Below are 56409 nucleotides of genomic sequence, written 5' to 3'. Positions count from 1 at the left end.
GCACCGTCAGGTGCCGTAGCGCTGCGGCGAGGATGGCCCGCACCAGTTGCCGATCTGGCTCGCTCAGCGCCAGAAAATGTGGATTGCCGCCTTTGCGGTCCAGCAATCCGTCGAGCGAAGCGCGCCCGTCGATCACCGCGCCGAGCAGCCGCGTTGCCGCAATGCGCGCCTCCAGCCCCGGCTTGGTCACCGCCTCGCGCCGGCCTTGTGCGGCAGAAGCTGGTTTGCGGCGCGAGCCGGGTGAACCTTTGCTGCGCGAATGCGAACCCGACCTATCGGCGCTCACGACCAGGGACCGCGCCGCCGGTCAGCCCCGCCACGACCCCAGGGTCCGGATGAACCTTGGCCCGAAGAACGCGGCCCGGCCCGGTCTGCAACCGGGGAAGGCGGCGCCGCCTGCGCTACCGCGCGACCAGAGAATTCGGCCGCCATCGCCTGCAGGGCGGCGATGCGGTTTTCCGTGGCCGGATGGGTCGAAAACAGATTGTCCATATTCTGGCCGTTCAGCGGGTTGATGATAAACATATGTGCCGTCGCCGGATTGCGCTCGGCCTCCTCATTGACCACCCTTTTGGCGCCCATGGCGATTTTCTGCAAGGCGGAAGCCAGCCACATCGGCTGACCGCAGATTTCCGCCCCGCGCCGGTCGGCCGAATATTCCCGCGTCCGGCTGATCGCCATCTGCACCATCATCGCCGCCAGCGGCGCAACGATCATCGCCGCCAGCACACCGATAATGCCGAGCCCGTTATTGTTGCGGTTGCCGCCAAAGAAGAAGGCGAAATTGCCGAGCATGGAGATCGCCCCGGCCAGCGTGGCGGTGATCGTCATCGTCAGCGTGTCGCGATGCTCCACATGCGCCAGTTCATGCGCCATCACGGCTGCCACTTCCTCGTTGCTCAGCGAATTGAGCAGACCGGTGGTCGCCGCCACCGCCGCGTTCTCCGGGTTGCGCCCGGTGGCAAAGGCGTTCGGCTGCGCATTGTCGATGACATAGACCTTGGGCATTGGCAGGCCGGCATTTTGCGCCAGCCCGGCCACCAGCTGGTAGAACTCCGGGGCCGTACGCTCATCGACTTCGACGGCGCGGTGCATCTTCAACACCATCTTGTCGGCGTTCCAGTAGGAGAAAAGGTTCATCCCGGCAGCAATGACAAAGGCGACCGCCATACCGCCCGTGCCGCCGATCAGATAGCCGACACCCATGAACAGCGCGGTCATCACCGCCAGCAACATCGCCGTGCGCACCATGTTCATCGTCACTTCACTCCTGTCTCGCCAAAACACGCCCCACTAGTTTTGAGGGCCTGCACGCTTTAAAAGATGGGAAACACCACAAGGTTCTTCAATAATGCCCGACACCTCACCGAAAAGCGAGACGGCCGCACCACCGCAGGACGCCGTCCGCGCCAAACCACTTTCGCCGGCCGCCCGGCGCGCCTTGGCCGAGGCGGAAGCCCGCCGCGCCGCTGAGAAGCAGCAGGCCGAAGCGTCGCAACCGGAAGAAATTGGCGGCCGCGGCGGCGCAGACCCGGCCCGCTACGGCGACTGGGAGATCAATGGCCGCGCAATCGATTTTTAAGGACGACCCGGCCCGGTCTCGCGCGAAGATTTTAGAGGCCTTGTTATCGGCCCTCTGATGCATTCCAGGCCGTTGATTGGACTCCGGCTAAGTTGATGGGCTGAATCCGGCTAAATAAAATGAATAGTACCGGCTCTTCGACCGCCGTACTCTTCCCCCTCTGCGCATGAAAAAGGCCGCTTCCTCCGAAGAGAAAGCGGCCCTCGCAATTCCGGAACCGGCCGGTCGTCAAACCCGAACGCCGCGCGGGCGCTCGCCGGTTGTCACGTATCGCGCACCGTCAGAGGCTGCTCCGACGGAGTTCGACCCGCTTCGACTGGACCGGAACCTGGAAATCACTCGACATCGGATCACCTCCTTTCACTGCGTTGATGAGACCCGCAGTCTGCCTGCGTCGCGGCGGCGGCGCAAGCCCTTAAAGACGTGTGCTCCAAACCGCTCTGACGGGCGGCTGACCCCGTCGCCGGCACCGATTACTTCTTGTTCTGCCGGTTCTCGATCAGCTCCTCGACAACCCCCGGGTCGGCCAGCGTCGAGGTGTCGCCCAGCGCGGCGTAATCATCCTCGGCGATCTTGCGCAGAATCCGCCGCATGATCTTGCCGGAACGGGTCTTCGGCAGGCCCGGCGAGAACTGAATCTTGTCCGGCGCGGCGATCGGTCCGATCTCCTGGCGCACATGCTTGACCAGTTCTTTTTTCAGATCCTCGCTGCCCTCGACGCCGGCCATCAGCGTCACGTAGCAGTAGATCCCCTGGCCCTTGACGTCATGCGGATAGCCGACAACCGCGGCCTCTGACACCTTGTCATGCGAGACCAGCGCGCTTTCCACTTCCGCCGTTCCCATCCGGTGCCCCGAAACATTCAGCACATCGTCGACGCGGCCGGTGATCCAGTAATAGCCGTCGGCATCGCGGCGGCAGCCATCGCCAGTGAAATATTTGCCTTTATAGGCGGAAAAATAGGTGTCAATGAAGCGTTGATGGTCGCCATAGACGGTGCGCATCTGCCCGGGCCAGGAATCGGCAATGCACAAATTCCCCGCTGCCTCGCCCTCGAGCACCTGGCCTTCCGCATCAACCAGTTCCGGCTTGACCCCGAAGAACGGCAAGGTCGCCGAACCGGGCTTGAGGTCCATGGCGCCCGGCAGCGGCGAGATCATGATGCCGCCGGTTTCGGTCTGCCACCAGGTATCGACGATCGGACATTTCTTGTCGCCGACCACGTTGTAGTACCATTCCCAGGCTTCCGGATTGATCGGTTCGCCGACCGAGCCGAGCAGGCGCAGCGACTTGCGCGACGTGCCTGTGACGTGGTCATCGCCAGCCCCCATCAGGGCCCGGATCGCCGTCGGCGCCGTGTAGAAGATATTCACCTGATGCTTGTCGACGACCTCCCACATGCGGGCCGGGGAAGGATAGTTCGGCACCCCTTCGAACATCAGCGTCGTCGCGCCATTGGCCAGTGGCCCGTACACGATATAGGAGTGCCCGGTGACCCAGCCGACGTCCGCGGTGCACCAGTAGATATCGCCCGGGTGATAATCGAACACATATTCATGCGTCATCGACGCATAGACGAGATACCCCCCCGTGGTGTGCAACACGCCCTTCGGCTTGCCCGTCGAACCGGAGGTGTAAAGCAGGAACAGCGGATCCTCGGCTTTCATCTTCGCCGGGGCGCATTCGCCCTTCGCCTTGGCAATCTCGCTGTGGTACCAGAGGTCGCGTCCCTCCTGCCAGGCGATCTTGCCAGCGGTGCGCCGCACCACCAGCACCTTGCGCACCTTGACGCCATTGCGCCCGGCAATCTCGCAGGCCGTGTCGGTGTTCTCCTTCAGCGGGATCTTGCGGCCGCCGCGCAACCCTTCGTCGGCCGTAATGACAAAATCCGACTCGCAATCGACAATCCGGCCAGCCAGCGCGTCCGGTGAAAAACCGCCAAAAACGATCGAGTGAACCGCGCCGATGCGCGCACAGGCCAGCATCGCATAGGCCGCTTCCGGCACCATCGGCATGTAGATCGTCACCCGGTCGCCCTTCTTGACGCCATGCGACTTCAAGACATTGGCCAGCCGGCACACCTGCTCATACAACTCGTTGTAGGTGATCTTCTTGTCGTCATAGGGATTGTCGCCCTCCCAGATGATCGCCACCTGGTCACCGCGCTTTTTCAGATGCCGGTCGATGCAGTTATAGGCGACATTGGTCTGCCCGTCCTCGAACCACTTGATCGACACCTTGCCGTCAAAAGAGGTGTTCTTGACCTTGCTGTAGGGTTTGAACCAGTCGATCCGCTTGCCGTGCTTATTCCAGAACTTCTCCGGATTTTTCACGCTCTGGCGATACCAGTCGAGATAGGTTTCCTGATCGATCAGAGCACGTTTCCTGGCTTGCTTGAGCACCTTGTGCGTCGTTGCGGACATTCTTTTCTCCTCACCCGTGCCGCACTTGCAAGCGCGGCATGCAATCCGTCATCGGATCTTCTTATCAGCCTCCTGCCGATGATGGAATTAGACCATCGCAAGGAACGCCAAGGGGCCTTTCTTATGGCCGGCAACACCTCGATACCGGCCGCCTGCCATCCTCGTTTTCATCGCTACTATTAGGATTTGAAAGGTCAATTGCAATTGCTGCCCGGAAGGTTTATAGGGACGCCATCCCCGGAATTAGTATTATGTTTTCCACGGCTCGCGCCCCCGGAGCGGGCGGACAGGAGAGTTCCATTTATGGCCCAGCAGCTACTCATGCCCAAGGCGACCGCCGTCTGGCTGGTCGACAACACCGCCCTCAGCTTCGATCAGATTGCTCAGTTCTGCAAATTGCATCCGCTTGAAGTCAAGGCGATTGCCGACGGCGAATCGGCGCAGGGCATCAAGGGCCTCGACCCGGTTTCCACCGGCCAGCTGTCGCGTGAAGAGATCGCGCGCGGCGAGGCGGACACCGAGTACAAGCTGAAACTCTCCGAACCGAAGGTGCGGGTACCGGAAGCCAAGCGCAAGGGACCGCGCTATACGCCGGTGTCCAAGCGTCAGGATCGCCCCAACGCCATTCTCTGGCTGGTCCGCAACCACTCGGAACTCAAGGATGCGCAGATTTCGCGCCTTGTCGGAACGACCAAGAACACTATTGAACAGATCCGCAACCGCAGCCACTGGAATTCCGCCAATCTGACGCCGATGGACCCGGTCACTCTCGGCCTTTGCACCCAGATCGATCTCGATCTCGAAGTCGAGCGCGCCGCCAAGAGCAGGGGCGCAACGCCCGAAGCTGAAAGCGACAGCGTCCTCGTTCCGGCCCGCGAGACCGAGAATGTGCCGGAAGGCGCAAGCGAAGAGAGTGCCGAGCAGGAAATCGACGCCGATGCGGTGTTTGCCAAGCTGTCGTCGATGAAAAGCCGTCCCGACGACGAGGATGACAGCGAGAACTGATCAACCGCACGCATGTTTTTGGAAGCCGGGCGCTGCCCGGCTTTTACATGCGCTCACGCGCCAGTCGGCATGGTATGATTGAGCGGCAGGCGGCCACCATCCGCATAGATGATCTGCCCGGTCAGATAGCTCGAATCCTCGGAAGCGAGAAAGGCCGCCACCGCGGCAATCTCCGCCGGGTCGCCGACCCGCCCGAGCGGCGTGCGCGACAGAACCATCCGTCGCATATCCTCATCATTTTCGATCGGCGCCAGCATCTCGGTCTGGATCGACCCCGGGCCGATGCCATTCACCCTGATCCCGTGTGGCGCCAGCGCCACGGCCATTACCCGCGTGAGCTGTTTGACGCCGCCTTTCGACACGCAATAGGGCAGCTGATCGGCGATCGCCAGACTGTCGTTGATTGACGACATGTTGACGATGCGGCCCGCCTTGCCCCCCTGTTTGACCGTATCGACCATATGCCGCGCCACCGCCTGTCCGCACAGGAATGCGCTTTTCAGATTGATGCGCAGCACCCGGTCGAAATCGTCTTCGGCAAGATCGAGAAACGGCGCGGAATGGCCGATGCCGGCATTGTTGATCAGGATGCCGATCGGCCCGAAATTATTGGTCACGCCGGTAACCAGATTGTGCACATCGAGCCGCTCCGACACATCGGCTTCGACAAATGTCGCCGTGCCGATTGCCGACAGGTCCTCGGCCGCTTCCTTGCCAGCCTCGGTCTCGATATCGGCGATCACCACCCGGGCGCCCTCGGTGGCCAGACGCCGGGCAATCGCCAGACCGATCCCCTTGGCGCCGCCGGTGACGATCGCCGTTTCTCCGTCAAGCCGCATGGCATGCCTTCCATATCTCGTTGAAGCCGATCCTATGGTCTCAACACATGCACCGGCAGCGGCTGCCGTCAAGCGTCCGTCGCCGCCTGTGTCGGTCCATACCCGTGTCGGCCGAGGGCAGCGCCAATTTCATCGAGAATGGCTGGGTCGTCGATTGTCGCCGGCATTTTCCAGTCGGCACCTTCGGCAATCTTTTGCATCGTCGCCCGCAATATCTTGCCGGACCGCGTCTTCGGCAGCCGCTGCACGACCACCGCCGTCTTGAAGGCCGCAACCGGCCCGATCCTCTCTCGAACCCGGGCAATCACTTCGGCTTCGATGGTTGCCGTATCGCGGCCGACACCGGAATTGAGCACGAGAAAGCCGACCGGCACCTGCCCCTTCATCGCATCCGCAACGCCGATGACCGCGCATTCCGCGACGTCCGGATGCCCGGAGATGGCTTCCTCCATCCCACCGGTCGACAGCCGGTGACCGGCAACATTGATGATGTCATCGGTGCGCGCCATGATGAACAGGTAGCCATCCGTGTCGATATAGCCAGCATCTGACGTCTTGTAATAGCCGGCGAATTCATCGAGATAGCTCTCGCGAAACCGGGATTGCGCGTTCCACAGTTCCGGCAGACAGCCGGGCGGCAGCGGCAATTTGATGGCGATGTTGCCGAGCGTTCCCGCAGCCACCTTATGGCCGGCATCATCGAGCACCTGCACATCATAGCCCGGCATGGCGACCGCCGCCGACCCGTGTTTCACCGGCAGCTGCTGCAGACCAACAGGGTTGCCGGCGATGGTCCAGCCGGTTTCCGTCTGCCACCAATGGTCGATCACCGGAATCTGCAATTTCTGCTCGGCCCATTGCACGGTATCCGGATCGGCGCGCTCGCCGGCCAGAAACAGGGTGCGCAGCGAGGAAAGATCGTGCCGTGCTATCAGGGCGCCCTCCGGATCGTCCTTGCGGATCGCACGGAAGGCCGTCGGCGCCGTAAACAGCGCCGCCACCTTGTGCTCGTTGATCACCCGCCAGAACGTGCCTGCGTCCGGCGTGCCGACCGGCTTGCCCTCGAACACGATGCTGGTATTGCCATGCAGCAACGGTGCGTAGACGATGTAGGAATGGCCGACCACCCAGCCGATATCGGATGCCGCCCAGTAGACCTCTCCCGGCTTGACGCCATAGACCGCGTGCATCGACCAGTGGAGCGCCACCATGTGCCCCCCATTGTCGCGCACCACACCCTTCGGTTTGCCGGTCGTTCCAGACGTATACAGGATATACAAGGGGTCGGTCGCCGCCACCGCAACACACTCCACCTGTTTGCCCCGATGCCGGGCCAGAACGGCTTCAAAATCCTGATCGCGCCCGTCCATCAGGCTGCAAGGACTGGCTTCGCGCTGCAGGATGATTGTCGGCATCGACGTCGCACCGGCAATGTCCAGGGCCTGATCGAGAAGCGGCTTGTAGGCGACCACTCGGCCGGGCTCGATGCCACAGGAGGCCGAGATCACCAGCCGTGCGCCGCAATCGGCGATACGGGTTGCAAGTTCGGAGGCAGCGAAACCGCCAAACACCACGGAATGCACGGCGCCCAGACGCGCGCAGGCCAGCATCGCGATGATCGCTTCCGGCACCATCGGCATGTAAATGATCACCCGATCGCCCTTGCCGATGCCCAATTCCTTCATGCCCGCCGCCAGCGCACTGACCTCGCCGAGCAATTCGTGAAAACTGATTGACCGCTGGCTGCCCGTCACTGGGCTGTCGTGGATCAAGGCCGCCTGGTCGCCGCGGCCGTCGCGAACATGGCGATCGACACAATTGAAGCAGGTGTTGGTCGTCGCATCGGGAAACCAGCGCCCATAGGCACCGGCCTGGCCATCGAATATGCGTTGCGGCGCCTCGAACCAGTCTATGGCCTCGGCAGCCTTGCGCCAGAACCCCTCCGGATCAGATTTCCAGTTCTCGTAAGCCTGCCGATACGCGCCTTGCATCTCCACCTCCCACTGGCATTTGCGCTGCATCCACGCTCGACCGGAGTCCGGGACAAGCACACAACGGCGTTCAGCCTAACGCGTCTGCGCGGCAACGCGAACCGCGACCAAGGTCCAAGCACGGGCAAACACGCTCCGCCGTTATTCCGTGTAGTCGCGCGCGCCAAAGATTGCGCTGCCGACCCGCACCTCCGTGGCGCCAAATCCGACCGCGGTCTCATAGTCGCCCGACATGCCCATCGACAGCCGCTCGACACCGGCCTGGTGCGCCAGTTTTGCCAGCAAGGCAAAATGCGGCCCGGGATTCTCGTTCAGGGGCGGAATGCACATCAGCCCGGCGATCTGCAATCCAAGTTCGTCGCGGCACCAGTTGACGAACACCACCGCATCCTCCGGCGCAATGCCGGCCTTTTGCGCCTCGTCACCGGTATTCACCTGGACGAAAAGCGCCAGGGAGCGGTCCTGGGCCTGCATCTCAACGGCAATCGCCCGGGCGATCTTGTGGCGATCAACACTTTGGATCGCGTCGAACAGGGCGACCGCCGCCGCCGCCTTGTTGGATTGCAACGGTCCGATCAGATGCAATTCAACACCTTCGAAACGCGCTTTCAGCTCCGGCCATTTCGATTGCGCTTCCTGCACCCTGTTTTCCCCGAAAACCCGCTGGCCGGCTTCAAGCAACAGCACGATGGCATCGGCCGAGTGGGTTTTCGAAACGGCGATCAGGCGCACCGCACCAGCCGTGCGGCCGGCCTGGCGTTCCGCTGCATTGATCCGTTCCTTGATGGCTTCGAGATTGGCGTTCGCTGACACTCGGGACTCCCTTTGTTCGCCTTTGCATAGCGCAGCCGCCGGCACTCGGCAAAGATCAAACGTCGGCGCACGGCGCGGTCCAGCCATGCAAGCCATGAGGCTGGCCGAGCCCAGCCCGCCTTCGTGCCCTGCCGGCAGCAGTGCGCAGCGCGGTTGACGCTACCGCTGTTTCATGGTGAAGGTCCCCTCGCAATCCGACCCTTTTGTGGAAATATCGATATGGCAATTGAACGCTACAATCCGCGGGAAGTGGAACCGCGCTGGCAAAAGGCGTGGGACGAGGCGCGCATTTTCGAGATCGACAATGACGATCCGAAGCCAAAGTATTATATGCTCGAGATGTTCCCCTATCCCTCGGGGCGCATTCACATGGGGCATGTGCGCAACTATGCCATGGGCGATGTCGTCGCCCGCTACCGCCGCGCCAAGGGCTACAATGTCTTGCATCCCATGGGCTGGGACGCGTTCGGCATGCCGGCGGAAAACGCCGCGCGCGACAACAACACGCATCCGAAGGGCTGGACCTATTCCAACATCGACACGATGCGTCGTCAGCTCAAGTCGATGGGACTATCGCTCGACTGGTCGCGCGAATTCGCCACCTGCGATGTCGAATATTACCACCAGCAACAGGCCCTCTTCCTTGATTTCCTCGAGGCCGGCCTCGTTTACCGCCGCAAATCGAAGGTCAACTGGGATCCGGTCGACATGACGGTCCTTGCCAACGAACAGGTTGAAAACGGCCGCGGCTGGCGATCGGGTGCCGTCGTTGAACAGCGAGAGCTGGTGCAATGGTTTTTCCGCATCACCGAATATGCAACCGACCTTCTCGAATCCCTCGACGAGCTCGACGGCTGGCCGGAAAAGGTCCGCCTGATGCAGCGCAACTGGATCGGCCGGTCGCGCGGCGCCCGCGTAACCTTCCCGCTGGTTGAACGCCAGGATGGCACTGCCGATTCCATCGTTTGCTTTTCCACCCGGCCGGATACGCTTTATGGCGCCTCCTTTCTCGCAATCTCCGCCGAACATCCCGTGGCGCTTGAACGGGCCGAAAGCGTGCCTGAACTGCGCGAGTTTATCGCCGAGTGTCGAAAGCTGGGAACATCGGCCGCCGAAGTCGAAAAGGCCGAGAAGCGCGGCTTCGACCTTGGTCTCACCGTCGCGCATCCGTTTATTGAAGGCAAGCAACTGCCGGTCTATGCCGCCAACTTCGTGCTCATGGACTACGGGACCGGGGCTGTCTTCGGTTGTCCTGCCCACGATCAGCGGGACCTCGAATTCGCCCGCAAATACGGTCTCGAGGTGACTCCGGTCCTGGCACCGCTCGACGCACCCGACCAGCCGGTTGCCGTCAGCGATACCGCCTTTGTCGATGACGGCGTGCTGATCAATTCCGGGCCTTTGTCCGGCTTGCGCAAGGACGCGGCGATCGAAAAGGCGATCGAGATCCTTGCCGGCAAGGGTCTGGCTGTGGCGGAAACCAACTTTCGCCTGCGCGACTGGGGCATCTCACGTCAGCGCTACTGGGGGTGTCCGATCCCCGTCATCCATTGCGATGATTGCGGCGTTGTTCCCGTGCCCAAATCCGATCTGCCAGTCCGGCTGCCCGATGACGTCCTCTTTGACAAGCCGGGCAATCCGCTCGACCGGCATCCCACCTGGCGCAACGTCCCATGTCCCGTCTGTGGCAAAGAGGCGCGCCGTGAAACCGATACCATGGACACCTTCGTCGATTCCTCCTGGTATTTCGCCCGCTTCACAGCGCCGCGTGCCGACACGCCGACCCTTCCGGCGACGGCCAATGCCTGGCTGCCGGTCGATCTGTATATCGGCGGGGTTGAGCACGCGATTCTGCATCTGCTCTACTCGCGCTTCTTCACCCGCGGCATGCAGGCAACCGGCCACCTCGACCTGAAGGAGCCGTTTCGCGGCATGTTCACGCAAGGGATGGTGGTTCACGAGACCTATCAGATTGACAGAGATGGCCGTCCCGAATGGCTGGCGCCAACCGAAATCAACATCTCCGAGAAGGAGGGTGGCCGTTCCGCCGAACGCATTGGCACCGGCGAACCAGTGCGCATCGGCGCCATCGAAAAGATGTCGAAGTCGAAGAAGAACGTTGTCGATCCGGATGACATCATCGCCACCTATGGCGCCGATACGGCGCGCTTTTTCATGCTCTCGGACTCGCCTCCCGAACGGGATGTCATCTGGACGGCTGCAGGTGTCGAGGGCGCCCACCGCTTCGTTCAGAAGATCTGGCGCCTGCTTGGCGAGAGCGCATCGCAATTGGCCGCCATCCAGGCCGGCGCGGCCGATCAAGGCGCCGCCGGCGATCTTTCGCGCCTTGCGCACAAGACCGTCAGCGCCGTGGCAACCGATATCGAAAAGCTCGCCTTCAACAAGGCGGTTGCCCGCATCTACGAACTGGTCAATGCCCTGGCGGCGCCCTTGAGCGAGGTGAGGGCCGGGCGCGCGACGCCCGAGATGCAAGCGGCTGTCAAACAGGCCTGCGAATATTTGCTGCGCATCCTTGCGCCGATGATGCCGCATTTTGCCGAGGAATGCTGGCGGCTGATCGGCAAGTCGACAATGATCGCCTTGGAACCCTGGCCAGCGCACGATGAAACGTTGATTGCTGAAGATCTCTTGCACTTGCCTGTTCAGATCAATGGCAAGAAGCGGGCTGATCTCGCGATCGAAGCCAGCGCAGGGCCGGAAGAAATCGAGGCGGCGGTGCTGGCACTCGACGCGGTATGCCTTGCGCTCGATGGAAAACAGCCTAAAAAGGTCATCATCGTCCCGAAGAGGATCGTCAATGTCGTCATCTAGGCCGCAAATCCGTACATCTCTTGCACTCGCCCTCGCCCTTGTGGTTCTGCCGCTGGCCGGGTGCCAGGTTCGCCCTCTCTATGCCGACGGTGACGGGACCAGGCACGCAATCGCCATTGCCGAGGCCGAAAACCGGGTCGAGCAACGCGTACGCAACGAGTTGATTTTCGCCTTCAACGATGGCGCCGGCGCACCGGTCGATCCGCAATACCGCCTCGAACTGGACGCGACATCCCAATTGCAGGGCGTGCTGCGTGCCGGATCCAGTGATGAGTTCACTGCCGCCCGCGTGGTGGTTACGGTTCAATACCAACTCTTCGCTCTCGCTGAGGACACAGCCCTCATCTCCGGATCGCGCAAGGCCAGTGCGGAATTCGACAACCCGGACCAGGAGTTTGGTGAGCGCCGCGCCCTGCGCGATGCTGAGGACCGGGCCTCCCGCGAGGCTGCCGCCTTCATCAAGGCCGAGATTTCAGGCAAGCTTGCAGCACTTGGCCGTTAGCGGCCGCCACCATCATGGTCGAAATCAAAGCGCATGAATTTGCATCATTTGCGCGGCGCGCCGCCAATCCCTATCCTGTCGCTTTGGTTTTTGGTCCCGATCGAGGCCTCGTCTCCGAACGTGCGGCGCAGCTCGCTGCCCGCACCGGTATAGATCTGAAGGACGATTTCGCGGTCGTCCGCCTTGAGGCCTCCGAGATCTCTGCTGATCCGGCGCGGCTGCTGGACGAGATGCAGGCAATCAGCCTGTTTGGCGGAGACCGCCTTGTCTGGCTGAAGAATGCCGGCAACGATCGCAGCATTGTCGACGCTTTCAACGCCCTGGCGCAATCGGATCTCGGCACCACGAAACTGATCGCGGAAGCCGGCGATCTCAAGAAAACCGGAGGATTGCGCAAGGCGGTGGCTGCTGCGCGCAACATGGTTGCCATTCCCTGCTACAGTGACGACGCGGCTGCGGTCCAGGCGCTGATCGACGAGGAGTTGGGCGCCGCAGGGCTATCGGTCAGCGGCGAGGCGCGCCAGCGCCTGACCACCCTTCTCGGCGGCGATCGGCTCGCCAGCCGCAAGGAGCTGCAAAAGCTTGCCTTGTATTGTCACGGGACGGAGATGGTCAGCGATGACGACGTTTTCGCCGCGATGGGTGATGTAGCCGCGCTATCCGTGGACGATGCCGTGGATGCCGTCCTCGCCGGCGAGATCGGCCGTCTCGACATGGCCCTTGATCGCATTGAAAAGTCGAAGATCGCGGTCTTCCTCGCACTGCGCGGAACCATTCAGCAACTAACCCTGATGGACCTGATGCGCGGCGAGATGGAAACCGAGGGCCGGCCGCTGTCGGCGGTGATGAGCAGCCGCGGCCGGGCCGTGCACTTCAAACGCAAGCCGATCTTTGAAAGAGCATTGCGCAACTGGACGTCACACAGCCTGCGCAGTGAACTTGTCCGCCTTAACCGGGCGGTCTACGAGACACGTAGTAAGCCGGCTATCGAATTTTCGCTGGCGCGAAATGCGCTGATGCGCACATGCCTCATTTCGCGAAAATTGAACAGCCGGCGCAATTGACCTGAGGGGACGCATGGGCCGCTGGGCCTGTCCTGCAGACGTCCAGGGCGATGAGCGCCGGCGCCTTAAAGGTCTGCGCCGAGAAGCCGACAGAGCGTCTCCAGCTGGTCTAGGCTTTTATAGTCAACCTTCAGCTGCCCCCCCTGACCCTTGTGGTTGACTTGAACCTTCAATCCGAGCAGATCAGTCAGATTGCGCTCCAGGGCGAGCGTGTCCGCATCCTTGGCCGGGGCGGCCGCGGCTTGCGGCTTTGGAGAATCGGGTGTGCTGTTGCCGACGGCGTCCTGCGCCAGTTTTTCAGCTTCACGGACGGAAAGGCCTTCGGCAACGATCTTTCGCGCCAGGCGGAAGGGATCCGGCGTCGAGACGAGCGCGCGGGCATGCCCGGCCGACAGAGAGCCGATCGACACCATTTCACGGACCTCGTGCGGCAATTTGAGAAGCCGAAGGCTGTTGGCGACATGGCTTCGGCTCTTCCCGATGACCTCACCGAGATCGTTCTGCGTATAGCTGTATTGCGCGATCAGTTGCTCGTAGCCCAGTGCCTCATCGACGGGGTTGAGATCGGAGCGCTGCACGTTCTCGACAATGGCGATCTCCAGCGCTGTCCGATCATCAACGTCCCGCACCAGCACGGGAATATCGATCAGCCCGGCCATCTGCGCGGCGCGCCAGCGCCGTTCCCCCGCGATGATCTCGAAGCGTCCATTGTCGACCGGGCGTACAAGGACGGGCTGAACGATTCCGTGCTTGCGGATCGAGGCCGCCAGTTCTTCAAGTTCGCTTTTTTCGAAGGCACGCCGGGGGTTATGCGGATTGCGCGCCACATGCTCGATCGGCACCCGCCGGTCGGCCCGCACTCCTGCCGGCGTTTCAGGCCCGTTGGCCGGCTGGTCTATTTCGCCGATCAGGGCGGCGAGGCCGCGCCCAAGACGCTTTTTTGAAGGATCGTCTGCCATTTTGAGGTCCACCGCCACTTATGTTGTATCGGATCAAGCCGCTTTGCGGCTGCGTTCCCTTTGAATCACTTCCGAAGCCAGTTGCAGGTAGGCTTGGCTCCCCGCGCATTTGAGGTCGTAGAGAATGGCCGGCTTGCCGTAGGACGGCGCCTCTGACACCCTCACATTGCGCGGGATGAGGGTCCGGTAGACCTTGTCCCCGAGATGCGAGCGGACGTCTTCCACAACCTGTTGCGCAAGATTATTACGTGCATCATACATAGTCATAACGATTCCCTGGATATCCAGGCCGGGATTGACCGTGTCGCGCACCTGGCTCACCGTCTCCAGAAGCTGACTCAGGCCTTCAAGCGCGAAAAATTCGCATTGCAGCGGCACAAGCACCGAATGGGCGGCCGCCATGGCGTTCATGGTCAGAAGATTGAGGGAGGGCGGGCAATCGACAAGGATATAGGAATAGCGGGCTGCATCCTCGCCGCTCAGGGCTTTCTTCAGGCGATAGACGCGATCCTCCCGCCCGGCGATCTCCATTTCGACGCCAAGAAGATCCATGGTCGATGGGACAATCGACAGATGCGGTACGACAGAGGCCATTGCGGTCTCGGCGATGCTGGCCCCGCCGGCCAGGAGATCATAGGCTGAGACGCTCCGATCCCGGCGATCGATGCCAAGCCCGGTGCTGGCATTGCCCTGTGGATCAAGGTCAATGATCAGCACCTCTTCGCCGATTGCGGCCAGGGAGGTGGCAAGATTGATCGCGGTGGTGGTCTTCCCGACCCCACCTTTTTGATTTGCGATTGTGATAATCCGGTTGGCAGCCATCTTGTAGCCTTGCTTGGTCACTGGCGCGGTGCAAGCTGAGTAATTTCCAGGATCGCTGCGCCGTCACGCACTGTTGAGGGATGTTCTACCAGATCGAACTCCCAAAACCTACGCGCAGCTTCAACTTCCTGCGGATATCCCAAGCCTTTATGAAACCAGCAGGACAGATCTGCGCGGCGGGCCGCAAAAGGGGCCGCTAGAGCGCACAGATTGGGCAACGGCGCGAGGGCGCGTGCCGAAATGGCGTCCGGCGCATCGAGCTGGCTCACTGCCTCTTCAATCCTCTGGGCGTGGACCGACGCCCGTGCCCCGGTTGCGGCAATAACCGCCCGCAAGAATGCCGCCTTTTTATTGTTGCTTTCAATCAGATGGACCCAACCCTGATCAAATTCGGTCAGACAGATCGCCATCGGCAAACCGGGAAATCCGGCCCCGCTGCCCATATCGATCCAATTGAGGGGCTGCGGGCAGAGCTTTGCGAGCTGCAGGGAATCCTTAAAATGCCGCTCCCAAAGCTGATCCAGTGTGTCAGCGGAGACCAGATTGATAGAGGCTTGCCACTTTTTGAGAAGCTCGGCATAGATGTCCAGACGTTCCAATGTTTCACGTGAAACAAAAGAGGAATCTGCAGAGCGTTGGCCGGCATTACGCATGATTGGCTCCGACAAGCGGCCTCTTCAGAAGGGCATGTCGCTTCAATGCGACCAGGACCAGGCTGACCGCCGCCGGCGTCATCCCTTCGATTCGTTCCATTTGTCCAACCGATTCCGGTTGCACTGCCACGAGTTTGGCAGCCAACTCTTTCGACAAGCCCGCGAGTGCAGCAAAATCGAAATCAGGCGGTATTACCCGATTCTCCTCCCGGCGGAGCCCATCCGCATCCTGACGTTGCCGTTCGAGATAGACGGCATAGGCAGCATCAATTGCCATCGCGTCCAGAACCTTCGAGTCGAACGATCCGAGCTCCGGCCAGATCTCCACAAGCTGCTCCAGGTGAATATCCGGATAGGACAGAAGGGTAAACGCCGACCGCCGGACGCCGTCCTTGTTCAGTTTGAGACCGAACGAAGCCGCTTCACTTGGCGACAGACGCAGCTCCTTTGCTCGAGTCGTGCAAACCTTGACCGCACTTGCGTAGTGTTCAAAACGCTGCAATCGTTCGGCGCGCACACACCCGAGGGCTGCCCCAAGCGGCGTTAGACGCATATCCGCATTATCCGCGCGCAGTGACAGCCGATATTCCGCGCGCGAGGTGAACATCCGATAAGGTTCGCTGACCCCATGCGTGGTCAGATCGTCGACCATCACACCGAGGTAGGAGTCCGTCCTGCTGAATATGACTTCAGAGCTGTCTTGAGCGCGACGGGCGGCGTTCAATCCGGCAATCAGGCCTTGGCCGGCGGCCTCCTCATAGCCGGTGGTCCCGTTGATCTGTCCCGCCAGGAAAAGGCCTCTCACTCGGCGGGTTTCCAAGGAGCTATTCAACTCCCGCGGATCGACATGGTCGTATTCGATGGCATAGCCATACTGCTTGACCTGCACATTCTCCAGGCCCGGAATACTGCGCAGGAAGGCAAGCTGGACATCTTCCGGAAGAGACGTCGAGATCCCGTTCGGGTAAATGGTGTCGTCGTCGAGCCCTTCCGGTTCCAGGAAGATCTGATGGCCGTCTCGTTCGCCAAAGCGGACGATCTTGTCCTCGATCGAGGGGCAATAGCGCGGCCCGACTCCCGAAATCCGGCCACCATACACCGCGGATTTCGCTAGATTTTCTTCAATGATGCGATGGGTCTCGCCGGTTGTGCGGGTGATCCCGCAACGAATTTGCGGTTGCCTGATTCGTTCCGTCATAAAGGAGAAGGGCACCGGCTCCGCGTCAGCCTCCTGCCAGCTGACCTTCGACCAATCGATGCTGGTTCCGATCAGCCTTGCCGGTGTGCCGGTCTTCAAACGACCCAGCTGAAACCCGCATCGATCAAGGGTCTGGGCAAGTCCCACCGACGGCTTTTCTCCGACCCGGCCGGCTGGAACAGTTCGGTCGCCCACATGGATCATGCCGCGCAAAAAAGTACCAGTGGTCACCACCACCGATGGCGCGGACAGCCGCCGGCCGTCGGCCAGAATGACGCCTCTAACTTCGTCATCCCCATCCAGAAGCAGATCGGAAACTTCCCCTGCCACCAAATCGAGAAGGGGCTCAGACTGAAGAGCAGTCAAAATCGCCCGGCGATAAAGCTTGCGATCCGCCTGTGTGCGCGGCCCCCTGACTGCCGGTCCCTTCCGTCGGTTCAGCAAGCGAAATTGGATGCCGGCCGCATCCGCTGCGCGACCCATGATGCCGTCGAGTGCATCAATTTCCCGCACGAGGTGTCCCTTACCAAGACCCCCAATCGCCGGATTGCAGGACATCGCGCCGATCGTCTGGATACTGTGCGTGATAAGGGCAGTACGCACGCCACAACGCGCCGCTGCCGCCGCAGCTTCGCTGCCCGCATGGCCGCCGCCAATTACGATCACATCATAGGACATAAGCTCATCCATGCACTTGCTTTCCCCTGACTACCGGACGAATGTTTCACGTGAGACGCGCGGGGCGGCGTGACATAATCCTGTGTTTCACGTGAATCACTTGCCGACGCAAAACTCAGAAAATATTGCGCCGAGCAAGGCTTCCACGCCGACTTGTCCGGTAATCTGTCCGATGGCACGCGCGGCTTCCCGCAATTCGAACCCGACAATCTCCGGACCGTTTGCCTTCGCCTCTAGGGCGGCATCGATACGCGAGACCGCCGTTTGAAGCAACTCTTTGTGGCGGACACGATTTGCGCCGGCAAACGCGCCCTTCGGCATCTGTTTTCGAACCTCGTCCAGAATACGATCGACCAGACGGTCCAATCCTTCGCCACTACGCGCCGAGATATATGCGTCGTACTGATCCCGGCCGACCTCCGCAGGCAACAGATCGCATTTGTTCCGTACGCGCAGGATCTTCGCTGGAGCCAAAGCCTCAAGGCCTTGAATAGAGCCTGACGGAGTCTCATTTTCATCAGAAACAAGCAGCACCAGGTCCGCCGCCTCCGCGGCGATGCGTGATCGCCGGACCCCTTCCGCCTCAATGGGATCAGCGGCGTCGCGTAGCCCCGCTGTGTCTGTCAGAAGGACCAGGAAACCACCCAAGGAAAGCCGGACCTCGATCAGATCCCGTGTTGTTCCGGGCTCCTGTGAAACAATGGCTACATCCCGCGCCGCCAAGGCGTTCAACAAGGTCGACTTGCCTGCATTCGGCGGCCCCATGATTGCGACCTTGAAACCGTCACGTACAATTTCGCCCCACTGCGTCCCAGTGAGAAACGTGTTCAATTCCTGCCGGAGCGAAAAGAGTTCCGGCCAGATGCGATCGGAAACAGAGCCTGGAATATCCTCTTCATCGGCGAAATCGAGCTCGGCCTCGATCGAAGCTCGTGCCCGCGTCAATTGCGCCATCCACGCCTGGCACTGTTTGCGAAATTCCCCGCCAGCCTGCTCCAGCGCCGCCTGCCGCTGCATCTCTGTTTCCGCCGCGAGCAGGTCTGCCAAACCCTCGACCTCGGTGAGATCAAGCTTGCCATTGCCGAACGCACGACGGGTAAACTCCCCGGCTGATGCCGAGCGGCTGCCCTCGATACCCGATAATACCTCGAGAAATCGGTGCACTACCGCTTGGCCACCGTGCAGATGAAACTCGCAGCAATCCTCACCGGTGAAGGAATTCGGGCCGGGAAAGAACAGCAGAAGGCCACGATCCAGCAATCCGCCATCCATGTCGCGGAAGGACCCAAGCGTGGCTCTACGCGGCTTGGGCAGCGAGCCATAGATCGTTTCGATGACGAATCGAGTCCGGGGCCCGGAAACCCGGAGTACAGCTAGGCCGGCCGGCGGACGTCCAGAGGACAACGCGAAGATCGTTTCGGACACGAATCGCTCCTCACAGGAAGGATGATCAGGTGTTCATCGAATCAAAGAAGTCGCTGTTGGTCTTCGTCTGCTTCAACTTGTCGATCAGGAACTCGATCGCGTCCGTGGTTCCCATCGGCGCCAGGATACGCCGCAGGACAAAGATCTTCTGCAGGTCCTGACGCTGGATCAGCAGATCTTCCTTGCGGGTGCCCGACTTCAGGATATCCATCGACGGGAAGATGCGCTTGTCAGCCACCTTGCGATCCAGAACGATCTCGGAATTGCCGGTACCCTTGAACTCTTCGAAGATCACTTCATCCATGCGCGAGCCCGTATCGATCAGGGCCGTGGCGATGATGGTCAGCGATCCGCCTTCCTCGATATTGCGCGCGGCACCAAAGAACCGCTTCGGGCGCTGCAGCGCATTGGCATCCACGCCGCCGGTCAGCACCTTCCCTGAAGACGGCACGACGGTGTTATAGGCGCGGCCCAGACGGGTAATGGAATCCAGCAGGATGACCACGTCACGGCCATGTTCCACCAGCCTCTTGGCTTTCTCGATCACCATCTCGGCGACCTGCACGTGCCGCACCGCCGGTTCGTCGAAGGTCGAGGAAATCACCTCCCCCTTCACCGAGCGCTGCATGTCCGTGACTTCTTCCGGCCGTTCATCGATCAGCAGGACCAGAAGATAGCATTCGGGATGATTGGCGGTGATCGAATGCGCAATATTCTGAAGCAGAACCGTCTTGCCGGTTCGCGGCGGCGCGACGATCAGGCCGCGTTGCCCCTTGCCGAGGGGTGCCACCAGGTCGATGACTCGTGGGGAGAGGTCCTTGGTGGTCGGGTTGTCCAGTTCCATCTTGAACCGCTCATTCGGATAAAGCGGCGTCAGATTGTCAAAATGCACCTTGTGCCGGATGTTCTCCGGACCCTCGAAATTGATGGTGTTAACCTTCAGCAGGGCAAAATATCGCTCGCCCTCCTTCGGTCCGCGAATCGGTCCCTCGACCGTATCCCCGGTCTTCAGCGAAAACCGCCGGATCTGCGAAGGCGAGATATAGATATCATCCGGTCCCGGCAGGTAATTGGCGGTTGGCGAGCGCATGAAGCCGAACCCATCCTGCAGAACCTCGACCACGCCTTCGCCGATGATTTCGACATCCTGCGCTGCCAGCTTCTTGAGAATCGCAAACATCAGCTCCTGCTTGCGCATCACGCTGGCATTCTCGACCTCGACCGATTCGGCGAATTCGAGCAGATCGGTCGGCGTCTTGTTCTTGAGCTCTTGAAGCTTCATTTCCTGCATGGAAAATCCGTATGTTCAGATGTGGCAGAAGGGGGGATGCACCGGGCAAATGTCGGCCGGTTGGCCGCAGCGTCACAGAACATCCGGAGGAAGGAGTGCTTCTAAATAGCGATTCACGTGAAACGCTGCAAGCCCTCAAGAGGTCTGCACCGTTCTTTCCGCCGGACCCGTCCGAGAATCACCGCACAGCTCAGAGCGATGGCTTCAGAACCACGAGCGCCACGATCAGGATCAGAAGGATGGTTGGAACCTCGTTGCGCATCCGCCACTGCCGCGCCGTCCCGGCATCTTCACCAGATGCAAATCTCTTCGCTGCCCTGGCCAGGTAGCCATGGAAACCGGTCAATCCAACCACCAAAACGATCTTGGCCCAGAGCCAGCCTCCGGCAAACCCGAAGCCCAGCCAGGCAAGCATCAACCCGGCCGCCCATGTCACCAGCATGGCGGGGCGCATGATCACGGTCAGCAGTCTGCCTTCCATGACGGCGAGCGTCCGAGCCGTCTCGGAATCCGGCGCACAATCGGCATGGTAGACGAACAGCCGCGGCAGATAGAACAAGCCGACCATCCAGGAAATCAGCGCCACGATATGGATCACCTTCAGCCAGCCGTACAGCCAGTCCGGTTGCAACCAGATCGCTGCCGCAGCAAGGAGAAGTGTACCAGCACCCCACACAGCGGCCCGTGCAGCCGCCCGACGGCCTTCCTTGGCAGATGTCGCCCGCAACGAGCTATCCCGGCTCACGCGCCACCCCACGCGCGCACCCGCTGCACCAGACGCGCCACATTGTCCGGATCCGCCTGCGGCGTGATCCCGTGTCCGAGATTGAAGATGAAGGGCCCTTCGCCCAGATCGGCAAGCACCCGGTCGATCCCCGCATCGAGCGCCGCCCCGCCAGCCACCATCAGCAACGGATCAAGATTGCCCTGCACCGCCCCGTCCGCCTGGATCGCACGCGCCAGCTTGCGCGGCACCGTCCAGTCAAGACCCACACAATCGACGCCGGTGCGCTGCCGATAATCCTCCAGCAGTGCACCCGCGCCCTTGGCAAATCCGATGATACGCGTCCCCGGCCGGGCCCTCCGCACCTTCTCCACAATCCTCGCCATCGGCCGCACACAGAAGCGGTCAAAGGAGGTCTCGTCGAGCACGCCCGCCCAGGAATCGAAGATCTGCACGGCATCCGCCCCCGCATCGATCTGGCTGATCAGATAGTCGGCCGAAAGATCCGCAATCAGGGCAAGAAGCTGATCAAACTCGGCAGCATGGCGCATCGCGAACAGTCGCGCCGGCGCCTGATCGGACGTCCCGCGCCCGGCCAGCATGTAGGTCGCCACCGTCCAGGGCGCACCACAGAACCCCAGAAGCGTGGTTTCCTCGGGCAGCTCGCGCCGCAATCGCCGCAACGTCTCGAACACGGGAGCCAGTATTTCATCCACCGAGGGACGGGGCAGCGTTCCAATGTCTTCGACAGCCAGCGGCGTCATCCGCGGTCCTTCACCCTCGACGAAATGTACGCCGCGATCGAGAATGTCAGGGATCACCAGGATGTCGGAAAACAGAATTGCCGCATCAAAGCCAAAACGCCGAATCGGCTGCATCGTCACTTCAACAGCCAATTCAGGCGTATAGCACAGATCGAGAAAGCCGTTCGCCGTGGCACGTGTCGCTCGGTATTCCGGCAGATAGCGCCCCGCCTGGCGCATCAGCCAGATGGGAGGTGGAGCCACAGCCTCACCAGCCAACACTCTCATCAGTTTCCGCTGCGCTGCCATCCACATCTTTCCTTAAACTTAATTCTATTGAAAAGGATTCTGATTCTTAGAGTCTGTTTGTTCCAGGGATTAACCGCAATCCCCAGTCGAGTCACAGGAAATCCACAGCGAGAGGATCGTTTTCCGGTGAGCGCCGCCTCGTCCGGTAGTTTTGCAATCACTTGGTATCACTGACAGAATCGCCTGCGGATCATGCATTCCGATCGCCGGACGCTTATTATCCACAGGAGCGCGCAGAACCGGCTCGGAAACAACACCGAACCGGCCCCGGTGTGGAAAACCAGCGACCTTTGCCTTGCCAAACCAGCGCCGGGACCCTTAGCTCGCGGCTCTCCCTATTTATGCACAAGCGTGGATGTATGCTGTGGATCAGGTCAAAAACTACTTTCATCTCCATCTGATCTCCGATTCCACCGGGGAAACGCTGATTGCAGCGGGCCGCGCTGCCGCGGCCCAATTCCGTGGCGCCCAGGCGCTTGAACATGTCTATCCCCTGATCCGCAACCGCCGACAGCTTATTTCGGTGCTCGACGCCATTGATGGCGCGCCCGGCATCGTATTGTACACGCTCATCGAAACCGATCTCGCCTCGATCATCGAGTTGAAGTGCCGCGACATGGGGCTGCCTTGCGTGTCGGTCCTCGAGCCGGTTCTGCAGGTGTTCCAGAACTATCTTGGCGCCCCGAATCGCCGCCGCGTCGGCGCTCAGCACGCCATGAACGAAGAGTATTTCCGCCGCATCGACGCCCTCAACTTCACCATGGATCACGACGACGGTCAGCTGCCAGCCGATTTCGATGAAGCCGACGTCATTATTGTCGGCATTTCGCGCACATCCAAAACACCGACGAGCATCTATCTTGCCAATCGCGGCATCAAGACGGCCAATATCCCAATCGTGCAGGATGTTCCGCTCCCGGCGGGACTCGACAAGGCAAGCAAGCCGCTGGTCGTCGGACTGATTGCATCGGTCGATCGCATTGCCCACGTCCGGCAAAACCGCATTCTCGGCAAAACGCCGGGCTTTCAGGGGGAACTTTACACCGACCGCGCCCTTATCGCTGAGGAGATAAAATATGCCAGAACCCTGTGCGAGAAAAACGGCTGGCCGCTGATCGACGTGACCCGCCGGTCAATTGAAGAGACGGCCGCTGCAATCCTCGCTCTGCGTTCTAAATGACGCTAGACAGGAGTGGACCATGACACGAATCATTCTTGCCTCTCAAAGCACCTTTCGCCGCGATATGCTGGCAAATGCCGGTATCGATGTGACGCCCATAGCCGCCGAGATCGACGAGCGCGCAGTTGAGCGGACTGTAGCCGGCAGTGGTGTCACGCCGGACGAACTGGCGCTTATTCTCGCCGAAGCCAAGGCCAGCAATGTTGCCGAACGCAATGCTGGCGCCTGGACGATCGGTTGCGACCAGACCCTGGCGCTTGACGATCTCGCCTTGCACAAGCCGGTGGATATGGACGGGGCCCGACGGCGTCTTCTTGAACTCTCCGGCAAAACGCACCAGCTCCACAGTGCGGTCGTACTGGCACGTGGCAGTGAAGTTGTGTGGCGCCATCTCGAAACGGCGCGGCTGACCATGCGCGAACTCGATCCGGGTTTCATTGGACGTCACCTTGCCAATGTCGGTGACAAGGTGCTGGAAAGTGTCGGCGCCTATCAGATCGAAGGGGAGGGGGTGCAACTGTTCGAAAGTATAGAAGGCGACCTTTTCACCATTATCGGTCTGCCACTTTTGCCGCTTCTCGCCGAACTGCGCCGCCTCGGGGCAATTGATGGATAGATTGCAACCCCGCGCCTTCGTTATCGGTGATCCGATCGCTCATTCACGGTCGCCCCTCATCCACCGTCACTGGCTCAAGGAATTTAAGATCGAAGGCACCTATCAGCCAATCGCCGTGTCTGCGGAAAAACTGCCGGGGTTCATAGCCGAAATCAAAAGCGGAAAGGCGGGATTTGTCGGCGGCAACATCACCATCCCGCACAAGGAAGCGGTCCTGCATCTGGCGGACCACAGCGATGACATCACACGTGCGATCGGTTCCGGCAACACGTTGTGGATGGAAGACGGTCGGCTCTGCGCCACCAATACCGACGCCTATGGGTTCTGCGCCAATCTGGACGCCGAAGCAACCGGCTGGGATCGCGGAAGAAAAGCCGTTGTCCTCGGTGCCGGCGGGGCAAGCCGGGCTGTCCTCCACGCCCTCGAGCAACGCGGCTTTGCACAGATCATCCTGGTGAATCGCACGCTGGAGCGCGCTGCATCCCTGGCGCCACAATTCAAAGGCGTCGAACCCGCGCCGATGGAGGCCCTGCAGTCTGCCCTGCGCGGTGCCGATCTGTTCGTCAATACATCGTCCCTGGGGATGGGCGGCGGCACTGTACCGGATCTCGATTTTTCGGTCATGACGCCGGAGGGGCTGGTGACCGATATTGTGTACGTGCCCCTTCGCACACCGTTTCTCGATCAGGCAGAACGGCAGGGTCGTCCCACGGTTGACGGCCTCGGCATGCTGTTGCATCAGGCGGTTCCGGGATTTGAGAAATGGTTCGGCCGCCGGCCCGAGGTGACGCCAGCGCTGCGCCAGACAATTCTCGCCGATTTGGCGCAGTGAAGGCGCGCCAGAGAATGCGACGGGCACGAACGAGGAGCAGGGGGCAATGATCATCCTGGGTATGACCGGCTCCATCGGCACCGGCAAATCGACGACGGCGAAGATGTTTGCCGCTCGCGGCATTCCGGTCAACGATGCAGACCAGGTCGTCCACGACCTCTATGAGGGCGAAGCCGCTCCGCTCGTCGAAGCGGCTTTTCCCGGATCGACCCACAATGGCGTGGTCGACCGCGCACGTCTGGGCCGCATCCTGGTCGACAATCCGGAGGGCTTTAAACGTCTGGAGGCCATTGTTCATCCCTTGGTGCGGCAGAAAGAGAAGGCGTTTCTGACACGCCACCGTGACCTCGGCACCGCCGCTGTGCTGCTGGACATTCCGCTCTTGTTCGAGACCGGTGCGTCCGACCGCGTCGACCACATCGTTGTCGTTAGCTGCGATCCCGAAACGCAGCGTCAGCGGGTTCTGCAAAGGCCGGGGATGAGTGAGGAAAAATTCGCGGCCATCCTTGCGCGTCAGGTTCCCGACGCCGAAAAGAGGAAAAGGGCCGATTTCATCATCGAAACCGACGAGGGGCTCGAGGCCGCCGAGGCCCAGGTCGATGCTGTTCTTGCGGCCCTCGACCTGATTTAGGAGCGGATATATGCGCGAGATCGTGTTCGATACGGAGACCACCGGGCTCGATAATGGCACCGACAGGATCATCGAGATCGGTGGCATTGAGCTCGACAACCAGTTTCCGACGGGCCGCAGCGTGCATTTTTACATCAACCCGGCCGGCTGCCCGATCCATCCTGATGCCTTGGCGGTGCATGGCATCACTGCAGAATTCCTTACTGACAAGCCGACTTTCGACAGGATTGCGGAAGAGGTCTGTGCATTTTTCGAGGGCGCCAAATGGGTGGCCCACAACGCCACTTTCGACATCGGTTTCATCAATGCCGAATTCCGCCGCCTCGGCTTGCCGCCGGTGGATCCCGCACATGTCGTTGACACCCTGGCGATCGCCAGACGGCGCCACCCGATGGGGCCAAACAGTCTTGACGCCCTGTGTCGTCGCTATGGCATCGACAATGCGCATCGCACCAAACATGGCGCGTTGCTTGATGCCGAGTTGCTTGCCGATGTCTATATCGAACTGCTTGGCGGCCGCCAGGCGGCCCTTGGCCTGGTGGCGGAGACTGAAAACACCGCCGCCATGACTGTCGAGACGATCGAAATCGAGGCGATCGGCGGGCGACCGGCACCCTTGCCTTCGCGCCTGTCCGCCGCGGAAGTCGCCGCTCATGAGCGCCTGATCGCACGACTTGGCGACAAGGCGCTGTGGCGCGTCGCGGCCCCTTCCGCCTGAGCGATCATCTTCGCCGGGCCGGCAACAAAAAACGCCCGCGAAACCAGTTCGCGGGCATTTTGCTTTAAAACGACAACAGCGGGCTCGGATCGATAAAAGTCCGATCCCTGATCAGATCAATTGCTTGGCTGTCCGTTGCCCGCGGCTGGCGCGGCGCCATTGCCGTTGCTGCCGCCTTCGCGCTGCTGCTTCGCCTGCTCGGCGGCCATGCGCTGCTGGAACATTTGCGCGAAATCGATCGGATCGATCATCAGCGGCGGGAAGCCGCCATTGCGGGTCGCATCGGCAACGATCTGCCGGGCGAAGGGGAACAGCAGGCGCGGGCACTCGATGAACAACAGCGGCAGCATGTGTTCCTGCGGGAAATTGGCGATACGGAACACCCCGCCATAGACCAGCTCCACATTGAAGACGATGTTGTCGCCATCCTTGGCTTCCGCATTCAGCGTCAGAATGACGTCGAACTCGTTCTCGGACAGTGGATTGGCATTGACGTTGACGTTGACCGAGATGGCCGGCGAATTGTTGCGGCTGGAAAGCGATTTCGGCGCACCCGGATTCTCGAAGGAAAGATCCTTCACATACTGCGTCTGCACATTCAGCGTCGGCTGCGCGCCAGCCTTCGCTTCCGCTCCGCTGGTGGCCGTCTCCTTGGTCGTGTCCTCTGCCATCAGGCAATCCCTTTTCTCAAACTTGGAAGCGCGATCGGCTCCAAAAAATCACGTCGCTCGGGCTAGCATTTCACCGATAAGCTTACAACCCGTCTTTCTGGCCGCCTTTCCGGGAGGTTTCCTCGTCAAACCAGGGAGAATCGGCATCCTTGCTCCCCTCGGTATAGTCTTCGCTGCCAAGATCGACCACCGGCCCATCCACGCCTCTGCCACCATACGAGCCGTCTTTTGTGCTGCCGCGCGGATGGTTCGCGCCCGGCCCGCCGGGCGCAGCGCCGCCGAACGATCCGCTACCGCGGCCCGTTGCCATGACGACCACGCGGCTCTTGAGATGACCCCAGGCCCAGTCGCGGACCGCCGGCACGAACAGAAGAAAGCCCATGGTGTCGGTCACGAAACCGGGCGTCAGCAGCAACACGCCAGCCACCAGGATCATCGCGCCATGCACCAGGTCGCGGCCAGGCACGTGACCGGCCTCGGTCTCGCTGCGCACCCGATTGAGGATGCCCAGACCCTGTTGTCGCAGCAAGAAACTCCCCACCAATGCGGTCAGCAGGATCAGGCCCAGCGTCGAAAACACGCCAATCTCGCCGCCGATGAGGATGAAGGTGGCGATTTCGGCAATGGGAATGACGATCAGCACCAGTGGCAATAGGCTCAGTCGCATCAGGCTCTCCCGGGGCCGGTCAGTGCTGCGCAAACCAGGAAAATCTGCCCTGAACACTGATTTGCGGCCGCTGCAAATTGATTGCAGGGCATGTGGCGATTATATGCATGGCATACAAGAACCAAAATGAAAGTAGCGGGAATGGGTTCGTTCGACATCGTCACCGTCATTTTTTTCATCGCAGCCGTGGTGATTTTCATCCAGTTGCGGTCCGTTCTCGGTCGAAAGGACGACAGTGATCAAAGCCGCATTGAACGCAAACGCGCCCGGCGCGTCCCGACCCAGGCTCCGCCCTTGCCCAGCGACGATCCGAAGGTCGTGACCTTGCCGTCGCTGAACAAGGACAGCGAAACAGCGGTCGATGACATGGCGGCGATCGACACCTACGCCACCCCCGGCACCGAACTCAACGACGGCCTGCGCGCTCTCAAGGCGGCAGATCCGAGCTTCGACCCGAAGGAGTTCGTCAAGGGTGCCGGCATTGCCTATGAAATGATTGTCGCCGCCTATGCGGAGGGGGATCGCAAGACCCTGCGCAGTCTGTTGTCCCGCGACGTGTATGAGGGCTTTGCTGCCGCGATCGAGGAGCGCGAGCGGCGCGGCGAGACCGCTCGTTCAAACTTTGTCGGCATCGAAAAGACGGACATCATCCAGGTGGAGATGAAGGGCAGCGAAGCCAATGTCACGGTGCGCATCATCAGCCAGTTGATCTCCGCCACCTTCGATTCCGATGGCAAGGTCATTGAGGGCGACACCGAAGAAGTATCGGAAGTCAACGATGTGTGGACTTTTGCCCGCGACACCCGTTCGCGTGATCCCAACTGGCGTCTGATCGCGACTGAAGCGGATCAGTGAGCCGCTTTCAGCTGCACCCGTGCGCGTTCGCGAGCATCTGCGGCTGGGCCGAGGACAATATGGTCGGCGCATTGCGTGCCTTTCGCCGTTCAGCTGAACATGCCCTAAATGTCCGGCCCTATCGCCAGGCCGCCGCCGCGCCGCCATCAGCCGCTTTCAAACCGGCCTTCCAGGCCGCCATGGCCCTTGATCCCGAAGCGGTCCCGGCTGACTCTGCCCGCCGTTTCTTCGAGACTTATTTCACACCCCTTCGCATTCTGCCAGACGAGGGTGAGCCGGGCAGGGTCACGGCGTTCTACGAACCCATCGTCGATGCCCGCCGCCGTCCGGACGCCACCTGGCGCTATCCCTTCCTGCGCCGGCCTGCGGGACTGGAAGCGGTCCGGCCCGGCCATCCTTCCGCCGATCTGCCGCCCGACTTTCCCGAGGATTTTGCCTATGCGCTGCGCACGCCCTCCGGTTTGACAACCTGCCCCGACAGGCAGGCAATCGATCGCGGTGCATTCGCCGGTCAAGACCTCGAGATCGCCTATGCAGCTTCGAAGGCGGACGTGTTCTTTGCGCAGATTCAAGGCGCTGCACGATTGCGCCTCGAGAACGGAGAGATCACGCGCATCACATATGCCGCCAAATCCGGTCATCCGTTCACCGCCATCGGGCGGTTGCTCGCCGAGCGCGGCGCAATCCCGGCGGCAAAGGTGTCGATGCAATCGATCCACTCATGGCTGACGGCCCATCCTGACGAGGCCGACGCCCTGATGTGGGAGAACCGCTCCTATATTTTCTTCAAGGAGATCGAGTTGGCCGACGATGGTCTCGGTCCGGTCGCCGCCGCCAAGGTTCAGCTGGAGCCCGGCCGGTCGCTGGCCATCGATCGTGTTCTGCACAGTTTCGGCACGCCGTTCTTTGTCACCGCCCCGGCTTTGCGGGATTTTGACTGCGAGCGCTCCTTCGCACGCCTTATGATAGCGCAGGATACGGGCTCGGCGATCGTCGGCCCGGCGCGCGGCGATCTGTTTACCGGCAGCGGGGACCGGGCGGCAGAGCTTGCCGGTGCCGTCAACGCTGTGGCAGATTTTATTGTGTTGTTGCCGCGCGGTGCGGCGAGTCCCGCGCCGGCGGGGCAGGAGCCCGATCATGAGCGCTAAGGGTAGGAAGGGACTGTCGCATGACGATCGTGTCGTCTGGGATAGGGTGACCCGGACGGTGGCGCCGTTGCATGATGCGCCTTCCCCGCACGCGGCGGCCTCTGAGACCATGGCCGAATTGATGGCCGGGCAAGGAAGCAAGCCCGCGACGCCGTCATCCAAGGTTGTCAGGGCGGCCCCGGTCCTCACCCCGCGGTCCGGAACGCGTAAAGCTGAAACGCAGGATCATGGCTTTTCAAGCCAGCCGGCATTGCACCCGATTGAAAAACCCACCTGGCGCAAGATCAAGACCGGGCGGCTTGCCATCGAGGCTCGCCTCGACCTTCACGGCCTGCGCCGCACCGAGGCCTACCCGTTGCTTTACAACTTTCTTCTCGAGGCGCGGGATCGCGGCCTGCGCCACGTCCTGGTGATCACCGGCAAGGGGCGCTCGGGCGGAAGTGCGGGTGTGTTGCGCCGTGTGATCCCCGAATGGTTCACCCAGCCGCAGTTCCGCCTCCTCGTTTCGGGTGTGGAAACCTCGGCACGCGGTCATGGCGGCGAGGGGGCGCTGTATGTCCGCCTGCGCCGGCGCCGCGATATCAACCGATGACGCCGTTCGGTGCGGCGGTGCGGCGGTTGCGCGCCGAAAGAGGCATAACACAGCGCCGCATGGCGCACGACCTGGGCGTCTCAGCCGCTTATCTCTCCGCGCTGGAACACGGCCAGCGCTCCGCACCCAACTGGCAGCTGGTGCAGCGCATCATCGGATATTTCAACATCATCTGGGACGAAGCCGAGGAGCTCGAGCGCCTTGCCATGCTGTCACAGCCGCGCATTGTCATTTCTGCGAGGGAGTTGACCCCGCGCGCTGCTCTCCTCGCCAACCGCCTGGCCGAAAGCTTTCCGGCCTTGTCCAACGCAGCGCTCGACGAACTCGAAAAGTGGCTGGATGCATGTGAAAGAAGCGAGCCGGAGAGCGATGCTTAATTGCCGATAATGGCGCGCAGTTCCGCTTCCTTGTCGTTGACCAGCCAGCCATAGTAATTTTCCACGGGCAGCTTCGCTTTCTGGCCGCGCTTGGCGCGTTTGGCATTCGTGGCGGCAAGTTCGCGCGCGCGCCGTGTTGCCTCCCCGACATTGTACAGGGTTGCTGTAATCCCCGGGTTTGCCGAGATGTCGAAGTCCGCAATTCGGCGATAATCCTCGATGTCGGCGCTGATGCCCGCAGCCATAAGGGCCAGGGTGGAATCCGGATCCATGATCGCTTCGTAAACGCCGGCCGCGCGCTCGGCGGAGAACGGCCTGATTCTCGAGATCTGAACGGCGCGATCGGCATTTTTCAGGGCCGTAAGCGGGCTCAACTGCCCGAGGCCGAATGTTTGCCCCGCGTAGAAGGGTTCGAAGAAAACTGCGTTGAACCGGTTGTTCGGGAAGCTTTTGCCGTCGACGGTCTTGCCGCGGAACGTGCTGTTCCAGACCTCCTCCCGGCAGCTCCACACGGCCCGCGATCCTGCTGAATCGTCACAGACCGAAAATTCAGGTCGCTGGACGAAATCAGTGACCTTTTCGCCATCATATTCAAATCGGAAGCGCTCGCCGGCATAGGCGACAGCCTTGACGTAATAGCTCTGCAGCCGGTCATAGGCATCAACATTGTAGGTGTGCTCGCCGACCAGTGCACCGACAATATGCATCGGATCGATCTTGTAGTTTTGAGCCACGGTGCGGATTTTTTCCCGCAGCCGTGCATCGCCGGCGAGAAGATCGCGAATTTTTTCGTACTTGGCCTCAAAGGTCGAACGGGTCTGCTTGGTGCGCCGCACGGAAGCACCCGGAATGGCCGGCTGTTCAGCATGGCGATTACCGGGCGGCACCAGGGTCGCCGCCGCTGCGGGTGGAAGCAGTCCCCCGCCCAGGGCGATCAGCCCGAGCGCCAACGAGAAGAGAAAACTTCTTGAACGATTGACGGCCACGCGGTCTGATCCTTTCGCTGCGACGGGTGCACCCGCCGGGTCGCTGCAGGAGATGGATGCGACACCCACCCCGCTGTGCAACTTGTGTATCGGACCTGCGCTTTCAGAGGATATAGCGCGACAGGTCGGCATCCTGTGCCAGATCGCCCACATGCTGGCGGACATAATCCGAATCGATCTTGGTTGTCGAGCCTGACCTGTCCGGTGCCTCGAAGGAAATCTCGTCAAGAACGCGCTCCATCACCGTCTGCAGCCGGCGAGCGCCAATGTTCTCGAGCGTCCCGTTGAGGTGAACGGCCACCTCGGCCAGTGCGTCTATTGCGTCTTCAGTGAACTCGAGCGTCACACCCTCGGTTCCCATCAGCGCGATGTATTGCTTGATCAGACTGGCTTCCGTCTCCGTCAGGATGCGGCGGAAATCCTCCTTCTCCAGGGCACGCAGCTCGACACGGATCGGCAACCGACCCTGCAGTTCCGGGAGGAGGTCTGAAGGTTTGCTGACATGAAAGGCGCCGGATGCGATGAACAGGACATGGTCGGTCTTCACCGGCCCGTATTTGGTCGCAACTGTCGAACCTTCGACCAGTGGCAACAGATCGCGCTGCACGCCTTCGCGCGACACGCCGGCACCGGCGCCACCGTCACGCGCTGCGATCTTGTCGATCTCGTCGATAAAGACAATGCCCTCGTTTTCTGCCAGTTTCAAAGCTTCCTGCTGCACCTGCTCCATGTCGAGAAGCTTGTCGGATTCGTCATTGACGAGCATGTCGTGTGAATCCTTGACGGTCGTCTTGACCTTTTTGGCGCGGCCGCCCATCGCCTTGCCAAGCATGTCGCCTAGGTTGAGAACGCCGATATTGGCGCCCGGCATGCCGGGAAGCTCGAAATTCGGCATGCCGCCGCCGGTGTCGCTCACCTCCACCTCGATTTCCTTGTCGTCCAACTGGCCCTCGCGCAGCTTCTTGCGAAAGGAATCCCGCGTTGCCGGTGATGCGGTCGGACCGACCAGCGCATCAAGCACCCGTTGCTCGGCATTGATATGCGCCTTGGCGTTGACCTCCTTGCGCTTGCGATCGCGCACGATACCGATCGCCGCCTCGACCAGATCGCGGATGATCTGTTCGACATCGCGGCCGACATAGCCGACCTCTGTGAACTTGGTGGCTTCGACCTTGATGAACGGAGCACCGGCCAGTTTCGCCAATCGTCGCGAAATCTCGGTTTTGCCCACCCCGGTGGGGCCGATCATCAGAATATTCTTCGGCATCACCTCCTCTTTCAGAAGGCCGTCGAGCTGCTGGCGACGCCAGCGGTTGCGCAGCGCGATCGCGACCGCGCGCTTGGCTTCCTTTTGACCGATGATGAAGCGATCGAGTTCGGTCACCGTCTCGCGGGGAGAAAATGTTGTCATGGTTGGGGTCTCGTCTTTGCGTCGCGGGCCGTCTGAGCCCTTGCTGTATTCGCCGTGACAGGCAGGCACGGTGGCTCCGCCGCCCGCCTATTCGGCGTCAAGAGTTTCGATGTGAATGTTGCCGTTGGTATACACGCAGATCTCGCCGGCGATTTCCATTGCCCGGCGTGCCACCTCCTCGGCGTTGCGATCGGTATCCATCAGGGCACGCGCCGCCGCATAGGCATAATTTCCGCCTGAACCGATGGCCATCGTCCCATGTTCCGGCTCGAGCACATCACCGTTGCCTGTCAGTGCCAGGGTCACGGTCTTGTCGGCCACGAGCATCATCGCTTCAAGGCGCCTGAGATAACGGTCGGTGCGCCAGTCCTTGGCCAGCTCGACGGCAGCGCGCGTCAACTGGCCCGGATACTGTTCGAGCTTGGTCTCGAGCCGTTCCAGCAGCGTGAAGGCATCAGCCGTGGCGCCGGCGAAACCGGCAATGACCGAGCCGTCCTTGCCGATGCGCCGCACTTTCTTGGCGTTGCCCTTCATCACGGTCTGCCCCAGGCTGACCTGGCCGTCACCCGCCATCACCACCTGTCCGCCCTTACGCACAGTGATGATCGTCGTGGCGTGCATGCTTGCCTCGCTCATCTTTAATCCTCGCTTAGCCGGTTGCAGGCCGTGGCGGCTGCCGGCGGAAAAATCTCTTCCGCCTATGTAAGTGCCGAAACAGCGATTGCAAACGGTGTGTGGACGCAGCCGACTTCTGACCAGCACAGGCACCAGTGCCATCTGGAATTTTCGCCGCAGGGCTGGTATTGAGCGCCGGCGACACCCCGCCCGGCAATCGACCTGGCAGGGTGGCCGAGCCCGGTACCCCGAGATCGCCCTGCGCGGCGGTCGTCAGAGAGACAGCCCGATGACCCAGTCCGCCGTCAACCGTTCCGCCAGCATCACGCGGAAAACCAATGAGACCGACATCCAGGTTTCTGTCACCATCGATGGGACTGGTCGCGCCAAGATCGCAACCGGCATCGGCTTTTTCGATCACATGCTCGATCAGCTGGCACGCCACTCGCTGATCGACATGGAGATTTCTGCCAGGGGCGATCTGCATATCGATGATCACCACACCGTTGAAGATGTCGGTATCGCGCTTGGCCAGGCGCTGCACAAGGCGCTTGGGGACCGCAAGGGCATTCGCCGCTATGCCTCGATTGACCTGCCGATGGACGAAACCCTGTCACGCGCGGCCCTCGACGTTTCCGGACGACCCTTCCTCGTCTGTGACATCGCCTTCACGGCCCAGCGCATCGGCACCTTCGACACCGAACTCGTACGCGAATTCTTCCAGGCCTTCGCGCAGCATGGCGCCTTGACGCTGCACATCGCCAATCTTTACGGCGCCAACAGCCATCATATTGCCGAATCCTGCTTCAAGGCGGTGGCGCGGGCGCTGCGTGCAGCCTGCGAGATCGACCCGCGCATGGCCGATGCCGTGCCTTCCACCAAGGGAATGCTGGTCTGACAGATCAGCTGCAAGGGAACCTGCTGCCGTGACGTCTTATGCAATCCTCGCATCTGCGGATCGACCGCACTCGCAGCTGCGGGGATCGGCGCATAGGCCCCTTAAGGAGCAACTGCACGGTCCGCTCCGCGTGATCGGCGATCGCTTTACCCTGGCGGGTTTCCTTTTCCGCGGCCTGTGGCTGCTCTGGCATCGCGCCTGGTTCGCCGGACTTGCGGTTCTGGCGGTCGATATCGTCATTGCGGCAGCCATGGCGCTCACCGGTCAGGTCGGCTTTTTCTACCTGCTGTCTTTCGGATTGGCGCTGATTGTCGGTTTCGAGGGCCAGCAATGGCGTGTTGCCTCGCGGCTTGCCAAGGGGGATCACCTGCTGGACCGTGTTGAGGCCGCCGATAGCGAAGAAGCACTCCTCCGGGCGGCAATGAAGCAGAGCGCTGGCCATCAGCAGGGCAGTCCGCCCCCTTTGCCTCCGCGGCGCCATCTCGCCGTGAACGCGGCCCCTGACGATCCGGGCGAATATATCGGCCTGGTGCCGTCGGGCCGTCAGCAATGACCCTTGCGGCGGCAAGCATTAAATATCAATCAGCAGTCAGATCAGCGAAGTGAAGCGGCAGGAATGAAAATCGCCATTATCGATTATGGATCCGGCAATCTGCGTTCGGCGACGCGCGCCTTCGAACGTGCGGCCGCGGAAAACGGCATCGCTGCTGAGGTGATACTGACCGACCGCGCCGAGGAGGTCGCTGCTGCAGATCGCATTGTCTTGCCCGGAGTCGGCGCCTATGCCGACTGCAGGGCCGGGTTGGATGCCGTTGATGGTATGGTCGAAGCGTTGCATACGAGCGTCCGCGACAAAGCTCGCCCTTTTCTCGGAATCTGTGTCGGCATGCAGCTGATGGCGACACGTGGCCGCGAGAAGAGTGACACGCCGGGGCTCGACTGGATTTCCGGCGATGTGATCGCCCTCACGCCCGATGATCCGCAGCTCAAGATCCCGCAGATTGGATGGAACACGCTGAATGTGAGCCGTACCCATCCGCTATTTGCCGGCATTCCGAGCGGTCCCGATGGCCTGCACGCTTATTTCGTTCACTCCTACCAGCTGTGCGCAAGCCGCGCCGAAGATGTCCTGGCAACCACCGACTATGGCGGCGCGGTGACAGCCGCGGTATGCCGCGACAACATGGCCGGGACGCAGTTCCACCCGGAAAAGAGCCAGGCCCTCGGTCTCGCCCTGATCGCCAATTTCTTGCAATGGAAACCGTGAGCCGATGACCGCGAAGATCCTCTTCCCAGCGATCGACCTGAAAGATGGCCAGTGTGTCCGCCTCAAGCTTGGCGAAATGGACAGCGCCACGGTCTACAATGACAATCCCGCCGACCAGGCGCGCGCCTTCGAGGCGATGGGATTCGAGTGGTTGCATGTGGTCGATCTGAATGGCGCTTTTGAGGGTCAGTCGGTCAATGGCGCAGCAGTCGAGGCCATCTTGGCGGCGACAGGCAATCCCGTGCAGCTTGGCGGCGGTATACGCACCCTGCGTGACATCGAGAATTGGCTCGCCAAAGGACTGGCGCGCGTCATTCTCGGAACGGTCGCCGTCCGCGATCCCGATCTGGTAATCGCCGCCTGCAAGGCTTTCCCCGGTCAGGTCGCCGTTGGCGTCGATGCCAAGGGTGGCAAGGTGGCGGTCGAGGGCTGGGCCGAGGCGAGTGAACTGGGGGTGGTCGAATTGGCGCGACGCTTCGAGGGCGCCGGCGTTGCGGCCATCATCTATACCGATATCGATCGTGACGGCGTCCTTGCCGGCATCAACTGGCCCTCGACCATCGCGCTCGCCGATGCAGTGACCATTCCTGTCATCGCCTCGGGTGGACTGGCCTCGCTGGACGACATTCGCCGCATGGTCGAGCCGGATGCCGCCAAACTCGAAGGTGCGATTTCCGGCCGCGCCCTTTATGATGGCCGTATCGATCCGCGCCAGGCGCTGGACATTCTCAAGAGCGCCGGCGAAAGGAGGCAGGCATGACTTTGAAAGCACGCGTCATTCCCTGCCTCGACGTCAAGGTTGGCCGTCCCGCCACGTGCGCCGCGCCCCCTCGCGGCGAACGGGCAAGGAGTAAAAACGGCACGGCCGGGAGTGGATGCATATGACTTTGAAAGCACGCGTCATTCCCTGCCTCGACGTCAAGGACGGTCGTGTCGTTAAGGGCGTCAATTTTCTAGATCTTGTCGATGCCGGTGATCCGGTGGAGGCTGCTCGTGCCTATGATGCCGCTGGCGCCGATGAATTGTGTTTTCTCGACATCACTGCCTCGTCTGACGAGCGCGACACGATCTTTGACGTCGTCGCCCGCACGGCTGAGCACTGTTTCATGCCCCTTACCGTGGGTGGCGGCGTTCGTACGGTTGCCGACATCCGCAAGCTGCTGCTCGCCGGTGCCGATAAGGTGGCGATCAACACCGCGGCGGTCAGGAATCCGGACTTCGTCGCCGAGGCGGCTGACAAGTTCGGCAACCAATGCATCGTTGTGGCCATTGATGCCAAGAAGGTCGCATCGGACAGCGATGACGACCGGTGGGAGATTTTCACCCATGGCGGGCGTACCCCGACCGGCATCGATGCGATCGACTTCGCCCGCCAGGTGGTGGCACGCGGCGCCGGCGAGATCCTGTTGACCTCGATGGATCGCGACGGCACCAAGATCGGCTACGACATCGCTCTGACCCGTACGCTGGCCGATACCGTCAGCGTGCCGGTGATCGCTTCCGGCGGGGTTGGCAGCCTCGATCATCTGGTCGAGGGCATTCGCGACGGCCACGCCACCGCCGTCCTTGCCGCCTCGATATTCCATTTTGGCACCCATTCGATTGCTGAGGCCAAGGCGCATATGGCCGCCGCCGGCCTGCCGATGCGTCTCGACTGAGCGCCACCCAGGAGCTTGCCCATGCCCGCCGACAAGAACCCTGCCTCCGGCTCGAACGCTGACGCAGCAAAATCCTTCAGCCTCGCCGACCTCGAACAGATCATTGCCGACAGGTCGAATGCAGCGCCCGACAGCTCCTGGACGGCAAAGCTGGTCGCCGGCGGCATGGAACGCGCTGCGAAGAAACTGGGCGAAGAGGCGGTCGAGACGGTGATTGCCGCGCTTTCCCGAGAGCGCGGTGCTGTGGTTGCTGAAACGGCCGATCTTCTCTTTCATTTGCTTGTCGTGCTAAGAATGAGCGATGTGCCGCTCTCCGAGGTCTTGCAGGAGCTGGAGAGGCGAACCGGACAGAGCGGCCTCGCCGAGAAGGCGGCACGGACGTCCGAGTGACGCACCCGCAACCGCATTTGACCAATGCGCCCGAAGTTTGTGCCGGAACCGGCGCCAGAGTTCAGCCCTATGTCCCAGTCCCGACCGGTGCCCGTAAAGCCCGCAGCAACGCTTTCGGAACCGCCTATGGAACCCCTTGACCACTTTCGCGACGATGATTTCTCGCCGTTCCGCTTCTTCACCGCCGAACAGTGGTCACGATTTCGCGCCGATACGCCGCTGACCTTGACCGAGGAAGAGGTGCGCCGCCTGCGCTCGCTTAACGATCCTGTCGACCTCGACGAGATCCGGCGCATCTATTTGTCATTGTCGCGCCTTCTGTCGGCGCATGTCGAATCCTCGCAACTGCTGTTCCACCAGCGCAAGAGCTTTCTCAACATCGACCAGGCCTGGAAAACACCCTTCATCATCGGCATCGCCGGCTCGGTGGCGGTCGGCAAGTCGACAACGGCGCGCATTCTCGCCGAACTTCTCAAACGCTGGCCATCCAGCCCGAAGGTCGATCTGGTCACCACCGACGGCTTTCTTTACCCCAACGAGGTCCTGCGCCGTGAAGACCTGATGGATCGCAAGGGCTTTCCGGAAAGCTATGACGTTGGCGCCGTGCTGCGCTTTCTCTCCGATATCAAGGCTGGCCGGCCAAATGTGCATGCGCCCAGCTACTCTCACCTGACCTATGATGTATTGCCGGGCGAGTTCACGGTCGTCGATCGGCCCGACATCCTGATCTTCGAAGGCATCAATGTGCTGCAGGTGCGCGATCTGCCCGAGGATGGCAAGATCGTCCCCTTCGTTTCCGATTTCTTTGATTTCGCCATCTATATCGATGCCGAGGAAGCCGACATCCACCATTGGTATGTCGAGCGCTTCATGCGCCTGCGCGAGACCGCCTTCCGCGATCCCGAAAGCTTCTTTCACCGCTATGCCGCAATTCAGCCTGATGCAGCCCGGGCCGTTGCCGAGAGCCTTTGGGAAAACATCAACCTGAAAAACCTGCACGACAACATATTGCCGACCCGCCCACGGGCTGATTTGATCCTCCGCAAGGGCCGTGATCACCTGATTAACCGGGTCGCCCTGCGCAAGCTATAAGCCAGGCGGCTTCCAAATCCTGGGCAAACAGATCCAATAATTTTTAACGAAATCCCCCTAAGACGACACTGGTATTTGAAACGGGGGACTCCATGTCAGACGCTGCGCAGGACGGCATTCAGAACCGCTTTTATCTGGCTCTTGTCGGCCTGTGGGCGGTCGTGCTCGCCGCGCAACGCTTTTCCAAGGTGAGTGTTGCCTATGGCGACTTCGCGGTCGCGCTGGCTCTTTCGGCGGCACTCGCGATCATCGGCTGGGTGATGCGGCGGCGCGGCTACCTGCTGTTGTCCGCGGTCGCCAGCCTGTTCGCCGGCCTATATCTGGTGCTTTTGCCGATGATCATGGCCAACTACATGGCCATGAGCTTCAACCGGCCGCTAGCGGATGACTTTCTCGCCGCGCTCGATGCAGGCCTCGGCTTCGACTGGCTGGCCTATATCCGATTTGTTGACGGACTTCCCTGGCTGGCTGACGCGTTCACCCTGGCCTACAGTTCTTTCACGATCCAGCTGCTCATCGTGCCGTTGTTGCTTCTCCTGCTGTTCCGCGATTCGCGCCGGGCGCATGCCTTCATCATCGCCTATGCCCTGTTCACGCTCATCGCAGCCGCGATCGCCATCTGGTTTCCGGCCCACGGAACCTATCTTTACTATGGGTATGACGGCAGCGAATTTGCCAATCTCAACACCGTCTTTGCCTTCGAGTTCTTCGACCATTTCGTAGCGGTGCGCGCCAGCGACAGCTTTCACATCGAACTCGGTTCCGTCTCCGGCATCCTCACCTTCCCCTCGGTGCATGCCGGCGTCGCTTATCTGGCCATCTGGGCCACATGGCCCTATCGCCTGCTGCGCTATCCGTTTTTCATCGTCAATCTTGCCATGGCGTTGGCGACGGTGTCGAACGCCAACCATTATTTCATCGACGCTCTGGCAAGCATTCCCCTTGCCCTGATCACCGTACTGGCCGTCCGCCGGATAATGGCCATGAAAAGCGACCGGCTTTCAGTCCCGCTGGCCGGGCCGCTTGTTCCGGCACGTTAAGGCAGGCAGGCGCCGAGATTAATCCGACGCGTTCACCCGGCGCAGCGTCAGATTGATGCGTCCGCCGTGCTTGAGAAGCGTCGAGGTATCCGGATAGATCCGATCGACGCCGTGATAGACCAGCCTGCTTTCGCCGCCGAGCACAACAATGTCGCCGCTATCGAGGCGGAATGATTTCGAAGGTGACGGTCCCGCCACCTGGCCAACCCGGAACAGGCAGGAATCCCCCAACGAAACAGACAGAACCGGAGCGCCAAGGTCCGATTCGTCCTTGTCCTGATGCAGACCCATGCGCGCGGTGTCGCGATAGAAATTGACAAGGCAGGCCTCGGGCGGCTGGTCATGGCCAGAGAGCTCTGCCCACAGCGCCATCAGCCGCCCCGGCATGGGCGGCCATGGGCGGCCAGTCACCGGATGATGCGGCTGGTAGCGATATCCCTTGCGATCTGCCACCCAGCCAAGCGGCCCGCAATTGGTCATCTTTACAGAGAAGGGCCGGCCTGACCGCGGCATGATCGGCTGAAACAGCGGCGCGGCCTCGACCACGGCGCGAATGTCCTCGACCAGAGCCTTCTGACTGTCGCGGTCAAGATGACCGGGAATATGCCGCACGCCCCTGGGGAGAACCATCATGACGCTACGCCTTCCCCTGCCATCGGCGATCCCTCGCGCAGTATTCCGACGTCGGTGCGGCCGAGCAGTCCCGTCGTGGTCCTGACCCTAGTCATCTTTCTTGATGCGGCCGCGGCCTTTCTTGATATCGGCACGAATCGACTTTGATTTCAATCGCCGTTCGACGGCGCCGCGGCTTGGCCGTGTCTTGCGCCGCGGCGGTGGCGGCGGCTCCGAGGCGGCATCTATCAGTTCGGTGAGCCGGTCCCTCGCATCGGCGCGATTGCGTTCCTGCGTCCGGTGGCGTCGCGCCTCGATCATCAGCACGCCCTCCTTCGAGACGCGGCTGCCGCCGAATCGGATCAACCGTGATTTGACCCGTTCCGGCAGGCTCGGGGACTGGCGAATGTCGAATTGCAGCTGCACGGCCGTCGCCACCTTGTTGACGTTCTGCCCGCCAGGCCCTGCCGAGTGGATGAAGTTCTCCTTCAGCTCCCAGCCGGCAATGACGATGTTGCGTGCCGCGTAGAGTGCGCCTTGCGACATGATACCCTCATTCTCGTCGTTCGCTGTTTTCCTAGCATATGCGCACCGGTGACCGGCAATTCGAGATGGCAGAAGTTTCTCGGGGATTTGTGAGCCGCCCCGGCCAGGCCGGAGCGCTGACGACCGCAACCGCAATTGCCAAACCGCCACGGGACGGCAGGGCCCATGGCGGTCTGGTCGTGGTGTTGGTGCTTGCTTGCTTACTCGGCTGCCGCGCGTAAGCCCGGCGCTGCATCGCGCACGGATCCGTCGACATGCGCTTCGAAGCGGGCGAAATTATCCGTGAACATGCTGACAAGCCGGCTCGCCATGGCGTCATATGCCTGCTTGTCCGCCCAGGTGGAGCGTGGGTCGAGTATGGCCGCATCAACGCCGCTGACTGCCAGCGGCACCTGAAAGCCGAAATTCGGATCGGTGCGCAGCTCGGCCGCATTCAGTGACCCGTCCAGCGCCGCGCCCAGAAGCGTGCGTGTCGCCTTGATCGGCATGCGCTCGCCGACGCCGTAGGCGCCGCCGGTCCAGCCGGTATTGACCAGCCAGCAGTCGACATTGTGCTCAGCGATCAGGTCACGCAGCAGATTGCCGTATTCCGAAGGGTGGCGCGGCATGAAAGGTGCCCCGAAGCAGGTGGAGAAGGTCGCCTCCGGCTCGATCACGCCCTTCTCCGTGCCGGCAACCTTGGCGGTGTAACCGGAGAGGAAGTGATACATGGCCTGTTCCGGCGTCAGCTTGGCGATCGGGGGCATGACCCCGAAGGCATCGGCCGTCAGCATGATGATGTTCTTTGGATGGCCGGCGCGGCCGTCATCGCTGGCATTGGCGATGAAATGCAGCGGATAGGCGCAGCGTGTGTTTTCGGTCAGCGACCCGTCATCAAAGTCCGGCACGCGATTGTCATCGAGCACCACATTCTCCAATACCGTGCCGAAGCGTTCGGTGGTGCTGTAGATCTCCGGTTCCGCCTGGCGTGACAGCCGTATGGTCTTGGCATAGCAGCCGCCTTCGAAATTGAAGATGCCATCAGGGCCCCAGCCATGTTCGTCATCGCCGATCAGGGTCCGCTTCGGATCGGCCGAGAGCGTCGTCTTGCCGGTCCCCGACAGGCCGAAGAACACGGCCGCATCGCCATCATCGCCGACATTCGCCGAGCAATGCATGGGCATGACGTTTTTCTCCGGCAGCAGGTAGTTGAGCACGGTGAACACCGATTTCTTCATTTCACCGGCATAGGAGGTGCCGCCGATCAGCACGATGCGCCGATCGAAATTCACTGCGATGACCGTTTCGGACCGGCAGCCGTGCCGTGCCGGATCGGCGGCAAAGCTTGGCAGATCGATGATCGTCAGTTCCGGCACATAGCTTTCCAGATCGGCGGCGTCCGGCCGGATCAACAGGTTGCGGATAAACAGCGAGTGCCAGGCGAATTCGGTGATAACGCGCGATTTGAGCGCATGCGCCTCGTCAGCGCCACCAACAAGGTCCTGAACGTAAAGGTCCATGCCCTTCGCATGGGCCAGCATGTCGGCGTGCAGACGCTCAAATGCTTCCGGATCCATCGGCTGGTTGTTGTCCCACCACACGCTGTCCTCGGTGGTGGCGTCGCGGACCACGAACTTGTCCTTTGGCGAACGGCCGGTGTGCTGTCCGGTCAGGGCACGCAAGGCGCCGTGCGCCGTCAGCTGCGCTTCTCCCTGCGCAATGGCATGCTCGACCAGTTCAGCCGCGCGCAGATTGTAGCGTACCGTACCGGCGTCCTGCAGGCCGGCGAGGGCGATGCCCGCGGCGCGATTGCGTATTCCGAGCTCGTCGAACATGTGCCATCCTTTGCATGCGGCCCTCCCGCTGCAGGGCAGAAGGTCGGGGCGGGAGACCTCGGACAGGTCAGAGTCCCGGGCGGGCCAAATTTAAAACCGCGGAATTCTGTACAGTTGCTCGCCCGCAAAAACAACAAGCAATCATTGGAATACCTAATGAAATCAGACTATTAATCGATTTAAAAAAGTTTAGTTAGGTTTCAATCGGTTTAAATCACTTTTCCGGTTGGACATCTGGTCTTCCGCGGAATGACACCTAGGTAAATCTGTGCCACATTTTGTTCTCAGTTTACCCTCAGGGACAGTGTCACGATCGGCCCTGCCCGCGATCAAACGCGCTTCGGTCGCTTGCTTGGAGGTTCCTTTGAGGCCGAGCGAAACGTGACCCGCCGGCGACAGCGGTCAAAAGCAGGATGAGCCGAAAAAGCAGGACGGCCCGGCATGTAAGGGCCGCAAGAATGACGGAGTACTTTTATGCAAACCATCGCGCTCGTCGATGACGACCGCAATATCCTGACGTCGGTCTCCATTGCCTTGGAAGCCGAGGGATATCGCGTCGAAACCTACACCGATGGTGCTTCCGCGCTCGATGGCCTCTCGGCGCGTCCACCGCAATTGGCGATCTTCGATATCAAGATGCCACGCATGGATGGCATGGAACTGTTGCGCCGCTTGCGCCAGAAATCGGATATCCCGGTGATCTTCCTGACTTCGAAAGATGAGGAGATCGATGAACTCTTCGGCCTGAAGATGGGAGCCGACGACTTCATCACCAAGCCGTTTTCCCAAAGGCTTCTCGTCGAACGGGTCAAGGCGGTGTTGCGCCGCGCCGCAAACAGGGAGAGCGCCGCCCAGGGGCGTGCCCCCTCGTCGCCGTCAAAGACTCTCGAGCGCGGCAGCCTTGTCATGGATCAGGAGCGCCACACCTGCACCTGGAAAGAGCAGCCGGTGACGTTGACGGTCACGGAGTTTCTCATTTTGCAGTCCCTGGCCCAGCGCCCTGGTGTCGTCAAGAGCCGTGATGCCCTGATGGATGCGGCCTATGACGAACAGGTCTATGTCGACGATCGCACCATCGACAGCCACATCAAGCGCCTGCGCAAGAAATTCAAGCTCGTCGACAATGACTTCGATATGATCGAAACGCTTTACGGCGTGGGCTATCGCTTCAGGGAGATGGGCTGACGAAAGCGCAATCCACGCTGTTGATCGACGAGAGGACACTGTCTTGCGGCCAGGCCCGGCGACTGTCGATGCGGTGCTTTCCGGCCACAAGCCGGCGCGGACCGGGTGGGTGCTCATGGGAATGCCGCGATGACCGCTGACACCGACGAGACCGGCGCCAACCGAGACGGGCGGCGCAATGGCGCCGGCGTCGCCGCCGGCCGCTCGCACGGCCTGACCCGCCCGGTAACGATGATTCGCCGAATCTTCGGTCACGTCCTCTTTTCCAGTCTGACGCGGCGTATCCTGTCGCTCAACCTGCTGGCGCTTTTCGTCCTCGTCTCCGGAATTCTCTACCTCAACCAGTTCCGCGAGGGCCTGATCGATGCGCGTGTCGAAAGTCTTCTGACCCAAGGCGAGATTATCGCCGGCGCGATGGCCGCCTCGGCCTCGGTCGATACCAACTCCATCACCATCGATCCGCAGAAACTGCTTGAATTGCAGGCCGGGCAGACGATCACGCCGACCAGCAACGATTTGGATTTCCCGATCAATCCCGAGCGCGTCGCGCCGGTTCTGCGCCGCCTGATCTCTCCGACCCGAACGCGGGCCCGCATCTATGACGAGGATGCCAGTCTGCTGCTTGATTCGCGCTTTCTCTATTCCAGCGGTCAGGTGCTGCGCTTCGAGTTGCCGCCGACGACGCCGCAGCAATCGCGCAGCCTTGGCGATCGCCTTTCGGCATGGATCAACCGTCTGTTTCAGCGCCGCGATCTGCCGCTCTACCGTGAACCGCCGGGAGCGGACGGATCGATTTATCCCGAAGTGATGAATGCGCTGACCGGAAGCCGGGGGGCAGTCGTTCGGGTCAACGAAAAGGGCGAACTGATCGTTTCCGTGGCCGTGCCGATCCAGCGCTTCCGCGCTGTGCTGGGCGTCCTTCTGCTGTCCACCCGTGCCGGCGACATCGACAAGATCGTCCATGCCGAGCGCATGGCCATCTTCCGCGTCTTCGGCATCGCGGCCACCGTCAACATCGTCCTGTCACTGCTCCTGGCAAGCACCATTGCAACGCCGTTGCGCCGTCTGGCAGCGGCTGCGGTGCGGGTTCGGCGCGGCGCCCGAGTGCGCGAGGAGATCCCCGACTTCTCCGAGCGGCAGGATGAAATCGGCAATCTCTCGGTGGCGCTGCGCGACATGACAAACGCGCTGTATGATCGCATTGATGCCATCGAGAGTTTCGCCGCCGATGTCAGTCACGAGCTGAAAAACCCGCTGACATCTTTGCGCAGCGCCGTCGAAACCCTCCCGGTCGCGCGCACCGCTGAATCGCAAAAGCGCCTGCTTGACGTCATCGAACATGATGTGCGCCGCATGGACCGTCTGATCAGCGACATTTCTGATGCGTCACGCCTTGATGCGGAACTCGCCCGTCAGGACAGTGCCGCGGTGGACATGCGCAACCTGCTGGCCGACCTCGTTTCCATTGCCCGCCAGGTCGGCGCCTCGCGTGGCCGCGAGGCCACCATCGAACTGCATATCGATGGTCGTACCGATGAGCTGTCCCCTGCCCGCCCGGAGCCCAAATCCGGTGCCAGGGGTTCCTTCCGGGTGTACGGTCATGATCTTCGGCTTGGACAGGTGATCACCAACCTGATCGAGAATGCGCGCTCCTTCGTGCCCACCGAAAATGGCCGCATTCTCGTGAGCTTGCGCCGCAGTCGCGGCAAGGTGGTCATTACAGTCGAGGACAACGGCCCGGGTATTCGAGCCGAGAACATCGAGCGGGTGTTCGAGCGCTTCTACACCGATCGCCCCGACGGTGAAGAGTTCGGCCAGAATTCCGGACTTGGGCTATCGATCAGTCGCCAGATCATCGAGGCGCATGGCGGACGCCTTTACGCCGAGAACATCCCCCGGTCGCTGCCGAAGGGGTCGCCCAAAGCCGGCGCACCCGTTGCGGCGGCAAATCGTTGGGCCGGTGCCCGCTTCGTGGTCGAACTTCCGGCGGCCGATCCGTGACAGCTCAGCATTCACCCATCATCGTGCCGCCGGGAAGCGATCTTCCGACCACCATTCATGCCACGGCTATAAGTGTGGGAGAGAGCGGGCTGTTGATTTGCGGTCCATCCGGCGCCGGCAAGACGTCGCTGGCTCTGCGCTGCCTCGCCGGCGCGCGCAGTCGCGGCTGGCATGCGGCGCTCATCGCCGATGACGGCGTGATCGTGTCGATGGTCGCCGGCCGGGTCCTCGCCAGCTGCCCGCAGCCGATCGCCGGCCGCGCCGAAATCAGGGGCACCGGCATATTCTCCATGTCCTGCCAATCTCGGGCTCGGCTGACTGCGGTGATCGCCCCGGGACAGCCGGTCGGCGAGGGGCGCTTGCCGCCAGAGGATGAGACCGTATCGCTCGGCGACCGAGTGCTGCCGCTTCTCAGGATTGATTATGCCGCCCGCATTGATCCCCTCGAGGTGCTTTCCATCGCCGGCGTTGTCCCTCGGCTCTGAAGCGGCCTCTCGCGGCTGCTCTGCGAGTGCCCTGAAAAAAGACAATCTGATGACATTTTGGCTTGATAATCGCAGCAAGCGCGCCAAGATGGCGCCCCGATACGCCCTCCGCGGTTGTTGCGACCGAAGATCGGCCTGGAGCGGCGTGAAAAAGCGGAAACGCGATTGGAGGCGAAATGATCGGTCTGGTGCTTGTCACCCACGGCAAGCTGGCTGAGGAGTTCCGGCACGCGCTGGAACATGTGGTCGGTCCGCAGACGGGGTTTGAAACCGTATGCATCGGGCCCGAAGACGACATGGATCAGCGTCGGCTCGATATTGTCGAAGCGGTCTCGCGTGCCGAGGACGGCCACGGAGTGATCATTCTCACCGACATGTTCGGTGGCACTCCATCCAATCTGTCGATCTCGGTGATGGATGACGGCCGCGTTGAAGTCATCGCAGGGGTCAATCTGCCGATGTTGATCAAGCTGGCCGGCATCCGGACCGCCAACGACATGCGGCGCGCCCTTCACGAGGCCCAGGAGGCCGGCCGCAAATACATCAACGTTGCCAGTAGCTTGCTGACGGGAAAATGACCGCGGTGAAAAAGCGCGAAATGGCAATCGTCAACAAGCGCGGCCTGCATGCCCGCGCCTCGGCCCGCTTTGTGCAGATTGCCGAGACCTTTCAGGCCGAAGTGCGCGTCTCCCGCGATGGGACCACCGTCGGCGGCACCTCCATCATGGGACTGATGCTACTCGCCGCCTCACCCGGATCGACCATTATCGTCGAAGCCTCTGGCCGACAGGCCGAGGAAGTTCTCACCGCCCTCGATGAACTCGTCGCTTCCCGTTTCGGCGAGGAGGCCTGAGCTTCCAGATGGCCCGCAATCAAGCGGCGCAGAAGGCCGCTTAGAAGGGGCATCAACACATAAAGACATCTTTATGTGGGCATTGTCACCCCTGGCGAAACCTGCTAAGGCACGGCCACAATCCCGCGCCGGATGGACCGCGCGGGCGATCCCAGTGCCGGAGAACTTCATGGCCCCTACAGAAGATCACAAGGTTGCCGATATTGGCCTTGCCGCTTATGGCCGTAAGGAAATCATCGTCGCCGAAACCGAAATGCCGGGCCTGATGGCCTGCCGGCAGGAATTTGGTGACAGTCAGCCCCTGAAAGGCGCGCGCATCACCGGCTCGCTGCATATGACGATCCAGACAGCGGTGCTGATTGAAACGCTGGTGGCGCTCGGCGCCGAGGTGCGCTGGGCGTCCTGCAACATTTTCTCCACCCAGGACCATGCTGCTGCCGCCATCGCCGCTACCGGCGTTCCCGTTTTCGCGGTCAAGGGCGAGACGCTTGAGGAGTACTGGAGCTATACGGACCAGATCTTCCAGTGGCCGGACGGTCAGCCATCCAACATGATCCTGGATGATGGCGGTGACGCCACCATGTATATCCTGCTTGGCGCCCGCGCCGAGTCCGGAGAGGATGTATTGTCCAATCCGGGCAGTGAGGAAGAGGAAATCCTCTTTGCGCAGATCAAGAAGCGCCTTGAAGCGTCACCCGGCTTCTTCATCCGTCAGCGCGATGCCTTGAAGGGCGTCACCGAGGAGACCACCACCGGCGTCAACCGCCTGTACCAGCTGCAGCGAGCCGGCCTGTTGCCTTTCCCCGCCATCAACGTCAACGATTCCGTGACCAAGTCGAAATTCGACAACAAGTATGGCTGCAAGGAATCGCTGGTCGACGGCATCCGCCGCGCCACCGACGTGATGTTGGCCGGCAAGGTGGCGGTTGTGTGCGGCTATGGCGATGTCGGCAAGGGGTCTGCCGCATCGCTGTCGGGCGCCGGTGCCCGTGTCAAGGTGACCGAGGTCGATCCGATCTGCGCATTGCAGGCGGCGATGGATGGATTTGAGGTGGTCCGTCTTGAGGATGTCGTCGACAGCGCAGACATCTTCATCACCACCACCGGCAACAAGGATGTCATCCGGCTCGACCATATGCGTGCCATGAAAGACATGGCGATCGTCGGCAATATCGGTCATTTCGACAATGAGATCGAAATCACCGGCCTGCGCAATTTCAAATGGGACAACATCAAGCCCCAGGTGGATATGATCGAGTTTCCGGGCGGCAATCGCATCATCCTGCTCTCGGAAGGCCGGCTGCTCAATCTCGGCAATGCCACCGGTCATCCTTCATTCGTGATGAGCGCCTCCTTCACCAATCAGGTGCTGGCCCAGATCGAGCTCTTCACCAAGGGCGACCAGTACGGCAACCAGGTCTATGTTCTGCCGAAGCATCTTGATGAGCATGTCGCTCGCCTGCACCTCGACAAGCTCGGCGTCCGCTTGACCGAGCTCAGCGAACAACAAGCCGCCTATATTGGCGTAACGCCACAAGGGCCGTACAAGCCGGAACACTACCGCTATTAAGCACAGCGACGCAAACCACAAGATATTGATGCCGGCCCCTTGACATGAGGGGCCGGTTTTCTTTTTGGCGCTGCCGCCCTTCACCGTGATTCGACAAACCGGTATGTTTTTCAGCATTGATTCGCAACGCGGAGCAGCGCTTCGGCCGGGTGGGCCGGACACGGCGCCCGGATCGAACATGGCGACCGTGCAGCGAGATGTCCTGTAGTGGGAGGTGTGGCCGGACCCGGTACAGGTTCGCCGCCCTGCGCGGGCGGTAGGCGGCAGCCAGGGGACAGGCGAATGGTGGTGCAGAACCAGGCGGGCGCGGCAGACAGGTCGGCGCCGAAAGAGCGAGGGGAGTCGAAAGTCTCGCAACTCCCGCATCGCAAGCTTGCCGATAGAGGAAGTGGCGCAAGTCGGCTTGGACATTATCACCGTTTGTGCCGCCGGCTTGCTGCGTCGATTTCCATTCTTGCGCTCACCCCGTTCCTCGCATCGCCGCTGCGCGCCGCCGCAGAGCCTGTCGCCGCGGAACCAGCCGTTGACGCCATCGCCGACACGCTGTCCTCCTTCGACGTGATCAATTTCGCGATGGTCATCGGCGCCGTGTCGGCCGCGATGATTTCGGCAATCTGGCTCATTCGGGAACGTGGCAAGATCGATCTCGAGAACCGGGCTCTGCGCGTCTCGCTTGCCGATGCCACCGCCCGCGCTGCCCGCTATCAGTCCCTGATCATCGATCGCAACCGCCGCATCGTCGTCTGGGAGGGTGTCGGTGTGCCGGCGGAGATCCTCGGCTCGCTGCCCTCGGAACTGGGTGCCCCGGACGGCGATCGCGAATTCATGGCTTTCGAGGGCTGGCTGCAACTGGCCTCGGCGCGCAAACTCGATGAGGCCATAGACCGTCTGCGGTCACAGGCAGAGCAGTTCGAAATGACTCTCGAGACACGCCAGGGGCGCGTTCTCGAGGCCCAGGGGAGGGTGGCCGGCGGGCGCGCCTTTGTCCGCTTCGTGGCGCTTTCCAATCTGCGCGCCGAACTGGCCGGTCTCCAGGCCGAGAACACGCGGCTGAACGCTTCTCTTGACCTGCTGCAAAACCTGCTGGATGTCATCGACATGCCCGTCTGGTTGCGTGATCCGGCCGGCGAGATCACCTGGGTGAATGCCGCTTATGCGGAAGCCGTCGAGGTCGGCGACCGGCAGCAGGCGATTGAAGGCAAGCTCGAACTTCTTGGCAGCGCGGCCCGCGAACGCATCAAGATGACGCTGACGCCGGAGCGTCCTTTCTTGGAAAGGGTCTCCACGGTCATTCGGGGGCATCGCCGGTTCATGGAGGTCGCGGATGTCAAGACGCCGGCTGGCCAGGCCGGTTTGGCATACGACGTCTCCGACATCGAGGATGTTCGCGAGGAGCTCAACCGCACGCTCAACAGCCATTCGGAAATGCTCGATCAGCTTGCGACGCCGGTGGCGATTTTCGACCGCGATCAGCGCCTGCAGTTTTTCAACCATGCCTTTCAGCAATTGTGGGATCTCGATCTGGGATTTCTCGAACGGCGCCCGGACAACGGTGAATTTCTCGAAAAACTGCGCAGCGAAGGCAAGGTGCCCGAGCCTCACTCATGGCGCGACTGGAAAGAAGAAGTGCTGACCGTCTACCGTGCGGTCGATACCGAACCGCAATTGTGGCACCTGCCGGACGGACAGACATTGAACGTCATCGCCAACGCCCATCCGCGCGGCGGCGCCACCTGGATATTCGAAAACCTTACGGAGAAGATGGATCTCGAGACCCGCTACAATACGCTGGTGCGCGTCCAGGGAGAAACCATCGACAATCTCGCCGAAGGCGTCTGCGTTTTCGGACCGGATGGCAAGATCAAGCTGTCCAACACCGCCTTCAGAGCGCTCTGGGGCCTGAGCGAAGAGGAAACCCGCCCCGGCACGCATATCCGCGAGATCGCCCGGCTTTGCCAGCCTTCCCATGACGCGCCGGAGGGATGGCCGTTGTTTCTCTCGGCCATTACCGGCTTTGACGAGGACCGTCTGACCCGCGATGGCCGTATCGAACTGACGACCGGCCTCATTCTCGATTATGCCGTGGTGCCTTTGCCCAACGCCCAGACGATGATCGCCTTCGTCAACGTCACCGACAGCGTCGGGGCAGCACGCATGCTGACCGAGAAGAACGAAGCATTGCGCAAGGCCGACGCTCTGAAGAACGACTTCGTGCAGCATGTCTCCTACGAACTGCGCTCACCGCTGACCAACATCATCGGCTTTGCCGATCTGTTGCTGACCCCGGGGACCGGCGACCTCAACGACCGGCAGCGCGAATACATCGACCACATCTCGGCTTCATCGGCAGTGCTGCTGACCATCGTCAATGATATCCTCGATCTCGCCACGGTCGATGCGGGCATCATGCAGCTTGATCTCGATACGGTGGACGTTTCTCAGCTGCTCGCAGAGGCCAGCGAACAGATTGGCAGTCGCCTGAAGGAGAACGAACTGCGCGTTGAGATCGACGCTTCCGCTGCACCCGAGGAAATCATCGCCGACCACCAGCGCCTCAAGCAGATTCTGTTCAAACTGATGATGAATGCCGCCAGCTATGCGCCGGAAGGTTCGGCCATCGAACTCACCTGCCGGCAGGAAGATGCCGATACGGTTTTTATCATCGCGGACCGTGGCCCCGGTATTCCCGCGGAATTGCAGGAAAGCGTCTTCTCGCGTTTTGCCACCGGCGTCCGGCCCGGCGGCAAGGGCGGTGCCGGCCTCGGCCTGTCGATTGTCGAAAGTTTCGTGGGCCTCCATCATGGCACGGTGCGTGTCGAGGACCGCCCGGGCGGCGGAACCATGGTGATCTGCCGCTTCCCGAGCCAGCCCTTGCGCGGCCGTACCGCTGCGGAATAGGACGGCGTGACGACCGGCGACATACACATCCACCTCGCCGATCTCGCCGCAACCGAAAGGCTTGGCGAGGACATCGCGCTGGCGATGGCCCGCGGCGATTGTCTGGCGCTCCACGGTGATCTCGGCGCCGGCAAGTCAACCCTGGCGCGCGCCATCTTGCGCGCGCTCGCCGATGACCCGCATCTGGACGTGCCAAGCCCGACCTTCACGCTTGTGCAGACCTATGATGACCTGCGCGTGCCGGTCAGCCACTTCGATCTCTATCGCCTCAACGGGTCCGACGAACTCGACGAACTTGGCTTCGAAGAATCCCTGGACAACGGCGCCGTGCTGGTTGAATGGCCGCAACGTGCGGCAGATCGCATGCCGATTGATGCGGTGACTCTGGTGCTGTCCGGGACGGGCGAAAGCCGCGACATCACGATTTCCGCCCCGGCCGATTTCGCTGCCCGCCTCGCCCGTTCGCGTGCCGCGCGCATCTTTCTCGACAACAGCGGCTATCCTGGCGCCGAACGCCGCTTTCTGCAGGGAGACGCCTCCGCGCGCAGCTATGAGCGTGTGGGATCGGACAACCCGTTGATCTTGATGAATGCGCCGCGCAGACCGGACGGCCCGCCGCTGCGTGACGGACTGCCCTATTCGAGCCTTGCCCATCTGGCCGAAGATGTCCGCCCGTTCGTCGCGATCGGCAGTTGGCTGCGAGACCACGGTTTCGCCGCACCGGAGATCCCGGCGGCCGATCTCGATGCGGGTTTTCTGCTGGTCGAAGATTTGGGCAACGCCACGCTGCTTGAGGCCGATGGCACCCCCGACCCCGAGCGCTACGCCCACGCGATCGATGTGCTCGCTGCCCTGCATGAGCTGCCGGCGCCCGGCCGCATTGCCCTTTCTCAAGGCCCGCCGCACGCCGTGCCGGCCTACGACCCCCGCGCCATGCAGATCGAGGTCGAGCTGCTTGTCGACTGGTATCTTCCCGCGCGCGGTAAGGGCGCTGACGATGATGCGCTGCGCGCCGAATACCTTTCCGCATGGCAGGGGCTGTTTGCTGAGCTCGCGGCCGCCCCGAAAGCGCTTGTGCTGCGCGATTACCATTCGCCCAATCTGATCTGGCGGCCGCAGGCGCAAGGTCTGCAGAAGATCGGCATCATCGATTTTCAGGATGCGGTCATCGGACCGGCCGCCTATGATGTGGCCTCCCTTGTCCAGGATGCCCGCGTCACCGTGCCGCCAGCTCTGTGCGAAAACCTGCTCCGGCGCTACGAGGCGGCGCGCTTGCGCAGCAACCGCAACTTCGATGCCGAGCGCTTTCGCCGTGACTATGCGATCATGGCGGCCCAGCGCGCCGCGAAGATCCTTGGAATCTTCGTTCGTCTCGACCGCCGCGACGGCAAACCCCATTATCTCCGTCATTTGCCGCGCATCGAAACCTATCTCGCCGCGCTTCTGGCGGCGCCCGTTCTCGCCCCCTTGCGTTTCTGGTGCGACCGCGCTGGAATCCTCACCGGTGAACGATGAAAGGCAGAAGCATGTCATGACCATCCGATCAGCGATGATCCTTGCTGCCGGACTGGGGACCCGTTTGCGGCCGATTACCGAAACCCTGCCCAAACCTCTGGTGCCCGTCGGTGGCCGGCCCTTGATCGCCTATTCTCTGGAGGCGGCTCGTGCCGCGGGCATCGACAATATCGTCGCCAATGTGCACTACCGGGCCGACCAGCTCGAAACCTGGTTGAAACAAAGCGGCTTTGACGTTGGCATATCCGACGAGCGTGAAGCTTTGCTCGACTCCGGCGGTGGCCTGCGCCACGCGCTGCCGCAGCTGGGCTCAGACCCGTTTCTCGTGCTTAACGCCGACACCTTCTGGCTGGAGGATCCGGCTGCGGCCCGGACGAATCTCGATCGCTTGATGACCGCCTTCGATCGAGAGCGGATGGAGATGCTGTTGATGACGGCGCGCCCGCAGCAAGCCACCGGCCATGATGGCGCCGGTGATTTCTCAGTCGACCAGGACGGTCGCCTGGCGCGCAGCCGAAGCGCAGATGCCGTCATCTATGCGGGGGCGCTGATCCTCGACCCGAGATGTCTGCAGGGTGATCGTCCGCAAAAATTCTCGTTGAACCTGTGTTTTGACGAGGCGATCGACAGGGGAACGCTGTTCGGCATGCCGATGGCCGGCCAGTGGTTGACCGTCGGAACGCCCGACGCCATCCCTGAAGCTGAGGCCGCGATGCAGAACTTTTGCCGGCAGACGGGCGCGTGACAGGCGGCGCAACAGATCGGTTAATGTCCGGCGCATCGCGTCTTTACACCATTCCCCCCGGCGTAAATTTTCTCGCCACCCTCGCCGATACGCTGGTCTGCGACCGGCTGGGCTTCGGTCTCGCCGATCCTCTCAGCGATCCACTGGCGCTGGCGAACACGACGATTTATCTGCCGACGCGGCGGGCGGTGCGCGTCTTGAGATCGGAATTCGCTGATCGGCTTGGCGGAAAGAGCGCCATCCTGCCTGTCCTCAGAGCACTCGGTGAGACCGATGAGGACAGTGGCTTTTTCGACGAAGCAACGCCTGCAGCGCTCGCCTTGCCGCCTCCTGCCGACACGATCGATTCGGTGCTGTCGCTTGCCGAACTGGTGATCGCCTGGAAGAAGCAATTGCCGAAAGCTGTCGCGGCGCATTTGCAGGGAGCGGCGATGGTCGCTCCGGCCAATCCCGCCGATGCAATCTGGCTTGCCCGCGCGCTCTATGACCTTGTGCAGTCGATCGAGGCGGAAGAAGCGGACTTTTCTGCTCTTGATTCCGTCGTCAGCGCCGATCTTCAGCAATGGTGGCAGTTAACCGCCGAGTTTCTGCGCGTCGCGCGTGATTTCTGGCCCGCACTGCTGGGAGAGCGCCAGCAGTCGAGCCCGGCGGCCCACCACAATGCCGCGATCGACGCCGAAACGGCGCGCCTCGAAGAGCATGGCGCAAGAGGACCGGTCATTGTTGCCGGATCCACAGGCACGCGGCCGTCGACGGCCCGGCTGATTCGCGCCGTCGCGCGTTATCGCCAGGGCGCGGTCATACTGCCCGGTCTCGATCAGAACATGAGCCTGGCGCACTGGCGTCTGTTGAGCGAGCAGGTGGGAAGCGCAGGTTTTTCTGCTGCGAACGCGCCGAACGCCGCGGCCCGCCTTGATGCGATTACCAGACGCAGCCACCCGCAATTTGGCCTCAAGCGGCTTCTCGACCAGCTTGGCATATCGCTCGACTCAATCCCTGATATTCCTTCCCTGGCGACCCCGCCAAACGAACTGGCGGCGCGAAACAGTCTGGTCTCTCTGGCTTTGCTCCCGGCCTCCGCCACGGCAGCATGGGCCGACCGCCAATCCAGCGATGCTGAAGATGCGAGTGCGCTTGCGGCGGTCACGTTGATTGAGGCGGCCAACGAGCGGGAGGAGGCAGAGGCTCTCGCAGCGGCGATACGCGCTGCGCTTGAGCCAACTGAAGAGAATGCCGAACCGGTTGCCGCGCTGGTGACCCCTGATCGCAACCTGGCACGCCGTGTCGTGATCGAACTGGCGCGTTACGGTATCGACGCCGACGATTCTGGCGGTCGGCTGTTGTCCGCCACGCCCCAGGGCAGCCTTGCCCGCCTCGTCGCGGCCACTGCCTTCTCGCCTGGTGATCCCGTTGCTCTCGCGGCCTTGATCAAGCATCCGCTCGCACATTTTGGCGCATCGCCATTGAGGGCGCGTCGCCTGGCCGAGAACGTCGAACTGCTGGCCTTGCGCGGCGGGGTGGGCGAAGCCAGCCTTGCCACCCTCCCGGATCGGGCCGCCGCCGCCGCCGCGCGTCGCAATGACCGCCATGCACCTCACGCTCTCGGGCGTCTCGATGACGCCGGGATCACCGAAGCGCTGGCCCATGCGACGCGCATCCGGGATGCCTTCGAGCCGATATTCGCGCTTGCCGATCCTGTTGCGGTGCCGAGCCGGCCGGTGGGTGCAACAGCGCCTGAGGGCGATCTGCCGCAACTGGCCGTCGCAGATCTGGCTCTGGCAACGGCACTGACTCTGGAGGCCGTCGTTACCGCTGATTGTCCCCGCGATGATCGCAGCGTGGCCGCGAATGGCGGGACCGAAAATCCGCTCGACCTTCTCTGGAGCGATGAAGCGGGGCGGGCCCTCGCCGGGCTGCTCTCTGGCTGTCGCGATAGCGCCAGCTCACTGACCCTTTCAGGGTATGAATGGATCGGCGCGCTGGACGCGCTTTTGGCAAGCGAGCAGATCAAGCCGGATGGGGGAGGCCACCCCCGTGCATTCGTCTGGGGCGCGCTTGAAGCACGGCTGCAACAGGTCGATACCGTGTTGCTCGCGGGTTTGAACGAGGGAACATGGCCGGCACCGGGCACCGAGGATGCCTTCCTTTCGCGCGCCATGAAGGCTGCAATCGGTCTCGAGCCGCCCGAGCGGCGCATCGGTCAGGCGACGCACGATTTTCAGATGGCCATGGCGATGCCGAAAGTTGTGCTGTCACGCGCCTTGCGCGCCGGCCGGGCGCCCACCGTCGCCTCGCGCTGGGTGCAACGCCTCGATGCGACGGCCGCGCCCCGCGCCGTTGCGGCCATGCGCGCGCGCGGCAGCGCCATTCTTGCGCGCCTGCGCCAGATGCCGCAGACACCTGACACGCGGGATGTCCTGAACGGCGCCGGTCGCCCGCAGCCGCGACCGCCTTCCGACCGGCAGCCGGAAAGCTATACCTTCAGCGAGGTCGGCACCCTGCGCCGTGATCCCTATTCCATCTATGCGCGCCGCATTTTGCGCCTCGAGACCATCGAGCCTTTTATCGCCGATCCGGGGCCGCGCGAGCGCGGCACGGTGTTCCATGCGATCATGGAGGAATTTCTCGGCCCCGATCTGGCAGCGGAAATCAGCACGGAACGGCTCTTGCATATTGCCGACCGCCATC

The 56409-nt window shown here is 61.7% G+C and carries 54 protein-coding genes (2 of these 54 running past the window's edge); 32 read left to right on the top strand and 22 right to left on the bottom strand.

Annotation, left to right across the window (positions count from 1 at the left end; translation table 11 throughout):
* A protein-coding gene (locus tag KY465_RS17890; RefSeq protein ID WP_428983054.1) for an RsmB/NOP family class I SAM-dependent RNA methyltransferase crosses the window boundary here: on the bottom strand, positions 1 to 292 show its 5' end (the start). The gene continues 1127 nt to the left of window position 1, outside the view; the window shows 292 of its 1419 coding nt (coding positions 1–292); the start codon lies at positions 290 to 292; its stop codon lies beyond the left edge, outside the window.
* On the bottom strand, positions 283 to 1257 hold the full coding sequence (htpX, locus tag KY465_RS17885) for a zinc metalloprotease HtpX (protein WP_219203479.1): 975 nt from the start codon (positions 1255 to 1257) through the stop codon (positions 283 to 285). Before htpX ends, KY465_RS17890 begins: the two co-directional genes overlap by 10 nt.
* 94 nt (positions 1258 to 1351) lie before the next feature.
* Between htpX and KY465_RS17880 the strand changes: the two genes are divergently transcribed.
* Positions 1352 to 1582 (top strand): DUF1674 domain-containing protein, encoded by a 231-nt coding sequence (locus KY465_RS17880; protein WP_219203478.1) that lies wholly within the window; start codon positions 1352 to 1354, stop codon positions 1580 to 1582.
* A gap of 473 nt (positions 1583 to 2055) precedes the next feature.
* On the opposite strand, the gene acs is transcribed toward KY465_RS17880, so the two are convergent.
* Positions 2056 to 4005: an acetate--CoA ligase gene (acs, locus tag KY465_RS17875; protein ID WP_219203477.1), complete on the bottom strand. Its 1950-nt coding sequence runs from the start codon at positions 4003 to 4005 to the stop codon at positions 2056 to 2058.
* 303 nt (positions 4006 to 4308) lie between these two features.
* On the opposite strand from acs, the gene KY465_RS17870 reads away from it, so the two are divergent.
* Positions 4309 to 5010 (top strand): DUF1013 domain-containing protein, encoded by a 702-nt coding sequence (locus tag KY465_RS17870; protein WP_219203476.1) that lies wholly within the window; start codon positions 4309 to 4311, stop codon positions 5008 to 5010.
* A gap of 53 nt (positions 5011 to 5063) precedes the next feature.
* Here KY465_RS17870 and KY465_RS17865 read toward each other — a convergent pair whose 3' ends face one another.
* The 3 genes from KY465_RS17865 to KY465_RS17855 form a co-directional block, all read right to left on the bottom strand.
* A complete protein-coding gene (locus tag KY465_RS17865) occupies positions 5064 to 5849 on the bottom strand; it encodes an SDR family NAD(P)-dependent oxidoreductase (RefSeq protein WP_219203475.1) in 786 nt (261 codons plus the stop codon).
* 68 nt (positions 5850 to 5917) lie between these two features.
* On the bottom strand, positions 5918 to 7840 hold the full coding sequence (locus tag KY465_RS17860; protein ID WP_219203474.1) for a propionyl-CoA synthetase: 1923 nt from the start codon (positions 7838 to 7840) through the stop codon (positions 5918 to 5920).
* A 141-nt stretch (positions 7841 to 7981) separates the two neighbouring features.
* Positions 7982 to 8653 carry a YggS family pyridoxal phosphate-dependent enzyme gene (locus KY465_RS17855; protein ID WP_346432665.1) on the bottom strand — a complete coding sequence of 224 codons (672 nt, stop codon included), beginning with the start codon at positions 8651 to 8653 and terminating at the stop codon, positions 7982 to 7984.
* A gap of 219 nt (positions 8654 to 8872) precedes the next feature.
* Between KY465_RS17855 and leuS the strand changes: the two genes are divergently transcribed.
* The 3 genes from leuS to holA are packed head-to-tail and all read left to right on the top strand — an operon-like array spanning position 8873 to position 13051.
* Complete coding sequence (leuS, locus tag KY465_RS17850) at positions 8873 to 11485, top strand: leucine--tRNA ligase (protein WP_219203473.1); 2613 nt, start codon at positions 8873 to 8875, stop codon at positions 11483 to 11485.
* The gene (gene lptE / locus KY465_RS17845; RefSeq protein ID WP_219203472.1) at positions 11472 to 11987 is read left to right on the top strand and encodes an LPS assembly lipoprotein LptE; all 516 of its coding nucleotides are present in this window, start codon (positions 11472 to 11474) and stop codon (positions 11985 to 11987) included. The genes leuS and lptE overlap by 14 nt, the downstream gene beginning before the upstream one ends.
* 14 nt (positions 11988 to 12001) lie before the next feature.
* Positions 12002 to 13051 (top strand): DNA polymerase III subunit delta, encoded by a 1050-nt coding sequence (holA, locus tag KY465_RS17840; protein ID WP_219203471.1) that lies wholly within the window; start codon positions 12002 to 12004, stop codon positions 13049 to 13051.
* 65 nt (positions 13052 to 13116) lie between these two features.
* Here holA and KY465_RS17835 read toward each other — a convergent pair whose 3' ends face one another.
* From KY465_RS17835 to hemE, 8 genes are all read right to left on the bottom strand, one after another.
* Positions 13117 to 14010, bottom strand: a complete 894-nt coding sequence (locus KY465_RS17835; protein ID WP_219203470.1) for a ParB/RepB/Spo0J family partition protein — start codon at positions 14008 to 14010, stop codon at positions 13117 to 13119.
* A 33-nt stretch (positions 14011 to 14043) separates the two neighbouring features.
* On the bottom strand, positions 14044 to 14832 hold the full coding sequence (locus tag KY465_RS17830; RefSeq protein ID WP_219203469.1) for a ParA family protein: 789 nt from the start codon (positions 14830 to 14832) through the stop codon (positions 14044 to 14046).
* A 17-nt stretch (positions 14833 to 14849) separates the two neighbouring features.
* Positions 14850 to 15485, bottom strand: a complete 636-nt coding sequence (gene rsmG, locus KY465_RS17825; protein ID WP_219203468.1) for a 16S rRNA (guanine(527)-N(7))-methyltransferase RsmG — start codon at positions 15483 to 15485, stop codon at positions 14850 to 14852.
* Positions 15478 to 17373: a tRNA uridine-5-carboxymethylaminomethyl(34) synthesis enzyme MnmG gene (mnmG, locus tag KY465_RS17820; protein ID WP_219203467.1), complete on the bottom strand. Its 1896-nt coding sequence runs from the start codon at positions 17371 to 17373 to the stop codon at positions 15478 to 15480. Before mnmG ends, rsmG begins: the two co-directional genes overlap by 8 nt.
* Positions 17374 to 17457: 84 nt before the next feature.
* A complete protein-coding gene (mnmE, locus tag KY465_RS17815; protein WP_219203466.1) occupies positions 17458 to 18786 on the bottom strand; it encodes a tRNA uridine-5-carboxymethylaminomethyl(34) synthesis GTPase MnmE in 1329 nt (442 codons plus the stop codon).
* A 25-nt stretch (positions 18787 to 18811) separates the two neighbouring features.
* Positions 18812 to 20077, bottom strand: a complete 1266-nt coding sequence (gene rho / locus KY465_RS17810; protein ID WP_219203465.1) for a transcription termination factor Rho — start codon at positions 20075 to 20077, stop codon at positions 18812 to 18814.
* 190 nt (positions 20078 to 20267) lie between these two features.
* Positions 20268 to 20804, bottom strand: a complete 537-nt coding sequence (hemJ, locus tag KY465_RS17805) for a protoporphyrinogen oxidase HemJ (RefSeq protein ID WP_219203464.1) — start codon at positions 20802 to 20804, stop codon at positions 20268 to 20270.
* A 14-nt stretch (positions 20805 to 20818) separates the two neighbouring features.
* Positions 20819 to 21853 carry a uroporphyrinogen decarboxylase gene (gene hemE / locus KY465_RS17800; protein WP_219203463.1) on the bottom strand — a complete coding sequence of 345 codons (1035 nt, stop codon included), beginning with the start codon at positions 21851 to 21853 and terminating at the stop codon, positions 20819 to 20821.
* A 364-nt stretch (positions 21854 to 22217) separates the two neighbouring features.
* Here hemE and KY465_RS17795 point away from each other — a divergent pair, with 364 nt between their 5' ends.
* From KY465_RS17795 to dnaQ, 5 genes are read left to right on the top strand one after another with little or no spacing between them, the layout of a single operon-like run.
* Positions 22218 to 23033, top strand: a complete 816-nt coding sequence (locus tag KY465_RS17795; protein WP_219203462.1) for a pyruvate, water dikinase regulatory protein — start codon at positions 22218 to 22220, stop codon at positions 23031 to 23033.
* A gap of 19 nt (positions 23034 to 23052) precedes the next feature.
* Positions 23053 to 23649: a Maf-like protein gene (locus KY465_RS17790; RefSeq protein ID WP_219203461.1), complete on the top strand. Its 597-nt coding sequence runs from the start codon at positions 23053 to 23055 to the stop codon at positions 23647 to 23649.
* Positions 23642 to 24481: a shikimate dehydrogenase gene (locus KY465_RS17785; RefSeq protein WP_219203460.1), complete on the top strand. Its 840-nt coding sequence runs from the start codon at positions 23642 to 23644 to the stop codon at positions 24479 to 24481. Before KY465_RS17790 ends, KY465_RS17785 begins: the two co-directional genes overlap by 8 nt.
* Before the next feature lie 46 nt (positions 24482 to 24527).
* The gene (gene coaE, locus KY465_RS17780) at positions 24528 to 25112 is read left to right on the top strand and encodes a dephospho-CoA kinase (RefSeq protein ID WP_219203459.1); all 585 of its coding nucleotides are present in this window, start codon (positions 24528 to 24530) and stop codon (positions 25110 to 25112) included.
* Positions 25113 to 25122: 10 nt separating this feature from the next.
* A complete protein-coding gene (gene dnaQ / locus KY465_RS17775) occupies positions 25123 to 25830 on the top strand; it encodes a DNA polymerase III subunit epsilon (RefSeq protein WP_219203458.1) in 708 nt (235 codons plus the stop codon).
* Between the two features lie 116 nt (positions 25831 to 25946).
* On the opposite strand, the gene secB is transcribed toward dnaQ, so the two are convergent.
* Together secB and KY465_RS17765 are read right to left on the bottom strand one after the other, a co-directional pair.
* Positions 25947 to 26501: a protein-export chaperone SecB gene (gene secB / locus KY465_RS17770; protein WP_219203457.1), complete on the bottom strand. Its 555-nt coding sequence runs from the start codon at positions 26499 to 26501 to the stop codon at positions 25947 to 25949.
* An 82-nt stretch (positions 26502 to 26583) separates the two neighbouring features.
* Positions 26584 to 27168, bottom strand: coding sequence for an FxsA family protein (locus tag KY465_RS17765; RefSeq protein WP_219203456.1), 585 nt, complete (start codon positions 27166 to 27168; stop codon positions 26584 to 26586).
* 141 nt (positions 27169 to 27309) lie between these two features.
* Here KY465_RS17765 and KY465_RS17760 point away from each other — a divergent pair, with 141 nt between their 5' ends.
* From KY465_RS17760 to KY465_RS17745, 4 genes are read left to right on the top strand one after another with little or no spacing between them, the layout of a single operon-like run.
* A complete protein-coding gene (locus KY465_RS17760) occupies positions 27310 to 28023 on the top strand; it encodes a Tim44/TimA family putative adaptor protein (RefSeq protein ID WP_219203517.1) in 714 nt (237 codons plus the stop codon).
* Between the two features lie 59 nt (positions 28024 to 28082).
* The gene (gene mltA / locus KY465_RS17755; protein ID WP_219203516.1) at positions 28083 to 29171 is read left to right on the top strand and encodes a murein transglycosylase A; all 1089 of its coding nucleotides are present in this window, start codon (positions 28083 to 28085) and stop codon (positions 29169 to 29171) included.
* Positions 29161 to 29763 (top strand): Smr/MutS family protein, encoded by a 603-nt coding sequence (locus KY465_RS17750; RefSeq protein WP_219203455.1) that lies wholly within the window; start codon positions 29161 to 29163, stop codon positions 29761 to 29763. Before mltA ends, KY465_RS17750 begins: the two co-directional genes overlap by 11 nt.
* The gene (locus tag KY465_RS17745; RefSeq protein ID WP_219203454.1) at positions 29760 to 30140 is read left to right on the top strand and encodes a helix-turn-helix domain-containing protein; all 381 of its coding nucleotides are present in this window, start codon (positions 29760 to 29762) and stop codon (positions 30138 to 30140) included. Before KY465_RS17750 ends, KY465_RS17745 begins: the two co-directional genes overlap by 4 nt.
* On the opposite strand, the gene KY465_RS17740 is transcribed toward KY465_RS17745, so the two are convergent.
* The 3 genes from KY465_RS17740 to hslV form a co-directional block, all read right to left on the bottom strand.
* Positions 30137 to 31090, bottom strand: a complete 954-nt coding sequence (locus KY465_RS17740) for a DUF1402 family protein (RefSeq protein WP_428983053.1) — start codon at positions 31088 to 31090, stop codon at positions 30137 to 30139. The two genes, KY465_RS17745 and KY465_RS17740, sit on opposite strands and share 4 nt — an antisense overlap.
* 139 nt (positions 31091 to 31229) lie before the next feature.
* Positions 31230 to 32537, bottom strand: a complete 1308-nt coding sequence (gene hslU / locus KY465_RS17735; protein ID WP_219203452.1) for an ATP-dependent protease ATPase subunit HslU — start codon at positions 32535 to 32537, stop codon at positions 31230 to 31232.
* 87 nt (positions 32538 to 32624) lie between these two features.
* The gene (gene hslV, locus KY465_RS17730; protein ID WP_219203451.1) at positions 32625 to 33173 is read right to left on the bottom strand and encodes an ATP-dependent protease subunit HslV; all 549 of its coding nucleotides are present in this window, start codon (positions 33171 to 33173) and stop codon (positions 32625 to 32627) included.
* A gap of 268 nt (positions 33174 to 33441) precedes the next feature.
* Between hslV and hisB the strand changes: the two genes are divergently transcribed.
* The 8 genes from hisB (at position 33442) to KY465_RS17690 (ending at position 39497) form a co-directional block, all read left to right on the top strand.
* Positions 33442 to 34050, top strand: coding sequence for an imidazoleglycerol-phosphate dehydratase HisB (gene hisB / locus KY465_RS17725; protein WP_219203450.1), 609 nt, complete (start codon positions 33442 to 33444; stop codon positions 34048 to 34050).
* Positions 34051 to 34180: 130 nt separating this feature from the next.
* Entirely contained in the window at positions 34181 to 34603 is a 423-nt protein-coding gene (locus KY465_RS17720) for a DUF2628 domain-containing protein (protein ID WP_219203449.1), read from the top strand.
* A gap of 63 nt (positions 34604 to 34666) precedes the next feature.
* Complete coding sequence (hisH, locus tag KY465_RS17715) at positions 34667 to 35317, top strand: imidazole glycerol phosphate synthase subunit HisH (RefSeq protein WP_219203448.1); 651 nt, start codon at positions 34667 to 34669, stop codon at positions 35315 to 35317.
* Between the two features lie 4 nt (positions 35318 to 35321).
* Complete coding sequence (hisA, locus tag KY465_RS17710) at positions 35322 to 36077, top strand: 1-(5-phosphoribosyl)-5-[(5-phosphoribosylamino)methylideneamino]imidazole-4-carboxamide isomerase (protein WP_219203447.1); 756 nt, start codon at positions 35322 to 35324, stop codon at positions 36075 to 36077.
* 121 nt (positions 36078 to 36198) lie between these two features.
* On the top strand, positions 36199 to 36975 hold the full coding sequence (gene hisF, locus KY465_RS17705; RefSeq protein ID WP_219203446.1) for an imidazole glycerol phosphate synthase subunit HisF: 777 nt from the start codon (positions 36199 to 36201) through the stop codon (positions 36973 to 36975).
* Positions 36976 to 36996: 21 nt separating this feature from the next.
* On the top strand, positions 36997 to 37365 hold the full coding sequence (locus KY465_RS17700; protein WP_219203445.1) for a phosphoribosyl-ATP diphosphatase: 369 nt from the start codon (positions 36997 to 36999) through the stop codon (positions 37363 to 37365).
* 126 nt (positions 37366 to 37491) lie between these two features.
* Entirely contained in the window at positions 37492 to 38457 is a 966-nt protein-coding gene (coaA, locus tag KY465_RS17695) for a type I pantothenate kinase (RefSeq protein ID WP_219203444.1), read from the top strand.
* A 92-nt stretch (positions 38458 to 38549) separates the two neighbouring features.
* Positions 38550 to 39497, top strand: a complete 948-nt coding sequence (locus tag KY465_RS17690; RefSeq protein WP_219203443.1) for a phosphatase PAP2 family protein — start codon at positions 38550 to 38552, stop codon at positions 39495 to 39497.
* An 18-nt stretch (positions 39498 to 39515) separates the two neighbouring features.
* On the opposite strand, the gene KY465_RS17685 is transcribed toward KY465_RS17690, so the two are convergent.
* From KY465_RS17685 to KY465_RS17675, 3 genes are all read right to left on the bottom strand, one after another.
* Positions 39516 to 40130, bottom strand: a complete 615-nt coding sequence (locus tag KY465_RS17685) for an alpha-ketoglutarate-dependent dioxygenase AlkB (protein ID WP_219203442.1) — start codon at positions 40128 to 40130, stop codon at positions 39516 to 39518.
* Between the two features lie 87 nt (positions 40131 to 40217).
* Positions 40218 to 40655 (bottom strand): alternative ribosome rescue aminoacyl-tRNA hydrolase ArfB, encoded by a 438-nt coding sequence (arfB, locus tag KY465_RS17680; protein WP_219203441.1) that lies wholly within the window; start codon positions 40653 to 40655, stop codon positions 40218 to 40220.
* Between the two features lie 200 nt (positions 40656 to 40855).
* Positions 40856 to 42469: a phosphoenolpyruvate carboxykinase gene (locus KY465_RS17675; RefSeq protein WP_219203440.1), complete on the bottom strand. Its 1614-nt coding sequence runs from the start codon at positions 42467 to 42469 to the stop codon at positions 40856 to 40858.
* 474 nt (positions 42470 to 42943) lie between these two features.
* Here KY465_RS17675 and KY465_RS17670 point away from each other — a divergent pair, with 474 nt between their 5' ends.
* The 10 genes from KY465_RS17670 to addB form a co-directional block, all read left to right on the top strand.
* Positions 42944 to 43654, top strand: a complete 711-nt coding sequence (locus KY465_RS17670; RefSeq protein WP_219203439.1) for a response regulator transcription factor — start codon at positions 42944 to 42946, stop codon at positions 43652 to 43654.
* 129 nt (positions 43655 to 43783) lie between these two features.
* The gene (locus KY465_RS17665) at positions 43784 to 45655 is read left to right on the top strand and encodes a stimulus-sensing domain-containing protein (protein WP_219203438.1); all 1872 of its coding nucleotides are present in this window, start codon (positions 43784 to 43786) and stop codon (positions 45653 to 45655) included.
* Positions 45652 to 46140 carry an HPr kinase/phosphorylase gene (locus KY465_RS17660; RefSeq protein ID WP_219203437.1) on the top strand — a complete coding sequence of 163 codons (489 nt, stop codon included), beginning with the start codon at positions 45652 to 45654 and terminating at the stop codon, positions 46138 to 46140. The genes KY465_RS17665 and KY465_RS17660 overlap by 4 nt, the downstream gene beginning before the upstream one ends.
* 176 nt (positions 46141 to 46316) lie before the next feature.
* A complete protein-coding gene (locus KY465_RS17655) occupies positions 46317 to 46718 on the top strand; it encodes a PTS sugar transporter subunit IIA (protein WP_219203436.1) in 402 nt (133 codons plus the stop codon).
* Entirely contained in the window at positions 46715 to 46993 is a 279-nt protein-coding gene (locus KY465_RS17650) for an HPr family phosphocarrier protein (protein ID WP_219203435.1), read from the top strand. Before KY465_RS17655 ends, KY465_RS17650 begins: the two co-directional genes overlap by 4 nt.
* Before the next feature lie 169 nt (positions 46994 to 47162).
* A complete protein-coding gene (ahcY, locus tag KY465_RS17645; RefSeq protein WP_219203434.1) occupies positions 47163 to 48563 on the top strand; it encodes an adenosylhomocysteinase in 1401 nt (466 codons plus the stop codon).
* 282 nt (positions 48564 to 48845) lie between these two features.
* The gene (locus tag KY465_RS17640; RefSeq protein WP_219203433.1) at positions 48846 to 51461 is read left to right on the top strand and encodes a sensor histidine kinase; all 2616 of its coding nucleotides are present in this window, start codon (positions 48846 to 48848) and stop codon (positions 51459 to 51461) included.
* A 6-nt stretch (positions 51462 to 51467) separates the two neighbouring features.
* Positions 51468 to 52976 (top strand): tRNA (adenosine(37)-N6)-threonylcarbamoyltransferase complex ATPase subunit type 1 TsaE, encoded by a 1509-nt coding sequence (gene tsaE, locus KY465_RS17635; protein WP_219203432.1) that lies wholly within the window; start codon positions 51468 to 51470, stop codon positions 52974 to 52976.
* Positions 52977 to 52992: 16 nt separating this feature from the next.
* The gene (locus tag KY465_RS17630) at positions 52993 to 53721 is read left to right on the top strand and encodes a nucleotidyltransferase family protein (protein ID WP_219203431.1); all 729 of its coding nucleotides are present in this window, start codon (positions 52993 to 52995) and stop codon (positions 53719 to 53721) included.
* A 23-nt stretch (positions 53722 to 53744) separates the two neighbouring features.
* On the top strand, positions 53745 to 56409 hold the 5' portion of the coding sequence (gene addB, locus KY465_RS17625; RefSeq protein WP_219203430.1) for a double-strand break repair protein AddB. Its footprint extends 638 nt past the window's final position; only the first 2665 of its 3303 coding nucleotides appear in the window; it begins with the start codon at positions 53745 to 53747; its stop codon lies beyond the right edge, outside the window.

It is taken from the genome of Neohoeflea coraliihabitans (assembly GCF_019334345.1).
Lineage (GTDB): Bacteria > Pseudomonadota > Alphaproteobacteria > Rhizobiales > Rhizobiaceae > Pseudohoeflea > Pseudohoeflea coraliihabitans.
The sequence above is the reverse complement of the archived record's forward strand: the minus strand, read 5'-3'. Positions and strand labels throughout refer to the sequence as shown.

What these genes read in the sequence shown, in the direction of transcription:
- KY465_RS17640 (WP_219203433.1), top strand. Translation starts at nt 48,846, where the DNA reads ATGGTGGTGCAGAACCAGGCGGGCGCGGCAGACAGGTCGGCGCCGAAA.
- KY465_RS17685 (WP_219203442.1), bottom strand. Translation starts at nt 40,130, where the DNA reads ATGATGGTTCTCCCCAGGGGCGTGCGGCATATTCCCGGTCATCTTGAC.
- KY465_RS17670 (WP_219203439.1), top strand. Translation starts at nt 42,944, where the DNA reads ATGCAAACCATCGCGCTCGTCGATGACGACCGCAATATCCTGACGTCG.
- lptE (WP_219203472.1), top strand. Translation starts at nt 11,472, where the DNA reads ATGTCGTCATCTAGGCCGCAAATCCGTACATCTCTTGCACTCGCCCTC.
- acs (WP_219203477.1), bottom strand. Translation starts at nt 4,005, where the DNA reads ATGTCCGCAACGACGCACAAGGTGCTCAAGCAAGCCAGGAAACGTGCT.
- KY465_RS17675 (WP_219203440.1), bottom strand. Translation starts at nt 42,469, where the DNA reads ATGTTCGACGAGCTCGGAATACGCAATCGCGCCGCGGGCATCGCCCTC.
- KY465_RS17655 (WP_219203436.1), top strand. Translation starts at nt 46,317, where the DNA reads ATGATCGGTCTGGTGCTTGTCACCCACGGCAAGCTGGCTGAGGAGTTC.
- KY465_RS17880 (WP_219203478.1), top strand. Translation starts at nt 1,352, where the DNA reads ATGCCCGACACCTCACCGAAAAGCGAGACGGCCGCACCACCGCAGGAC.
- holA (WP_219203471.1), top strand. Translation starts at nt 12,002, where the DNA reads ATGGTCGAAATCAAAGCGCATGAATTTGCATCATTTGCGCGGCGCGCC.
- coaE (WP_219203459.1), top strand. Translation starts at nt 24,528, where the DNA reads ATGATCATCCTGGGTATGACCGGCTCCATCGGCACCGGCAAATCGACG.
- KY465_RS17785 (WP_219203460.1), top strand. Translation starts at nt 23,642, where the DNA reads ATGGATAGATTGCAACCCCGCGCCTTCGTTATCGGTGATCCGATCGCT.
- KY465_RS17650 (WP_219203435.1), top strand. Translation starts at nt 46,715, where the DNA reads ATGACCGCGGTGAAAAAGCGCGAAATGGCAATCGTCAACAAGCGCGGC.
- hslU (WP_219203452.1), bottom strand. Translation starts at nt 32,537, where the DNA reads ATGACAACATTTTCTCCCCGCGAGACGGTGACCGAACTCGATCGCTTC.
- hisH (WP_219203448.1), top strand. Translation starts at nt 34,667, where the DNA reads ATGAAAATCGCCATTATCGATTATGGATCCGGCAATCTGCGTTCGGCG.
- KY465_RS17665 (WP_219203438.1), top strand. Translation starts at nt 43,784, where the DNA reads ATGACCGCTGACACCGACGAGACCGGCGCCAACCGAGACGGGCGGCGC.
- dnaQ (WP_219203458.1), top strand. Translation starts at nt 25,123, where the DNA reads ATGCGCGAGATCGTGTTCGATACGGAGACCACCGGGCTCGATAATGGC.
- KY465_RS17830 (WP_219203469.1), bottom strand. Translation starts at nt 14,832, where the DNA reads ATGGCTGCCAACCGGATTATCACAATCGCAAATCAAAAAGGTGGGGTC.
- mnmG (WP_219203467.1), bottom strand. Translation starts at nt 17,373, where the DNA reads ATGGATGAGCTTATGTCCTATGATGTGATCGTAATTGGCGGCGGCCAT.
- KY465_RS17760 (WP_219203517.1), top strand. Translation starts at nt 27,310, where the DNA reads ATGGGTTCGTTCGACATCGTCACCGTCATTTTTTTCATCGCAGCCGTG.
- KY465_RS17630 (WP_219203431.1), top strand. Translation starts at nt 52,993, where the DNA reads ATGACCATCCGATCAGCGATGATCCTTGCTGCCGGACTGGGGACCCGT.
- hisB (WP_219203450.1), top strand. Translation starts at nt 33,442, where the DNA reads ATGACCCAGTCCGCCGTCAACCGTTCCGCCAGCATCACGCGGAAAACC.
- KY465_RS17865 (WP_219203475.1), bottom strand. Translation starts at nt 5,849, where the DNA reads ATGCGGCTTGACGGAGAAACGGCGATCGTCACCGGCGGCGCCAAGGGG.
- htpX (WP_219203479.1), bottom strand. Translation starts at nt 1,257, where the DNA reads ATGAACATGGTGCGCACGGCGATGTTGCTGGCGGTGATGACCGCGCTG.
- KY465_RS17860 (WP_219203474.1), bottom strand. Translation starts at nt 7,840, where the DNA reads ATGCAAGGCGCGTATCGGCAGGCTTACGAGAACTGGAAATCTGATCCG.
- leuS (WP_219203473.1), top strand. Translation starts at nt 8,873, where the DNA reads ATGGCAATTGAACGCTACAATCCGCGGGAAGTGGAACCGCGCTGGCAA.
- mltA (WP_219203516.1), top strand. Translation starts at nt 28,083, where the DNA reads ATGGTCGGCGCATTGCGTGCCTTTCGCCGTTCAGCTGAACATGCCCTA.
- rho (WP_219203465.1), bottom strand. Translation starts at nt 20,077, where the DNA reads ATGCAGGAAATGAAGCTTCAAGAGCTCAAGAACAAGACGCCGACCGAT.
- rsmG (WP_219203468.1), bottom strand. Translation starts at nt 15,485, where the DNA reads ATGCGTAATGCCGGCCAACGCTCTGCAGATTCCTCTTTTGTTTCACGT.
- KY465_RS17870 (WP_219203476.1), top strand. Translation starts at nt 4,309, where the DNA reads ATGGCCCAGCAGCTACTCATGCCCAAGGCGACCGCCGTCTGGCTGGTC.
- KY465_RS17765 (WP_219203456.1), bottom strand. Translation starts at nt 27,168, where the DNA reads ATGCGACTGAGCCTATTGCCACTGGTGCTGATCGTCATTCCCATTGCC.
- KY465_RS17790 (WP_219203461.1), top strand. Translation starts at nt 23,053, where the DNA reads ATGACACGAATCATTCTTGCCTCTCAAAGCACCTTTCGCCGCGATATG.
- hisA (WP_219203447.1), top strand. Translation starts at nt 35,322, where the DNA reads ATGACCGCGAAGATCCTCTTCCCAGCGATCGACCTGAAAGATGGCCAG.
- hisF (WP_219203446.1), top strand. Translation starts at nt 36,199, where the DNA reads ATGACTTTGAAAGCACGCGTCATTCCCTGCCTCGACGTCAAGGACGGT.
- hemE (WP_219203463.1), bottom strand. Translation starts at nt 21,853, where the DNA reads ATGGCAGCGCAGCGGAAACTGATGAGAGTGTTGGCTGGTGAGGCTGTG.
- coaA (WP_219203444.1), top strand. Translation starts at nt 37,492, where the DNA reads ATGGAACCCCTTGACCACTTTCGCGACGATGATTTCTCGCCGTTCCGC.
- secB (WP_219203457.1), bottom strand. Translation starts at nt 26,501, where the DNA reads ATGGCAGAGGACACGACCAAGGAGACGGCCACCAGCGGAGCGGAAGCG.
- KY465_RS17700 (WP_219203445.1), top strand. Translation starts at nt 36,997, where the DNA reads ATGCCCGCCGACAAGAACCCTGCCTCCGGCTCGAACGCTGACGCAGCA.
- ahcY (WP_219203434.1), top strand. Translation starts at nt 47,163, where the DNA reads ATGGCCCCTACAGAAGATCACAAGGTTGCCGATATTGGCCTTGCCGCT.
- KY465_RS17750 (WP_219203455.1), top strand. Translation starts at nt 29,161, where the DNA reads ATGAGCGCTAAGGGTAGGAAGGGACTGTCGCATGACGATCGTGTCGTC.
- KY465_RS17835 (WP_219203470.1), bottom strand. Translation starts at nt 14,010, where the DNA reads ATGGCAGACGATCCTTCAAAAAAGCGTCTTGGGCGCGGCCTCGCCGCC.
- hslV (WP_219203451.1), bottom strand. Translation starts at nt 33,173, where the DNA reads ATGAGCGAGGCAAGCATGCACGCCACGACGATCATCACTGTGCGTAAG.
- KY465_RS17745 (WP_219203454.1), top strand. Translation starts at nt 29,760, where the DNA reads ATGACGCCGTTCGGTGCGGCGGTGCGGCGGTTGCGCGCCGAAAGAGGC.
- arfB (WP_219203441.1), bottom strand. Translation starts at nt 40,655, where the DNA reads ATGTCGCAAGGCGCACTCTACGCGGCACGCAACATCGTCATTGCCGGC.
- KY465_RS17690 (WP_219203443.1), top strand. Translation starts at nt 38,550, where the DNA reads ATGTCAGACGCTGCGCAGGACGGCATTCAGAACCGCTTTTATCTGGCT.